Below are 57,671 nucleotides of genomic sequence, written 5' to 3'. Positions count from 1 at the left end.
CTGAGAAACTACCACTACTTGAACCACCTGAAAAACCAACAGACATTACACTAACTGCTGCTTCTTGATCTTTTGCCACTACATTACTCCAATCCAATGAACCGTCTGGCTTTAAACTAGTTACAATTATTTCATTTCTAATGAAGGTTATTGGCATAATTGCTAATGGTCCAATTCCTGATTTTTTCCCTACAATAACTAATTGATACTCAGACAACACAATTAATCCACCATCATTTTTTTCAATAATTGTATGAATATTATATAATGGCTTTACATCTTTACCCTTTTTAGCTCTTCTTTCTCCTAGTAATTTAACTTTTGTTGCATAATCAAACTCATTGAACTTAAGGTTTTCATTTACGTTTGTAGTCAAGTTAATAGTAGCATTATAAACTCCTTTTAATTCTTTATTTGCTTTTCCATTCTCTCTAACACTTGAATAAAAACCTACTAATTGTAAGGTTTTTTTATTCGTAGCCATCATTTTACAATTGATAATTTCTTTATCTTTAAAATTAATATCAATTACTTCTTTCTTATAAGCAGTGGCGTTTTTAAATGCAAAAACTTGAAATTTTTCAACTTTTTCTTTCTTTTTAGAATCTCTATAACTTTCATTAACTACTAAGAAAACGTCGTTAAAAACATTTACATCAAAATCTGACAAAATAAATTCATAGTCTTTTTTTGAATCATCGTAAGTAACTTTATCTATGTTTGAGAAAACAGCTTTTAAGTTGGAATCAAATAATTTAATTTCATATTTAAGTGCGTCTTCTTTATCAAAAATAGCAGTATGCATAATTAGAATACTGGTTTCATCTGGTGAAACTTTAAAATAGAAAGATCCTTTGTCTCTATTTTTTGCTACCTCAGATTCAAAAAGTGTAATCATGTTTTTTTTCAACTTTCCATCTTCACCTAGCTCTAAACCTACTAAAGTATATATCTTGTCTTTTTTGTGATAAACACTTCCAATAATATATGGTTTACCATTTAACAAAACTACTTCTTCAAATTCGATCTCTCTATCTTTTAACTCAGGTAAAACAATTAGCTTATTTGAAAGCATTTTCATTTCACCTGAACTAAAAGTTTTTATGTAATAATCATCCTTACCTTTTAAAGCTAAAGCATATACAATTCCGTTATTTTCACCAAAAAGCTTTACAATTTTAGCTTTATCATCTGGTAATTCAACACCATAAGTAATTTTGATATTTTCAATATCGTACTGTGCAAAAACATTTGTACTACAAACAATAAAGAGTACAAGAAAAAAATAGATTTTATTCATTTTTAATGATTTTTTTTGCAATAATAAGAAAAAAATATTAACAATTAATTATTTACAATCTTTTCTTGATGATTTATACTTTCTTGGTGAATAGCTTTGAACAAATGCATTACAAAATCATTACTTAATCCTTTTTCTTCTCCTTCTAAAATCATTTTTCCTAGAATTTCATTCCAACGTTTGTTTTGAAGAATTGCTACATTATTATCTTTTTTCAAGACACCAATTTTATCAGCCACTTTCATTCTGCTTCCTAAAACTTCTAGTATTTTAGCATCAAGTTCGTCAATTTGAGAACGTAAACCATTCATTTTACTCAAATATTCACTTCCATCAGCTGTTTCTTTTCTGACTTTTAAATCTTCGAAAATTTGCTTTAATGTTGTTGGCGTTACTTGTTGAGCTGCATCACTCCAAGCATTATCTGGATCAACGTGCGTTTCAATGATTAATCCGTCAAAATTCATATCTAAAGCTTGTTGCGAAACTTCTTGAATCATATCTCTTTTTCCTGTAATGTGCGAAGGATCACAAATTAAAGGTAAATCTGGAAAACGATTTTGCAAGTCAATTGGAATCTGCCATTCTGGAATATTTCTGTATTTCGTTTTTTCATACGTAGAAAAACCTCTGTGAATTACTCCCAATTTTTTGATGTTTGCTTTATATAATCGTTCTACACCACCAATCCACAAAGCTAAATCTGGATTAACTGGGTTCTTTACTAACACAATTTTATCTGTTCCTTCTAAAGCATCAGCAATTTCTTGAACTGCAAAAGGATTAACAGTTGTTCTTGCTCCAATCCATAAAACATCTATATCGTGTTCTAAAGCTAATTTTACGTGAGCTGCATTTGCTACTTCAGTTGCCATAAGCAATCCTGTTTCTGCTTTTGCTTTTTGCAGCCATTTTAACCCAATTGCTCCAACACCTTCAAATCCACCTGGACGTGTTCTTGGTTTCCATATTCCTGCTCTAAAAACACTTACATCAGAATCTTTTAATTCATGTGCAATTTTTAAAACTTGTTCTTCTGTTTCTGCACTACATGGACCAGCAATTACTAATGGATGATCTAATTTAAAATCATCTAACCATGTTCTCATTTCTTTTTTATTTTCCATTTTTAAGCTATTTTAATATTTCTTTAATTCTATTTGTATTTTGCATTTCGTTAAAAACCTCATCATATTTATCATTTTGAAGTAATTCTTTGAACTGCGTTAAATTTAAAATGTATTCGTCTAATGTTTCAATTATATTGTCTTTATTCTGTTTGAAAATTGGTGTCCACATGGCTGGAGAACTTTTGGCTAAACGAACAGTGCTTTCAAAACCACTTCCTGCCATGTCAAAAATATCTCTCTCGTTTTTTTCTTTTTCTATGACTGTTTTTCCTAACATAAACGAACTTATATGCGATAAATGCGAAACATAAGCAATGTGTTTATCATGTGATTTTGCATCCATATATCGAATCCTCATTCCTAATTTCTGAAACAAATCTAAAGCCAATTCTTGTTGTTTGTAAGCTGTTTTTTCTATTTCGCAAATGATATTAGTTTTTCCTAGAAACAACTCTTTTATTGCTGCTTTTGGTCCAGAAAATTCTGTTCCTGCAATTGGATGAGTTGCTAAAAAATTGCGCCTTCTTTGATGATTTACAACAACTTCACATATTGGAAACTTGGTTGAACCAACATCCAAAACCAACGTATTATCATTAATTTTATCTAAAATCTGAGGTAAAATTACTAAACCAACATCAACTGGCACTGAAACAATTACTAAATCTGCATTTTCTAAATCATCAAACGAGGCTTTCTCTTGAATTATATTTAATTCTATAGCTTCATCTAAATTGCTCTCATTTTTATCTATTCCGAAAAAAGTGGCTTCTTTAAAATGTGATTTTAAATCCAATGCTATTGAACCTCCTATTAAACCTGTTCCTATTATATATATATTCATAACATTTCAATTAAAATCTACTAATTGCTTCCTTTATTTTCTCTTCTGTAACACATAATGAAAAACGTATGTAACCATTTCCGTTGCTTCCAAAAATGGTTCCTGGTGTGATAAAAATGTGTTTATCTATTAATATTTTATCTATAAATTCTTCAGACGAATTAATATGACTTGGTAATTTTGCCCAAACGAATAATCCAACTGAATTTTTTGCAACTTCACATCCTAATTTTTCGGCTAATTCAATTACTAATTCTTTTCGCTTTTTGTATATTTTGTTTTGTGATTCAAACCATGATTTATCTAATTTTAAAGCTTCAATTGCTCCTTTTTGAATGCCGTAAAACATGCCGGAATCCATATTGCTTTTTACTTTTAGAATTGCATCAATAAATTTTGAATTTCCTAAAACCATTCCAACTCTCCATCCAGATAAATTATACGTTTTACTTAATGAATTTAATTCAATTGCTATGTCTTTTGCTCCTTCAACTTGTAAAATTGACATTGGATTTTCGTTCAACACAAAACTGTAAGGGTTATCATTTACAATTAGAATTTTATGCTTTTTTCCAAAGGCAATTAGTTTTTCAAATAATTCTAAAGAACCGTTAACTCCAGTTGGCATATGAGGATAACTCACCCACATAATCTTTACATTTGATAAATCTTGCTGTTCTAATTTATTGAAATCTGGTTGCCAATTCGTTTCATCAGTCAAATCATAATAAACAGGTTTTGCTTGAACTAATTCTGTCACAGCAGCATAAGTAGGATAACCTGGATTTGGAATTAAAACCTCATCACCTTCATTTAAAAAAGCCATAGAAATATGCATAATTCCTTCTTTCGAACCCATTAATGGTAGAATTTCTGAATTGAAATCTAGTTCAACATTATAGTGATTTTGATAAAAGTTTGCCATTTCTTTTCTCAATTCTGGTAATCCTTGATAACTTTGATATTCGTGTGCTTTTTCATCGTGCATAGCTTTTTGAATAGCTTCAATAACTAATGAAGATGGCAGTAAATCTGGACTTCCAATTCCCATATTGATAATTGGTTTTCCATCTGAAATAAGCTGACGAACTTCTTTTAATTTTTTGGAAAAATAGTATTCCTGAACTGAATTTAATCTTTTGGCAGTTGTTATCATAATTTTGCATTTTCGTATTCACCCAAAACTTTAAAATGTGTTGTCATTATTTCTAAAAGCTTTTTTCCTTTTTCATAATCTTTGTAATCATCAAATGTGATGTCAACAAAAAACGCATATTGAAAAGGAGTTTCTATTTTTGGTAAAGATTGAATCTTTGTTAAATTCAATTTACAATCACTCATTACATTTAAAACCGTTGCTAAACTTCCTCTTTTGTGTTCTAATTCAAATTTTAAAGATGCTTTGTTTATTCCAATTATATTTTTATCATGATTACTCCCAATAATTACAAAACGAGTTTGGTTGTCATTTATGGTTTGGATTTCAGCAGCTAAAATTTCTAAATCATATAATTCAGCAGCAGTTTTACTTGCAATTGCACCAATGTTTTTCAATTGATTATCGTGAATTCTTTTGGCTGTTTCAGCAGTATCTTTATCTTCAACTAATTTTATGTTTGGATGTTTTTTAAAAAATTCTTTACACTGTAAAATTGCCATTGGATGCGAATGTACTTCTGTAATATCATCCAAAAGTTGACCTTTAAGGCTCATAAAATTATGATGAACAGACAAATAATATTCACCTATAATCTTTAAATTATTATTATCAATTAATGCATAATTTGGAATTATTGAACCCGCTATTGAATTCTCTATTGCCATTACAGCATAATTTGAATTTTCATTTAATATACTTTCTACCAAACTATCAAAAGACATACATTCATCTACAGTGATTGCTGCATCAAAGTAGTTTAATGCTACTTGATGGTGGAATGAACCTTTTATGCCTTGAATTGCTATTGTATTTTTCATTAATATTCGTTTTATTCAAAAGATTCTGAAATAAATTCAGAATAAAAAAAAATCCCGATTTACATCGGGATTATATATTGTGAGTTTAATTTATTTTTAAAAAATTAGCATACCATATAACAATCCCTATCTGTTTTCCAGAAGAAATAAGAAAAATTGTTATAATAAAATGTATTGCTTGTCATTTATGTTTTTTATTCTGTTGGCTAAAGTAGAAAATAATTTCTATATAAAAACTTAATTTAATGAAAAAATCTACTTAAACGTTTTCGTATACTATTAAAAACTTAGTTTCTAATAAATTTAAAACTACTATTACTTCCTTCTACTGAATTTAATTTCACAAAATAAACTCCATTTTGGATAGTATTTAAATCTAATTCAATATTATTCCCTATAGTCTTAAAAGTTGAAATAACTTTACCTTCTATTGAATATAATTCTACTTGATTGATGTTAATTTCCTGAATAGAATTTATACTTAATGTTTTTGTTTCAGTATTATAAAAATGATTGATACTATTTTCATTCACTGAAACATTGGAAGTACTTAAAAAATCTGTAGATTTTACAATTGAACCTTGTGAACCACATAATAGCGCTTCTCCATTTGCAAAAACAGCAATACCATATAAAGTAGAAGAAGAAGTACTAGACGTATTTACTGGAGTAAAGCTTCCACCATCGTTAGAAGAATAATAAATGTTTTGGTCCGTTCCACCAGCATAAATTTTACTTCCTCTATAAATTAAACTATATAGATTTTCATATCCGGTTGAAAGAATTTGTGTCCAAGTTGTTCCTCCATTCGTAGTCATTAAAACTTCACCATCTTCACCACTCACTAGACCATTATTAGCATCTTTAAAGTTAATGCCAAAATAATAATAGGTATTAATCCCTGTTTTAATAGTTGTCCAAGTATTTCCTGCATCTGTAGATTTACTGATTTTTTGATCTCCACCAGTTGAGTACATAACATTTGCTGTAGCGTAAGTAACTGCTTGAGTTTGTAAATTAGTAGTACTCGTAATTGGTGTCCAAGTATCTCCAGAATCTGTAGTTCTATAAGCAATAACTTGGCTTGAATTTGTTACGGCAATTAAGAATCCATTATTGGCATCATAAAACTCTAAACAAGAATAATAATAAATATCTGTTTGCACAGTTATATTAGTCCAAGTAGTTCCTCCATCAGTGGTTTTTAGAAAAGTATTACCCTGACCAACGGCAAAACCTCTTGTGTCAGAAACAAATTTTATTTTTTTAAATCCTAGTGTTGTGGTTCCAGTTCCTGGATAAATAGTTTGCCATGTTTCTCCTGCATCTGTACTTTTAATAATTACGCCCGCGTTTCCCGTTGTGTATTGTGAACCCGCAGCATAAGCAATTAAATTTTGAGCTGGAGGAATTGTTACATCATATAAAATATAACTTGTTCCAGAAGGTTTTGGTGCAAAAGTTTGAGAAAAAAGCGACATTGAAGTCAAAAATAATGTAAAAACAAATGCAATAATAGTGTAGTTTTTTGTTTTCATAAGTTTGAATTTAGTTATAAAAATAATTTAGTTAATGTTTTGTTTTTAAGTAGTTTAAATAATTAATTTATCAATTGATTATAAAATTACTGTTTTTTTTAATCTTATTATTACATTTGCTATAAATATCACAATATGTCTATAGAAGTTAAAAATATAACTAAAAATTATGGTGCTCAAAAAGCATTAGACAATGTTTCGTTTTCTGTTAAAAATGGAGAAATCGTTGGTTTTTTAGGTCCAAATGGTGCTGGAAAATCGACGTTAATGAAAATTTTGACCACTTATATTTCTTCTGATGAAGGAAGTGCTTCTGTAAATGGAAATGATGTTGTGATTTCTCAAAAAGCGGTTCAAAAATCTGTTGGTTATTTGCCAGAACACAATCCTTTATATTTAGATTTATATGTTCGTGAATATTTGACTTTTAATGCTGATGTTTATAAAGTAGATAAATCTAGAATTGAAGAAGTAATTCAATTGACTGGTTTGACTCCTGAAGCGAATAAGAAAATCGGACAATTATCTAAAGGTTATAGACAACGTGTTGGTCTAGCAACGGCTTTATTACATAATCCTGATGTTTTAATTTTAGATGAACCTACAACTGGTTTAGATCCAAATCAATTGGTGGAAATTCGTGAATTGATTAAAAACATTGGAAAAGATAAAACGGTTTTTCTTTCTACACACATTATGCAAGAAGTTGAAGCGATTTGTGATAGAGTAATTATCATCAATAATGGAAAAATTGTTACCGATAAAAAACTAAATACTTTAGTAAAAGAACAACAAGAACAAACTATTGAAGTGGAATTTGACAAAGTAGTTGATGAAACTATTTTAAATACAATTCCGAATATAAAAACTACTAAAAACTCACACGATTTTATTTGGGAACTGACTTTCGAAACCGAAAGTGACATGAGACCAATCGTTTTTGATTTCGCTCACGATAATGGGTTGAAGATTTTACAATTGAATTTGAAGAACAAGAATTTAGAACAAATTTTTAGAGAACAGACGAAGAAATAGTGTTCAGAAATTTGTTTGTGGAAGTTTCAGATTGTTTCAGTTGTTTCAGTTGTTTCAGTTGTTTCAGTTGTTTCAGTTGTTTCAGTTGTTTCAGTTAAACAATTCAACAGTTAAACTAATTAAAGATTAATTGTCCTTGATAAAAAACTTGTACTTCAACAATTGGTGGATTATTTTTTAAAATTACATTTCCTGTGCTGTAAATTGTTCCTGATATTTTTTGTTGCGGATTTACTATGATATCATTGGAACTTCTTTGGAAAACATAAACTTCTTGAGCGATTAGATTCGTTCCATCAAAACGTTCATCACCATTGTAAAAAGCTACTGACAAATAGTTTGTGCTTCCAGAAATATTGTAAAAACTTGCTCTGTTATCTTCAATTATCAAACTATTGCAATTCACTTCTAAATGAAATTCTCCTGAAGCTGTGTCTTCAAACAAACCTGATTGCAAATGAAAATTATTAAAATTCAACACATTTTCTGAATACACATTATATTGAGAAGACGAATAAATTGTATCTAAATCATCGATTGAAATATAAATTTTTATGGGTTCATAACTTTGAAAAGTTTTTGTGGCAGATTTTGCATCAATGAAAAGTTGGTTGTCAATTACTGAAAAAGTGACTTTATCAATGATATTTTCTCCAGCAGTGATTTCAACTTTTGTTGTTATTTCATCTGTTATATGCAATTCAATTCCTTCTGAAATATTGATTTTATCAAAAAAACCAACCAAAATTTCTTTAGAAACTATTTCACCCGAAGATTCTAGTAACTGATTTTCATCACAACTAAATAAAAAGAAAAGACTAAATAAAACGATTACTTTCTTCATAACTTCACTCCAATTCCAAATTCTAAAGCTTCTGCTTTTGCTGCATGTGTTTTTAAAGAAACACTACTAAAAAATGTTTTGCTCCACTGATATTTCGCGCCTAATCGTTGATACATTGGTCCAAGAAAATCAAAAGGTTCATAAACATAATATCCAACTTGTGCTTCCAATGACATTTTATTAATGGCTAATTCATACCCTGCAAAAAGTCCGACACGTTTGAAGTCTGTTTCTGCATCAACATGTTCATTTGGATAAGCTACAGATTTATATTTAATGTATTCTTTTAAATAATACATAGCAAAAACATCAACTCCTAACTGCATTTTACTCTTTTTACTGAATTGTTTATCAGCGTAGAAACTTAATTCATAAAATGGTTTTTGACCACTTCCAATGATATCACTTTCGTTAATTCCTGTTCGAAATACAATGTTATATTTTAAAGGATAAGTTGTTTTTAAAGTGTCTTTTGAAAATTTATATTCTGTTGTTTCATCTTCAAAAACGTAATTTAAACCAATTTGAAACGATAAAGTATTTGTACTTGTATTTGGTGATTTTATATTTGCATTAGAATGATGAAAAAAGGACAAACCAGTTTGAAAACCTAAATTACCAATGATTTTTTCTTTTCTGTAATTCAATAAAAAATAAGTTGTAGGCATCAGTTTTGTACTGTAAGCCAAATTTCTAAAGTTTTCATTTTTATCATAAGGATTTGTGTTGTAAGCAATTCCTTGACCAATTCGAAAAACTAAATTTCGATTTAAAAAGTAAAAATTATAATGACCATAAACTCCATACAAATCTCCTAAAATATCATTTTTATTGGCTTGATGATGCAATGAAAATCCGTAATCAGGAAAATTGAAATTGGATTGCCATTCTTGTTCTCCAAACGTTTTTTTATTGAAACTCAACAAAACTCCTTCAGGATGATTAACAATCAAGTGTTTTATGGTTTGATTATGAGGCAATATTTTTCCGTACAAATAATCAGCATCAACAGAAAACTGTGCATTTGCCGTTGAAAAAATGAATAAAAAAAATAAAATTTGCTTCATATTGATGGCAAATATAAATGAAAGTTTATCAAAAAACTTCTTTAGCAATAGCTTTTATATTTTCTGCCTTTCCCATAGAATAATAATGCAAACACGGAATTCCGGCTGCGACTAATTCTTTACTTTGTTGCAAACACCATTCGATTCCGATTTGTTTTACAGCTTCGTTGTCTTTTGCTTTTACAATTGACATAATTAAATCGTCTGGTAAATCAACTTTAAATCTATGTGGAATTAAATTTAATTGTTTCTTAGTTGCAATGGGTTTCAATCCTGGAATAATTGGAACTGTAATTCCAGACTTTCTGCATTTTTCTACAAACTCAAAGAATTTTTTATTGTCAAAAAACATTTGAGTTACAATATAATCGGCTCCATTTTTGATTTTTTGCTTTAAGAAATGAATATCACTATCCATGCTTGGAGCTTCCATGTGTTTTTCTGGATAACCTGCAATTCCTATACAAAAGTTAGTACAACAAGAATTTTGCAAATCTTCATCTAAATAAATCCCTTTATTTAAATTCGAAATTTGTTTTACTAAATCTGAAGCATATTCATTTCCTTCTTTTTCAGGTTTGAAATAGGTTTCATTTTTTAAAGCATCACCTCGAAGTGCTACAACATTATCAATTCCCAAAAAATCTAAATCGATTAAAAGGTTTTCTGTATCTTCTTGCGTAAATCCACCACACAAAACATGTGGAATTGCATCTACATCGTATTTATTCTGAATTCCAGCACAAATCCCTACAGTTCCAGGTCGTTTTTTTACAATTTTCTTTTGCAATAAACCACTTGGCAATTCCTTGAACTCGTATTCTTCACGATGATACGTTACATCGATAAAAGGTGGTTTGAATTCCATTAAAGGATCAATACTATCAAAAATAGATTGGATATTTTGTCCTTTTAATGGTGGCAATATCTCGAAGGAGAACAATGGTTTTCCGTTGGCTTTTTCTATATGTTGCGTTACTTTCATTGTTTTTGTTGTATGTTATAGGTTGTAAGTTATAGGTTCAAAACATAGAACTTACAACTTATAACTTATTTTAATCTGCTATATTTGGTGCTAGCCATTTTGTGGCAACTTCTGTTGAAATTCCTCTTCGTTTGGCATAATCGATTACTTGATCTTCTTTTATTTTTCCTAGTCCGAAATATTTACTTTGTGGATTTGCAAAATAATATCCAGAAACCGATGAAGCTGGCCACATTGCCATACTTTCCGTTAAGGTTACTCCGATTTCTTCGGCTACATTTAATATTTTCCAAATCGTTGGCTTTTCTAAATGATCTGGACAAGCCGGATAACCTGGTGCTGGACGAATTCCTTTGTATTCTTCTTTGATTAATTCTAAATTATTCAAATTTTCATCGGAAGCATAACCCCAAATTTCTTTTCGAACTTTTAGATGCAAATATTCGGCAAAAGCTTCGGCTAATCTATCGGCTAATGCTTTAACCATGATGGAATTGTAATCGTCTAAATCTTTTTCGTATTCTTTGGCTTTTTCTTCAACTCCAAACCCAGTTGTGACACAAAAACATCCTATATAGTCTTGAATTCCTGAATCTTTTGGTGCTATAAAATCCGCTAAAGCAATGTTTGGTGCTCCTTCTGTTTTTTGAGATTGTTGGCGAAGCGTTAAAAAGGTTGTTAATTGTAGGTTGTTAGTTGTTAGTTGTATGTCGTCGTCGTTTATTTGATTTGCTGGAAAAATTCCAAGAATTCCTTTGGCAGTGAACCATTTTTCTGTAACGATTTTATCTAACATAAACAAAGCATCATTGTATAAATTGGTTGCATCTGTTCCGACAACCTCATCTACTAATATTTTTGGAAACTTTCCGAATAATTGCCATGATTGAAAAAAAGGTGTCCAATCGATAAACGGAATTAATTCTGAAAGCTCAACATCAATAGTTTTTACTCCAATAAAATTGGGTTTAATTGGTTGATAATTTCTCCAATCTACTTGAAATTTATTTTTTCGTGCTTGTTCAATTGTTAGATAATTTTTATCACGACTTCTATTTAAATATCCTTCACGAAGATTGTCATATTCTTCACGAATAGCTTTTACGTAATTTTCTTTAGTTTCCTTTTGCAATAAGTTACTAGCAACTGTTACAGCACGAGAAGCATCATTAACATGAATTACTGTTTCTTTATATTGAGGTGCAATTTTCACAGCTGTGTGAGCACGAGAAGTAGTTGCACCACCAATCATAATTGGAATTTTGATGTTTAATTTATCCATTTCTTTGGCTATATAAACCATTTCGTCTAACGAAGGAGTAATCAAACCACTTAAACCAATAATATCTACATTATGTTCAACAGCAGCTTGAATTATTTTTTCAGGTGGAACCATAACTCCTAAATCAATGATTTCGAAATTATTACACCCTAAAACTACAGCAACAATATTTTTTCCAATATCGTGAACATCTCCTTTTACAGTTGCCATTAACACTTTTCCAGCACTTGATGATTTTCCTGTTTTTTCAGCTTCTATATAAGGTAAAAGATAAGCAACTGCTTTTTTCATAACACGAGCAGACTTTACTACTTGAGGCAAAAACATTTTTCCGCTTCCGAATAAATCACCAACCACATTCATTCCTGCCATTAGATTCACTTCTATGACTTCAATTGCTTTTGCTGAGTTTATACGTGCCTCTTCTGTATCAATTTCAATGAATTCATCAATTCCTTTTACTAACGAATGAGTTAATCTTTCTTGAATGGTACCACTTCTCCATTCTGCAATAGCTTTTTCATTTACTTTATAATCTCCTTTGTAACTCTCGGCTAAAGCCAAGAGCAATTCAGTGGCATCTTCTTTTCTATTTAATAATACATCTTCTACATGTTCTAAAAGAATAGGATCAATTTCATCATAAATCTCTAACATTTCTGGATTTACGATTCCCATTGTCATACCGTTTTGAATTGCATGATATAAAAAGGCTGAATGCATGGCTTCTCTTACTTTATCATTTCCTCTGAAAGAGAATGAAACATTACTTACACCTCCAGAAACATTAGTATAAGGAAGATTTTCACGAATCCATTTTGTGGCTCTGAAAAAATCTAAGGCATTTAATTTATGTTCGTCCATTCCAGTTGCCACTGGAAAAATATTTGGATCAAAAATGATATCTTGAGCTGGAAAACCAACTTTATCTACTAAAATATCATAACTTCTTTTACAAATCTCGATTCTTCGTTCGTAATTATCTGCTTGACCATTTTCGTCAAAAGCCATTACGATTACAGCAGCACCATATTTTTTTATCAATTTCGCATGATGCATAAAAACTTCTTCTCCTTCTTTTAAAGAAATTGAATTCACCACACTTTTCCCTTGAACTACTTTTAATCCAGCTTCGATGATTTCCCATTTTGAGCTATCAATCATTATTGGAACACGAGCAATATCTGGTTCAGCTGCAATAAGATTTAGGAATTTTGTCATCGCATAAACTCCGTCTAACATTCCTTCATCCATATTTACATCGATGATTTGCGCTCCACCTTCTACTTGCATTCTTGCAACATCTAGTGCTTCATCATACTTTTCTTCTTTTATTAATCGAAGAAACTTACGTGAACCTGTTACATTTGTTCGCTCTCCAATATTAACAAAATTTGTTTCTGGAGTAACTATTAAAGGCTCTAATCCTGATAATTGTAAATATTTATTAGTTGTATAACTCATCGTTTATTCGCTTATAATGCTTATTGACTTCTTTGTAAAACAGTTTAAAATCTGTTCTTAAATTTTGCCATTTATTTTGTGATCCTTTTTTGGTATTCAATTTTTTATTTTTCATTGTAATCAGACTTCTACAGTTCTTCCTCTTGGTTTAAATTCATGTGCAACTTCGGCAATTCTTTTGATGTGTTCTGGAGTAGTACCACAACAACCACCAATAATATTTACTAAATTATCTTGTAAATATTCCCGAATTAAAGCCTGCATTTCCTCTGGAGTTTGATCATATTGTCCGAAAGCATTCGGCAAACCAGCATTTGGATGAGCTGAAATATTTAATTGTGTATTATGAGCTAAACGTTTTAAATATGGTTTTAATTGGTCAGCACCTAAAGCGCAATTAAATCCGATACTTAATAATGGAATGTGTGAAATTGAAATCAAGAAAGCTTCGACCGTTTGACCTGATAATGTTCTTCCAGAAGCATCAGTAATTGTTCCTGAAACCATAACTGAAATATCGATATTTCTTTCTTCTTTGACTTCCTCTATAGCAAAAAGAGCTGCTTTTGCATTTAATGTATCGAAAATTGTTTCTACTAATAAAACATCGCAACCACCATCAATTAGAGCTTCTACTTGTTGTTTGTAAGCGATTCTTAAATCATCAAAAGTTACTGCTCTAAAACCTGGATCGTTTACATCTGGTGACATTGATGCCGTTCTGTTTGTTGGTCCAATTGAACCTGCTACGAATCTTGGTCTATCTGTGAATTCATCTGCAACTTCTCTTGCAATTTTAGCTGATTCATAGTTTAATTCATAAACTATGTCTTCTAAATGATAGTCAGCCATTCCGATAGTAGTTCCAGAGAACGTATTGGTTTCAACAATATCAGCACCAGCTTGAAAATACAAACGGTGGACTTGCTTTACAGCTTCGGGTTGTGTTATGGAAAGTAAATCGTTATTTCCTTTTAAAGGATGAGGGAAATCTTTGAAACGTGTACCACGAAAATCTTCTTCTGAAAAATTATTGCGTTGTAACATTGTTCCCATTGCTCCATCTAGGACCAGGATTCTTTCTTTTATTGCTTCTTGAATTTTTGACATATCGTATTACTTATAAATTGTCATCAAGAAACTGGAAAGAATTTCGTTGAGTTATCTGCTTTTTACTATCTGATTTAACAGATGCTGAAATAAATTCAGCATAAAAATAGAATGTAGCACCTTTCTCATTAAAGAAATAAGAGGTTGCCAAGCTTTCATTGAGTCTAATCTCTCCAGCTTTCGTGATAACAATCATTATGTTTATGAACAGGGCAAAGTTATGAATAAATACTTATAACGGAAATATTTTCTGATAAAATTATAAATTTATATTTTAAACAAACTATTAATCTATTAAATTCAATACTTATAGATTTATTTTCTCAAAAACACTTAATAAAGCAAAACAAAAAAGGCCAGAACGAATTCTGACCTTTTTTTAAATTTAATTATTTTTTTTAGTTCTTAACAAATTTAGATGTTGCTACACCTTCATCCGTTTTAACGTTTAACATATAAACACCAGAAGTTAAATCTGAAACATTAATTTCCATTTCAGAATTTAATGAGTTAGTTATAGTTTTAACCGTTCTACCATTAATATCTACCATAGTAATTTCATTTATAGCTAAACCATTTTTAACAGATAAGTTTAAAACATTGTTTGCTGGATTAGGATAAATAGAAAAGTTGTTTGCAAAGAATGATTGAGTGCTTGCTACTGGTCTATCTACAGAGAAAGAATCTAATCCAATGATATTAGAATTACTCCCATCTGGCCCACCATCAATTACAAAATACCTGAATCCAATTTTAGAAGCAACAATTCCTGTCAATCCAGTTATAGTATAAGTATATTGTGTCCAAGTTAATGGATAACCAGTTGTAGTTAAATTAGGATTAATAGTAAGTGCAACAGTTGTAAAAGCTCCTACACCAGTAGCTCCAGAAGGATTACCTCCAACAGTAGCATCTGTAGTATTTAGCCTTACTTCTAATCTATCTGGAAATGGAGAAGATGTTCCTCCCGTTCTAGAATAGAAAGTCACAACATCACCATTTTGAAGATTTAAAACTGGAGTAATTAACCAATTACTAATAGTTCCGGCTCCAGTTGTACTATTAAAATTACATAAAGCGAAAGAGGTTGCACCACCTGCCTGACCACCTGTAGCAAATGCAGTACCACCTCCTTGAGCCCATGTTGAAGCTCCAAGCGGTGAACTTTGATTAGTTGCAAGCCAACCTGCGGTTGCTAAATTTGCATAAGTATCAAACCCCTCTGTAATTAAATTTTGCGCATTTGAGAAAGCAGAAACCAACAAAGCACATAAAAGTAAAGTTTTTTTCATAATTATTTGGTTTAAATTGATTAATAACACCATAAAAATAATAAATTTTTAAACACAAAATGCATTTTAAACCTTTTTTAACAATTAAATTGCGCTGGTATTCAAAACATTTATATCTTTGCACGACAAAACGAAAGAGGAAAAATTTGACTGATTGCAACCTCGTTAAAAAAATGCTAAAGCAGAAACTCTCCTTTAGTATTTCCTACGAATATATCTTTCTTACTTTTCCATATTAAAAATAAAATTTAATAATATGGCATATTTATTTACGTCTGAATCAGTTAGTGAAGGGCATCCAGACAAAGTAGCAGATCAAATTAGTGATGCATTAATTGATAATTTCTTAGCCTTTGATCCGGAATCAAAAGTAGCTTGTGAAACTTTAGTAACAACTGGTCAAGTAATTTTGGCTGGTGAAGTAAAATCGAACACATATCTTGATGTTCAACAAATTGCAAGAGAAGTTATCCGAAAAATTGGATATACAAAAAGTGAATACATGTTTGAAGCTGACTCTTGTGGTGTACTATCAGCAATTCACGAACAATCTTCTGATATTAATCAAGGAGTTGATAGAGCTAACAAAGAAGAACAAGGTGCAGGTGACCAAGGAATGATGTTTGGTTACGCAACTAATGAAACGGAGAACTACATGCCTTTAGCATTAGATTTATCTCACGCTTTATTAATTGAGTTAGCTAATTTAAGAAGAGAAAATTCTGAGATTACTTATTTACGTCCAGACGCTAAATCTCAAGTTACTTTAGAATATTCTGACGATAACAAACCTGTTAGAATTGAAGCTATCGTTATCTCTACGCAACATGATGACTTTGTTAAACCAAAATCAAACTCAAGAGCAGATAAAGATGCTGCAAATGATGAAATGTTGATTAAAATTAAAAGTGATTTAGTTTCAATTTTGATTCCTAGAATTAAAGTGAAATATCCTCAATACGCTCATTTATTTAATGACAATATTACGTATCACATTAATCCAACTGGTGTTTTTGTAATTGGTGGACCTCATGGTGACACTGGTTTAACAGGAAGAAAAATTATCGTTGATACTTATGGTGGAAAAGGAGCTCACGGTGGTGGTGCTTTTTCTGGGAAAGACCCAAGTAAAGTGGACCGTTCTGCTGCTTATGCTACAAGACATATTGCTAAAAATTTAGTTGCTGCTGGACTTTGTGATGAAGTTTTAGTACAAGTTTCTTATGCTATTGGTGTTGCAAAACCTACTTCTATAAATGTTGTGACTTATGGAACTTCTAAAGTTGGAATGACTGACGGAGAAATCAGTAAAAAAGTTGAAGCTATTTTTGATATGCGTCCTTATTTTATTGAACAACGTTTAAAATTAAGAAATCCAATATACAGTGAAACGGCTGCTTATGGTCATATGGGAAGAAAACCAGAAATGGTTACTAAAACTTTTCAATTACCAAATGGAGAACCAAAAACGGTTACTGTTGAATTATTTACTTGGGAAAAATTAGATTATGTTGAACAAGTGAAAACTGCATTTGGATTGTAAGAAAGATACAAGACCGCTTCGCTGAAAGATCCAAGATAATAGACTTATAGATTTCATAAAAAAGCCTGATTCTAAATAGAATCAGGCTTTTTTATGAATTAAATATTAATTTTTATAAATTATATTTCAAACTTAAAATAACATATCTTGGTTGAACAGTATAACTAGAAAACGTACTAATTCCAGCAATTTGGCTAAAACTATTACTATTTAAAGCTTTTGTTTCAAGTAAGTTCGTTCCCGATAACTTATATTCCCATTTACTATTTTTCTTTTGATATACTAAACTTGCACTTAAGAAATCATATTCTGTATCAATTGACTTGTCAACGTTTCTTCTGTGATAAAAACTATAATCCGACACAAAAGAAAATGCATCTAAGAAAAAGTATTCTAATCCAATTGTTGGCGTGTCTGTGTAAAATGTATCGGTAAAGTTGTCATTAACTGTGTATGAATATCCAACAGATAAATTAGGTAGCGTTTTATAGTTAGTAGACAGCTTAACATTATAACTTTGAGTGAATGATTCTGTTGCTTGAATTTCATCTGGACTTGATGGAAAAACACGAATGTTATTAAATTTAGCCCAATTCATACTCAAACCAGCAGAAGCCTTGTAGTATTTAGCAAAAGAACGTCCGTAGTTAAATGCACCTGCAATAGTTTCATCTGCGAAATTAGAATCAATATTTACAGAAGAAGAAACCTGATTAGCACTCGTTAACAAGGCTCTATTTTTAATAGCATCCACTTGCTTTGTGTACGTTAAAAATCCGAAAATATTTTCAAAATTAAACATATTGTACTTAAAGTAACGTAAACTATGTGATTGAGAAAGTGAGTTTTCTAAACTTCTATTTCCACTGAACAAACTATTATAATTGGAAAAAACAAATCCTTCAGCCAACCTAGTTATATCTGTAAAGTTATTTTGTAAGGAAAAGTTATAGGTTAAAGTTTCTGATTTTTTTATTTGATACAAAGCATAAACATCGGGCAAAAATCTTGTGAAACTCATACTGTTTGAAGAACCTAATTGATTGTCTTTAGTAGAATAATTATGCACACTGAATCCAGGAGTTACTGTGAATTTTCCTTTTATAAACTTATAATGTAAGCCTAAAAATGCATCATTAAAAGCATAATCAACGTTGTTAGAATTCACACTATCTGTTAAATTATTTGTTGTTCCATTATCTAAAATTTGAAAAATACTCGAATCAAAATTTTGATATGAATACGTATTTCCTAGCGTCACATTAATATTACTTTTCGGAGTCAACATATAATAATAATCAAATTTAGTATCAACTTTATTGGTTTTAATAAAACGGTTTTGGTTGATGTCATTTCTAGCTTGAGATTCATCATACCCAGCAAACATAAAAGGTTGCGTTTCTAGATTAGCTCTATAAAAAGGATCTTCTTCTTGATATAAATGTTGTAATTCAAAGGCAAAAACATTTTTAGTATCTAAAGTATAATAATAATTAAAATTTTGATTTACAGATACCGGATTTTGTTTTTTATCTGAATTAATATCCGATAAGACAGAAGAAAAAAGTGTCTGGTCTTCTGTTTGATCAGAAAACTTAACTAGAGCGTCATAATCGATATGCAGTTTATCTGAAGGCACATAACTACTACTTAATTTCAATAAGGTTTGTGTACTTAATTGGTTAGAAATATCTTCTCTTGACTCATCTGGTAAAGGATCTGGTCTTTCTATAATAGTACTTGTTTTTGTTTGCGTTTTATTTCCTAAAACAATTGCAAAACCACTAAAAGTCAAAGCTTTTGAAGGATTGTAACTAAAATTAGCTGCTCCAAATTTTGTATCAATATTTGCAGCTTGATTGTTATTTAAATTTCCAATTCCCAAATCATTTGAAGAAATATTAAAATTTGAACCACCTTTTCGCATCATACTCTTAAATCCACCCGTAAACTTGAAATAATCTCTTGTTGTTAAAGGCAGTTCCCCAATATTATTGAAATTACTAATTACATTCACACTAAATTTCGGATTGTAATAAAACAACTTAGGATTTATTAAATATCTATCTTCTGTATCCCATGCTCCTGCTCCAGCTGTTACATCACCAAACCAAAAATTCTTTTTACCTTCTTTTAGTTTAATGTTAATAGCAACACTTTCTTCGTTATTTTCTAATCCTTTTAGATTAGTAACTTCGTTGTAATTTCTTAAAACTTGTATTTTATCTAAAGCATTTGCAGGAATATTTTTAGTAGCAATTTTTGTATCACCATCAAAAAAATCTTTTCCTTCAACCATTACTTTTTGAACGGATTTCCCTTCAACAGTAATATTTCCGTCTGCATCAACTTCTACTCCTGGTAATTTTTTTAATACATCTTCAAGCTTACGTTCAGTACCATTCGTAAAGGAATCTGAATTATAAATAATAGTATCTCCAGAAATCGAAACTGGCATTACATAGACTAATTCTACTTCTTTTAATTGATTTCCTTCTTTTAAAACCACATTGTAATTCATGGCTTTATCTAAGGTAGTTACTTGTTTTTCTTGTGAATTATAACCGATATAACTTATCTTTAAAGTGTAAGGTGTATTTGCTGTAAGATTTAGCTGGTATTTACCGGCATCGTTAGTTATAGCATAAGCATCCATGGCCTTGGTATTATTGTTAATAGCCATAACGTTGGCCATTTCCAATGCAACTCCTGTTGTATCTTTAACCGTACCTTCAAATCGAATGTTTTGAGAAATGGCACTCATTGAAAGCGCCATTGTCAAAATGAAAAGTAATTTTTTCATCAAGTTTATTTTAGTTTGTTTTGTTTTGTTTGTTTGATTAATTCATTTTTATTTCAATAGCACCATTTTCATTCATCATACTATTCATTTTATCTTCTTGAATTTTATTAAATTCTTTTTGAGTTACTTTTTTACCGTTTTTTGGAGCTTTTATTTCTATTTTCTCTTTAGGATTTATTACAATTTTAGAACATAAAAGTGTTGTATTTCCGTCGTGTAATTCTAAAATTAACCCTGGTAAACCCCAAAATTCTCTCGGCCCATTTGATACTGGAATTTCCATTGTGTACCAAGCTTCGATTATTTCGTCTTTTGGTTCACTAATAGTCATAAAACTGGTTTTATTCCCTTCTTGCTTTTTCTTAAATTCTTCGTATTCCTTAATATCTTCTTCTGTAACTGGAATTATAATTTGAGCTTTATTGCAAGTATAATTTCCGATTTTCTTTTGTTCATCTGTAATTTTCCAATCAAATTTCTCTAATGAATCTGTTATTAAAAATTCTTTTCCAAAAATATCATTGTTGTTAATAAATTGTTTGTTTTTAAAATTTTTATAATATTTTGAATTATTTCCTCCAGAAAAACCCATTGAAATTCTATTACCTGAAGGATTTGGTGCATCTAATTTTTCTTCTTCAGCATAAACAGATTCAGAATTTGTAAAGGTTAGAATATATTTTTTTTCAAATGCTTTTTTCATTTTCTCCATCATTTTTTCTTTTATGTCTGGAGTAATTCCTTCACCACTAATATTAAAATCTTTCATTTGGGTTTGTGAAGAATAATAAGCAATTCCTTGAAAATTCTGTGACAAAGCATTAGTGATAATAAAAGAAAAAAGTACAATTAATAAGTTTTTCATTTGATAGATTTATTTATTTTATTTGTTAAAATCCTCTTCCTCTTCCACCACCTTGTCCACGGTACATTTCTCGCATTTCTTCCATTTTTTTGGTAACGGTTTCGTCATATTCTTTTTGCGTGACAACTTTACCAGTTTTTGGAGCTTTTATATCTGCTTTTTCTTTAACGTTTAAAGCAATTTTTGAACATAATAAAATTGTTGTTCCGTCATTAACTTCTAAAATTAATCCTGGCAAACCCCAATATTTGTCTGGCCCTTGGTTAATAGGAATTTCAGGTGCGTACCACGCTGTTATAGTTTTCTCTTTAATTTGCTCAATGTCTTCCATAAAGTTAGTTTTCTTGTTGGCATCAGTTGAATCCTTAGCTTTAGCCGATTTATCTTTCTCTTCTTTAGCTTTATCCTTATCATCTCCACGTGTTCTGAAATTTCTAAAATCAGTTGGATCAGTTGCTACAACAGCTATTGCTTTATAGCAAGTATATTCTCCAATTTTCTTGGTTTCAGCAGTCATTTGCCATTTGTACGAAGGCAAACTGTCTTTGATTAGAAATTCTTTTCCAAAAAATTCTTTGTCAACTGAGTACATTTTTTCTTTAACATTTTTGTACTGAGTTCCACCTCCACCCATCATGGAAGACATCATTCTACCACCTCCACCATTTTGTCCTGGTGCATCTAATTTTTCTTCTTCTTTATAGATTGAAGCCGATTTGTCAAAGTTTAAAACAAATGTTTTTTCGAACATTTTTTTCATTCGCTCTTCAATGTTTGCTTTCATGTCTGGAGTAATTTCTCTGTTACCTCCAAAATTTTTCATCATTTCTGCTGTACTTGTTTTTGACTCATAAACAGCCAAACCTTGAAATTCTTGCGCTTGCATAAAAGTTGTTACTAGAAACAACGCAGCTAAAATTGTATTTTTCATTTTTATTTAGTTTTCTATTAATTAGACTTATAAAAGGAAATATTCTTGTGCTAAATTTATTTTTTAAATAATTTCCTATAGTTTAGACTTCTAAATCCGAATTTTGTTACACCTAGAAATCAAAATGTTGTGATAAATAGTTACCTTTAGACTTTCAATTTTTGAAAAGGTTTAATTGAGTTATAAATAAATGAAAAAATATATTCTTTTTTTTGGTTTAATTCTGTCAACTTTTTCTTGGTCACAGGAGAGAATTTCTACTAAAAGTTTTGATTCATTAGCAATTAAAGCAGATAATTTCATTGGAAAAGATAATTTAAAAAATGATTATTTTTCTTTTAAAAACGTTATCAAAAAAAGAAATAGTAGTCAAGAATACGAATATCAAAACTTGTCTTTAGGAAAAATAAAAGGCATTTGCATTACCAATCCTTTACAAATTGTCGTTTTTTATGAAGATTTTAATTCGTTAGTTTTATTAGACAATCAATTAAATGAAGTCCAACAAATCAATGCAAATAGGATTGAAACCCCTATGAAAATTGAAGCCTTTGGATTAGCTAGTCAAAATCAGGTTTGGCTATACGATGGTTTTTTACAAAAAATTAGTTTATACAATTTTAAAACCAATACAATTAAAATAATTTCAACACCAATTACTGAAAAAATTAAAGATTATCATAGTGATTATAATTATTTTTATTGGATAGATGAATCCAATACATTTTATAGTATTTCTATTTTTGGTAAGATAAAAAATTTAGGAACAATTCCAGATTACGATACAATTCAAGTTATAGATGAAACCAACTATATTATCAAAAAAAATAATGAATTACTTTACTTCAATAGTAACAAGCCTTTAGGACAAAAAATTGATTTAAATAAAAAAAGCTTCACCAATTTTTTCTATACCAACGGAATTTTATCTATTTTTACAAACAATCAAATTATTAATTATAAAATAGATTTACCATAATGCATGTAGCTATAGCAGGAAATATTGGAGCAGGTAAAACAACTTTAACCAAGTTATTAGCCAAGCAATTTAAGTGGGAACCTCATTATGAAGATGTTGTTGACAATCCGTATTTAGATGATTTTTATCACCAAATGGAACGTTGGAGCTTTAATTTGCAGATATACTTCTTAAATAGTCGTTTTCGTCAAGTATTACAAATTCGCGAAAGCGGAAAAAAAATCATTCAAGATAGAACCATTTATGAAGATGCACATATTTTTGCACCCAATCTTCATGCAATGGGATTAATGACAAATAGAGATTTCAACAATTACAGTTCATTATTTGATTTAATGGAAGGTTTAGTTGGACCACCTGATTTATTAATTTATTTGAGAAGCTCTATTCCTAATTTAGTGAACCAAATTCACAAAAGAGGAAGAGAATATGAAAACACAATTTCAATTGATTATTTAAGTCGATTGAATGAACGTTACGAAGCTTGGATTCATAAATACGATAAAGGAAAATTATTAATTATTGACGTTGACAACATGGATTATGTAAACAATCCAGAAGATTTAGGGGAAATCGTCAACAGAATTAATGCAGAAATAAACGGATTATTTTAGTCCAAACGAAACCTCTTAATTGAGGTTTTTTTATAGTATAAATTTAAAACACAAATATGCCATTAGTAACACCACTTTCACCAGATCACGATAAAGAAACGCAAGAATTAGCTGCTTTTTTTAATGAGACTTTAGGGTTTTGTCCAAATTCGGTTTTAACAATGCAACACAGACCTGCAATTTCAAAGGCTTTTATTAATTTGAATAAAGCTGTGATGGAAAATCAAGGTCGCGTGACATCAGCTTTAAAACGTATGATTGGTTGGGTTACAAGTAATGCTGCTGGTTGTAGATATTGTCAAGCACATACTATTAGAGCTGCTGAACGTTATGGAGCTAATCAAGAGCAATTAGATAACATTTGGGAATATAAAACACATTCTGCTTTTTCTGATGCTGAACGTGCTGCTTTGAACTTTGCTTTAGCTTCATCACTTATTCCTAATGCTGTTGATGAAACTATAAAAACGGATTTATACGAACATTGGAACGAAGGAGAAATCGTTGAAATGCTCGGTGTTATTTCGCTGTTTGGTTATTTAAATAGATGGAATGACTCTATGGGAACAACTATTGAAGATGGTGCTGTTGAAAGTGCCGAACAATATCTTGGAAAAACAGGTTGGAAAAAAGGGAAGCATGTTTAGAAATTAGATTTTCGAACATTGGATCTTCAGCATAAAAAAATGCCTTTCAATTTCTTGAAAGGCATTTTTATTTTATTGAAGAACCATTTATTTTATGGCTCTTATTTCTTTATCAACTTCTTCTTCGTTTCCTTCAAAGCTAAATTCTTCTACAGTTTCATTTCCGTCTACTATCGAAATCACTTTTACATTTGCTTGAACGTTTTCATCATTAATCTTAGTTTTTTCAACGATTACTCTTTTAGAAACTTCTTGATTCATATCTTGATTCATGAATTTACAAGTTTTACTTGTACATCCTTTCTCCATACATTCTTCTTTTGACATAGATGAACATTCACCCATATCAGCACAACAAGACATTGCAGCTTTATTTGTTACAGCATGCGCCTCACCTCCTAAAATTGGAGCAATTACTAAACCAATTAAACATGTTAATTTAATTAAGATGTTCATTGATGGTCCAGAAGTATCTTTAAACGGATCTCCAACAGTATCTCCAGTCACAGCAGCTTTGTGAGCGTCTGAACCTTTAAATGTCATTTCACCGTTAATTTCTACACCAGCTTCAAAAGATTTTTTTGCATTATCCCAAGCTCCACCTGCATTATTTTGAAACACAGCCCAAAGAACACCAGAAACGGTTACTCCAGCCATATAACCACCTAACATTTCAGCTACTAATTGATTGTTCTCTGGATAAATTAAAACTCCTATTAATACAATTGCAATTGGAAAACCTATCGTTAAAATTCCTGGCAACATCATTTCGCGTAAAGCTGCTTTTGTAGAAATTTCAACACATTTTCCGTATTCTGGTTTTCCAGTTCCTTCCATAATTCCTGGAATTTCTTTGAACTGACGACGAACTTCATACACCATGTCCATAGCTGCTTTTCCAACTGAATTCATTGCTAATGCAGAGAATACTACAGGAATCATTCCACCAACAAACAACATAGCTAATACTGGAGCCTTGAAGATATTAATTCCGTCAATTCCTGTAAAAGTTACATATGCTGCAAATAAAGCTAAAGATGTTAATGCCGCAGAAGCGATTGCGAAACCTTTTCCTGTTGCTGCAGTTGTGTTTCCTACTGAATCTAAAATATCTGTTCTTGTTCTTACTTCTTTAGGTAATTCACTCATTTCAGCGATTCCACCAGCATTATCTGCTATTGGTCCAAAAGCATCGATTGCTAATTGCATTGCTGTAGTTGCCATCATTGCTGATGCTGCTAAAGCAACACCATAAAATCCTGCTAAAGCATATGTAGACCAAATGGCAGCTGCAAATAACAAAACTGTTGGGAAAGTAGAAATCATTCCTGTTGCTAAACCTGCAATTACGTTTGTTCCTGCACCCGTTGAAGATTTTTGCACAATTGCCATAACTGGTTTTGTACCTAAACCTGTGTAATATTCTGTTACTGATGAAATAGCTCCACCAACAAATAAACCAATTAATGAAGCATAGAAAACTCTCATTGAAGAAATTTCTTTTAATCCTTCCCCGAAGAAGTTCATATCCATAGTTTCTGGTAACATATATTTTACCAAAATAAAACATGAAATAGCTGTTAAAGCAATAGAAACCCAGTTTCCAATATTTAAAGCTTTTTGAACTTGAGGTTCTTTTGCATCATCACTATTAATTTTTACTAATAAAGTTCCAATAATAGAGAATAAAATTCCAAAACCTGCAATTGCCATTGGCAATAAGATTGGACCAATTCCACCGAAAACATCATCGATGCTTCCACCCATATCTTTAATTACGTAGTTTCCTAAAACCATTGCTGCTAAAACTGTTGCTACATAAGAACCAAATAAATCGGCACCCATTCCGGCAACGTCTCCAACATTATCTCCAACATTATCTGCAATTGTAGCAGGATTTCTTGGATCATCTTCTGGAATACCAGCTTCAACTTTACCTACTAAATCAGCTCCTACATCGGCAGCTTTTGTGTAAATTCCTCCACCAACACGTGCAAACAATGCGATTGATTCTGCTCCAAGAGAAAAACCAGCTAATGTTTCTAAAACGATAGTCATTTGTTCTGTTGATGTCCAAACTCCACCCATAAAATAGTGAAAGAAGAATATAAAGAATGCTGTTAAACCAAGAACTGCTAAACCAGCAACTCCTAGTCCCATAACTGTTCCACCACCAAAAGAAACTTTTAATGCTTGTGGTAAACTTGTACGAGCAGCTTGTGTTGTACGAACGTTTGTTTTTGTAGCAATTTTCATTCCCATATTTCCAGCATAAGCGGAAAATATAGCTCCAAAAATAAATGCTATAATAATAAGGTAACTTGTTGTTGGTACAAAAAATGCAACAACAGCTAACACTATACTTGCTCCAATAACGAAGAAAGTTAATAATCTATATTCCGCTTTTAAGAAAGCTAAAGCACCTTCATAAATATAATCTGAAATCTCTTTCATTTTACCATCTCCGGCATCTTGTTTTAAAACCCAAGCTCTTTTATACATCATAAAAAGCAACCCAATTATAGCCATAATTATTGGCACATAAATCATTATTGAATCCATAAAATTTTAGTTAATTTTTTAAACATTATTATTTTCAAAGTCAAACAAAAATAAACAAAAAAGGCAATATTACTACTAATATTGCCTTTTTTCTAAAATTATGTTAAAATCTAACCTATGCTAAATAATCCTTCTGGTTTATTTTCGATGGCATCAAATCTTTCTTTGCATTTTATGTAAATTTCTTTTGCCTCGGTAACATCTCCCCAACCTTCAACATCTACTTGTTTGTTTTCCAAATCTTTATAAACCTGAAAGAAATGTTCGATTTCTTTAATTAAATGTGGATTTACATCACTTAAATCATTTAATTGATTCCAAATTGGATCAGAAACAGGAACACAGATTACTTTTTCGTCTGGTCCTTTTTCATCTGCCATGTGGAAAACTCCAATTGGCTTAACTTCCATTACACATCCTGGAAAAGTTGGTTCAGTTACTAAAACTAAAACATCTAATGGATCGCCATCTAATGCTAAAGTTTCTGGAATAAAACCATAATCTGCTGGATACATCATTGATGAGAATAACATTCTATCAAAGCGCATTCTTTTTAAATCAAAATCGTATTCGTATTTATTTCTACTTCCTCTAGGGATTTCTATCAACACATCAAATGTAGTAACTTTATCTACTGTCATTCCTTTTTATTTTTTTGGACTGCAAAAATACAAATTCTAACATTTTTAAAAGAAAAAAATGCTTTTATTTTTCTCTAAATTGTAAAATAAATATACATTATCAGGTTTGCTAGTAAATTAAAGGTTCTCTATTTCTTTTCTTTAGGTAATAATGCCAAAAAAAATAGGTTGCTAAAGAGCGATTTGGTTTCCAATTTTCTGATAAAGTTATCATTTCTTCTTTTGTGGTTATAGGAAATAATTCTTTTAAGGTGTTTTGAAGTGCAATATCTCCAATTGGGAAAACATCTTCTTTTTGAAGACAAAACATTATATAGACTTCTGCTGTCCAATTGCCAATTCCTTTAATTGCTATAAGTTCAGCTTTTATTTGTTCTTCTGTTTTTTGTGAAAGTGTTTCTAAATCTAATTCTTTATTTATAATTGCTTTTGAAAGTTCTTTTAAATAAACTGTTTTTTGTTTGGAAACAGAGTTGTTTCTTAAATCTTCATCGGAAGTTTTTATGATGTTTTGAGGAGTTACTTTTCCTAAAAAGGATTCCATTTTTAAATAACAAGCTTTGGCTGAAGCTAATGAAACTTGTTGTTCAATAATTAATTTGCAAAGCGATTCAAAACCCTCTGGACGCGTTGAAATTGTTGGTTCTCCATATAAATCAACTATTTGTTGAAATACTTTGTCTTTCTTTAGTAAATATGGAATTGATTTTTTCAACTTTTACGAGGTTTGTGTTAGCGGTTGGAACGGCATCCTTTTTTGTTCTTACTTATACAAACTCAGTATGACATGAACAAAAAAGATATAGTGGAAGACGCGACCTGAAAGGGAACACCCAAATTAAAAATAGAAACCGAATGACCCTTTTACTGTAAATTTATTTGCATCTGGAATATCGAAATAATTTCCTCTCCAAGCGAAATCTAAACGAAATACTTTAAAAATGTTTCCAATTCCTGCATGATATTCCCAATACACTTTGTCTGGTGTTTGATACACTAAGCCAGATGCGTTTATTTGTCGATTTTCGTCTGAAACGGTTCCGTAAACGGTTTTTATTCCGACAATTTCTCTCCAATTTAATTTTTGTAAAAATGGAATTCTAGAAAACAATCTTCCGTTAAAGTGGTGCTCAAAATGTAATGAAGCATATTCATCGGCTACAAAGTCATAGTAATTCAATAAATTATAAGTATTGTCGATTACAAAATAAGATTGATTTCCTGGCACAACTCCCAATAAACCTAAAGGAACTTGACCGAAAGTTTTTCCAACTTCTAAAGTTGTGAATAATCTACCAAAACCTCCTACTAAAACTGGTTGTCTATAATAAAACTGTACTTTTTGATAGTCAAAATCACTATTTATTACCCCTTTAAAACCTTGGCTGTAACTTAAAAATAATCGTGCATAATTATCATCGACATCTTGACGTTCAACACCGTAGCCAATAGTTCTTCTTTTTGGAGTATATTCTCCAACTAAATTGATTTCGGATTGTTTTAAAGTTCCTTTTGTTGTTGTAAAAGTATTGTCTGTAAAATAATCTAAACTAAAATCGTTAGAAGCAGATTCAAGCGTTCTGTATGAAAAATTGGTTTGTAAAACTAGATTTTTAACTGGTTCAATTGCAACTCCTACATTTGTTAAATTAACATTTGTTAGTTTATTATTTGTTCCGCTTGAGAAGAATGATGATGATGCAAAACTTCGTCCTAAAACGTCGTTTGAAGTGGTTAAACTCACTCCTATTTGCTCTACATCTCTTCTATTTCCTCCAGAAAGGATTAATCGATTTTTTTTATTAACTAACCATTTACCTGAAACTCCATATTTGAATTTATCATCTTTAAATCCGTATGCTGTGTAAGCTTGAATTCTCCATGGATCGTTTGTTCCAAAATAAGTTCTTCCTCCAAAGCGCAAACGTTGTCCTTCTACATCATTATATCCAAATGTAGAAAATATTGGTCCTATATCTATATTTCCAACTTGTATATAACCACTACCTAAAATGGTGACTAAATCATAAACTCTCCTAAATTTAGGAACCGTCATTAAAGTATCTAGTAAGTTATATATTCCGGATTCATTATCGTTTAATTCTTCAAATCGGTTTTCTGCCCAAAATTCATCGGTTTGATTAAATGCTTTTTTATCATAATAATTCACTTCTTCTTTATAAAAAGCAGTTTCTTTTGGAATATTAAATTGATGATTTTTAAACAAAGTTGTTCGTTTACCATAAACCCCTTTCGATTCTTCTTTCTTAGAAAAACTAAAGTCTGACATCATATGATCTCTTTTCAATAAGAAAACTGAATCGTTTAAAACGTCAAATTCTTGTTCGATGTAAATTTCTTTTACCCAGTTAATGTTGGCGCTTTTGTTAGCTTCTAGGTTTATTTTTTTGATAGCCCAAGTTGTATCGTTTACCCAAAAATCTCCTTTAAAAGTTAATTCACCCTTTCTTCTTGGGTAATATACAATATTGTAACACCATTTATTATCTATAAAAGTACTATCACTTAATACATAATTATATACATTAATTCCGGTTCTTGAAAGTGGGCTAACAAAATCTTTGTCGAAGAATTTTAGATAGTTATTATAAATATCATAATCTGCATACAAATCTTTTATAAATGCGTTTACACCATTACTGCTTCCTAATCCTGAATTTTTATTTGCTTTTAAAACCTCTTTCTTTTTATTATTAACATTATCTCCATAGACTTCACTTAGTTCTTCGTTAATGAAAATAGGCAAAAATGCTTTTCCTGTAATTCTAGAAGTATCCATTTGTTCAAACACAAACTCTAGGCCTTTAAAGACTTTATTAGCCATAAAAGTACTGTCAATAGAATTCATGTCAAACTCTACTTTTTCATATTTATCATATTGGTATTGATCAAACATTTGAAGTCCGTTTTTTCTTCTACGTTCCCAAATTTTCCTCAAGATATCTATGGCTGGATTATTTTTCTTTGAGGTTTTTCCTGAATATACTACTACATCTCTTAAGGTTACACCTTCTTTTAAAACTGCTCTAATATTACTTGTTAGTCCTGGTTTTAATGGAACCTCGACTGACTCATATCCAATAAAAGAAATAATTAGAGTTGAATAATTTTCTTTAGATTCAAAATAAAAATTACCATTTTCATCCGTAATAACTCCTTCTTTAGAGTTTTTAAAAATTACGTTGGCAAAAGCCACTGGTTCATTAAATTCATCAACTACCTTACCTCCAACTTTCGTTTGAGCTACTGATATTGAAGCTATAAAGAGTAAAAAATATAGAAATCTAAATTTCATTTGGGGTATATTTTAAATAAAAAACTTCACCAGTTAAACCTGATGAAGTTTCAAATATATAAAGATTATTTTTATTTATATGTAACTTTCTTTACAGCTTTAATTACATCTTCAGAATTTGGCAACCATTCTTTCAATAAAGTTGGAGAATATGGCGCTGGAGTATCTGCAGTTGTGATTCTTTGAATTGGAGCATCTAAAAAGTCAAAAGCTCTTTCTTGAACCATATATGTAATTTCTGAAGCAACACTTGCAAAAGGCCAAGCTTCTTCTAAAACTACTAATCTATTTGTTTTTTTAACTGAATTTATAATAGTGTCATAATCCATTGGACGAACCGTTCTTAAGTCGATAATTTCACAAGAAATACCTTCTTTAGCTAATTCATCTGCTGCAGTAAAAGCTTCTTTTATGATTTTTCCGAAAGAAACGATTGTTACATCAGTCCCTTCTCTTTTGATATCAGCCACTCCTAAAGGAATTGTATAATCACCTTCTGGCACTTCACCTTTATCTCCATACATTTGTTCAGATTCCATGAAAATAACTGGATCATTATCACGAATTGCGGCTTTTAATAAACCTTTTGCATCATAAACATTTGAAGGAACTACGACTTTTAAACCAGGTGTATTTGCAAACCAGTTTTCAAAAGCTTGAGAGTGAGTCGCTCCTAATTGACCAGCAGAAGCAGTTGGCCCTCTAAATACCATTGGCATTGGAAACTGTCCAGCTGACATTTGACGCATTTTTGCTGCGTTATTAATAATTTGATCAATACCAACTAATGAGAAGTTAAACGTCATATATTCAACAATTGGACGACAACCGTTCATAGCGGAACCAACAGCTATACCAGCAAAACCAAGTTCAGCAATTGGCGTATCAATAACACGTTTTGGTCCAAATTCATCTAGCATTCCTTTAGAAGCCTTATAAGCTCCATTATATTCAGCTACTTCTTCACCCATTAAGTAAACAGATTCGTCTCTACGCATTTCTTCGCTCATTGCTTCGCAAATAGCTTCTCTGAATTGTATTGTTCTCATATATTAAATTCTTAAAATCATATTGAAAGGCAAAAATAGTAAAAAAATATTCCATAATTATAATTCAAATTCAAATAAAAAGATGTTTTACCAACTATAACCTTTTCGTAAATTAAAATTCTAATAAAATTTATTTTGTATTTTGTTGAAAATTAAAAAACAGATTTATACTTTTTATCAGTAATTGTAATAACTCTGATGCAATCATCAGCATCTTTACTAATTTTTACGTCTTTAATTTTTACATTATTCTTCTTGACGGCATAATAAAAATCTTTTACTGAAGAAGTTTCGGCGTCTTTATAAACTACTACAGGCAAATTATAAACACAGAAGTATTTTAAAAAATTGTCATATGTTATTTTGTCCTCACGAACTAATTTTAATATTTCAATTAATCTATCGCTATCCGTATCTTTTATTTCTGGACCTCTAACTACTTTTTTTATGGGCTCTTTTTCTGGCTCTTCAGTTGGAGCGTCTTGTATGTTCTGAAAAGGATTCCAAGGAACATCACTTTTATATTTTTCTCTTTTTTCTTTTTCTACTTTTTTAGGAATAACAAAAATCTCTTTTATGGTTACGTGTTTGTAGTCGCCATTTACAACTAAAGAAACCGTTTTTTTTCCTGGAATTCCATAAGTATAAGAAGCATTCTTATCAAAAGAATCAATTTTATTACTTTCTCCAAAACGCCATTCCCAAGATTTTGCTCCTTCTGTATTGTCTTTAAATTCCAACTTTTCGCCTTCTAATATGTGTGAGGGCAAATTAAATTTTGGCATTAGTCTTTTATTGACACTATAAGTTCGTGGAAGAATTTTTACAAGCTTTTCTATCTTGCACTTATTATTTACAATTAGCTTAACTATATATTCTCCTTCGTTTTCAAAAGAATGAGCTACTTTAGATCTAAATGAAATTTGCGTACTATCGCCAAAATACCATCGCCAAGAATTAGAGTTTTTAGAATTGTCTGAAAAAATTATTAAATCACCTACAACAAAAGAGTCTGCTTCAATATTAAAATCATTTAGCACACATTCCTCATCATTGGTGTATTTAAATAAAATAGCAACAATAGAAAGCATTAAAATTGATGCAAATAGAAGTAAAACTTTTAAATCAAAATATTTTTTAAGCTGTTCTAAAATAAACATTTAGGGATATTTTATTAAATGGATAAGTTTGTAAGGTAACTTTTTTCAAAAATATGAATTTTCTTTTAAAAACATAACGATTTTAATTAAAACTATTTTTAATTAACATTACAATCTACTTAAAAAAAACAAGTTAAAAAGCACAAAAACACCTTGCAATTTTATAGCTAAACCCTTGCAATTTTAAATAAAAATTCTTACTATTGTATTTGATTTAATGAATACTTTTTTATGCTTAAAACAAAAAACATATTCCTATTATTCTTTAGTCTTTTATTATTAAGCTGTGGTTCACAAAAGAAATCATCTTTTTTTAATGAAGACACGGTCTACCAAGAACCAGCTGGCAACGTGTCTGATTATGTTATTTACGAACCGCTACCTGAAGAAGATAAAGTTTACTTTGCTAATAAAATTGGTGTTGAAAAAGAAGAAATTCTGGACGGAAAATTATATAAATTTCTAAAAGAATGGGAAGGAACCAATTATGTTTATGGAGGAGAAACTAAATCTGGTATTGATTGCTCAGCACTTATGCAACGTTTGTTTAACAAAGTATATAACTACAACCTACCCAGAACAGCTGCCGAAATGGGTTTTGATAAAAATATAGAACAATTTAAATCAAGAAAACATTTAAGAGAAGGAGATTTGGTTTTTTTTAGAATAACCGATGAAAAAATAATATCGCATGTAGGAATATATTTAAAGAACAATAAATTTTTTAATGCAAATTTGTCTGGAGGAGCATCCATATCAGACTTAAACAGTCCTTATTGGAGAAAGTTTTATGTAGTTTCGGGTCGCTTAAAAAAACCCTAAATAATTATGTCAGAAGAAAAAAAAATCATAAAAAATCAAAGGCATTTAACTTCATTTGATTTAAAAACCGAACTTATTCTTGAGGCATTGTTTGAAAACAACATAATTGACGATTTTAATGTTGTGATTAAACCAAATGGATTGTTTTATAGAAAATTCAGTAAAGACAGAATGAATATTTCTTTAGACTCTAACAATTCTGATGTTTTAAACATTGATATTAGTAGAGATGGCTTTTATGATGTTTTACCTGAAAGCTTCTCACACAATTTTAGACAATCAGGCTCTACTACGAATCCGGTTGAAGAATTTAAAATCCGAAAAAAAGAAGAAAAAGAAGCTAGGCATTTTTTTAATCCTATAGAAAATGAGCTTTTTAGATTTAGACATGCAATTGAAAAAAATGAATCTGATTTTTTTTTAAATCTAAGAGCAAATGGTCTTGTAGACATTATTAAATCTATTTTAGTTTTTGAAAAAAACATTCCAGACACTTTAGTTGTTAAGATGTTTTATGCCTTACTTCAGCAGAAGGAAAATGCCAATCAAAACATTGAAGAAATTATTTTAATTTTAGAAGAAATTATTGAAGAAAAAGTTACTTTTACTTCAAACAATATTAAACTAGAAAACGTAAGTGATGTTAATGAAGTTGAAGAAGATTTTATAATGGGTATTAATACTACATTAGAAAGTAACCAAGAAATTTACCTAAAAAAATATAACTTTATTATTGGACCCTTAAAAAATTCTAACAACTTGAGTAATTACTTTGAAAATCAAACTATGCATTCTTTTTTAAATAGTTTTTTTAATTTATTTTTACCCTTTCATGTACAGTATACTTTTGAGGTTCTTTTAAAGAAAAAGGACCAGAAATTTTCAATGGATGATCAAAAATTTAAAGCTAGATTAGGCATATCAACAATATTATAAATGAAAAAATATTTAAATCAAATAAATGGAGGAGAACAACTATTATATCTATTGCTAATATTAGCATTTGGATATGTATTGTTTATGCTTATTGGCTCTAAAGTACCCAAACTGAGACAAGAAAAAAAGAAATTTTTCTTATACATACTAATTCAGGTAGTCGTTTATATCATATTTTCACTAATTCTATATAATTTAAAAGGCACTTCTTTAAATCAACGTTTTATATCCTTACAAGTATATATGACTGTTGCAGGAATTGCACATTTAAAAGTGTTTTATGATGTTTTTAAAAAGTTTGAAGCTAAAAAGTTTTGGCAAGAAGTTGTTATTACAATTTGCACCCTGTTTTTTATTGCAGGATTCTTAATAGTAATTACTAAATACTTTGATGAAGGTCAATATTTCATATACTTACTAAGCACTTTATTATTCTTTATATTACCCTTACTATGTTATCAGTTATTTGAATATTCAATTTCAATTCCTGTAAAACTCCACAAACGATGGTTTTACCCTATGAATGATAGATATCCAAGTCCAAAAATATCTGAAATGAGAAATATAATTATCCTTAATTTAGTTTTTCAGAAAAAAGCAGATGACAAACAAATCATCAACTTTAAGGTTAAAGCTCCAAGAGCAATTGATTATGGACGCTTGTTCTATTATTTCATAAACGATTATAATGTAAAAAATCCAAATAGTCAAATACATTTCTTAGATGAGAAAAATCAACCCTTTGGATGGTACTTTTACACAAAACCAAAATGGTTTAGTTCAGCAGAATACATTGATCCTGACTTGGCTATTGACACTAACAACATTAAAGATGGCACAACTATAATTTGCCAACGTATATAACATTAATTATGGCAGAAAATATAAAACATTTTCCAGTAAACTGGATCGATGGAATGAAAATCAATAAAAATCACTTTATTGAATTTCAAGACAATATGGAAGACTTAATTAGAGATGCTCGTAATCTTGAAGTTAACGAACTGCATTATGGCTTATTATCTACTCCTTTAAGTAGACCATTTCAGTATGCTATCTCAATTGATACTCATAATGAATTAAGCATTGATATAAAAATGCTTAAAGCTGTCACACCAGCTGGAGGACGCATAGAAATAACTGACTATACTGGAGAATTTTCTGAAAAAATTGAATTAAAAAGTTTAGACAAAAAAGAAAACAATTATTACTTAATGCTTAATGTTGATCCTTTTTCCAGAGTTCCATCTGGCGAACAAAACATGGAAGAAGTTCCACCTCGTTTTCCTCATGCATTATCAAAATATACTATTTCAAGTGTTATTGAAGGCGAAGTAAATCAAAATAATATTGGGCCATTACAGTTTCCAATTGCAAAATTTAAAACTTCTGCAAATAACTTTGAGATTTTGACGACTTATATACCACCTTGTTTAACGCTAAACAGTCATCCAAGTTTAATTGGTCTATATGAAAGCTATGATTTGTTTTTCAAACAATTGGAATTTTATGCTATTCAAATCAATCGCAAGATAAAATTCAGAAATAATTCTGAAGATGAAAATTTGATTTCAAATATGGTTTTTGAAGTATGTGATAAAGCACTTCGCAATATTGAATTACAGATTACAAAGAACAAATGGGTTAATTATAATTTAAAACCAATTGACTTGTTAGAAAGTGTAATCACCTTAAGTAGAGCTATAAAAAATAGTTTTGATTATTTTTCAGGTGATGGAAAAGAAATGCTTTTTAATTATTTTTCTGAATGGACAGAAATTAGTAGTGGTGAATATGAAAAACTTTTTACAGACACAATTAACGTAAAGTATAAGGCTTATGACATTGAACCAATTGTTGTCCAAATCCAAGATTTTATGACAAAAGTTGATCAGTTATTCTCAATTTTGAACCAATTAGATTACATTGGTAAAAAACGTGATGCTGGAATTTTCGTAAATGAAAACGTCTTAAAAAACGAACGTAAAACAAGTGGTCTATTCGGTTCTAACAATAACGACAATGATAGTCCAGAATCATCACCAACTTTTTTAGCTGACTAATAAACAATATATTATGGATATCCTAAATAAAAAAGAGCGTTTTAATGCTTTTATGCTTTTTCTACTGATGTTTCTTATAACAATGATAGTGCTTATAACAGCTATTTTCTTTAATTACAAATTACCTATTAAGGAAAATGAAGTGTTAAAACATGAAAATGACAAAATGAACATGCAGTTTTCATTTAATAAAGAATTTTCAAACAAAATTGAAGAAATAAATAAATTAGTTGATTCTCTTGATGCTGCTCCTGATAGTTTTCAATATATTGAACAATCAATAAATTTTGAATTGGTTCAATTAAAAGAAATAATTCCGAACGATAGTATTGTTGATCCAAAATTATATCAAAATGTAATTTTGACTTACAAGACTTATGTCAACACTAAAAAGAAACTGCTACAAATCAATGATTCTAAAAAAGAAATTGATAAGATGGACAAAGAATTGAAAGAACTTGCTGATGAAAACAAAGATTTATCACGTCAATTGCAAATGTGTGAAATGGTTAGCCGTAACAGATAAACTCAATTAAATGTCAACAGAATCTACCACTCAAATTATACATATTGCCCAACAATATGCTAAAGACAATTTTAATGATAAGTATTATGCTGCTCATTTATTAAAAGCGCTTTTAAATCCGCAATTTGATTTTTTAAAAGAATTAGATTCAAAAGGTGTTGATGTTTTTTATTTAGACGAATGGGCTGATATTAGAATAAGTGAATACCCAAAAGTTTCAAAACCAAATGATACGCCAAATGCAGATTCTTCAGCAATAATTGTTTTAGAAGAAGCTGAACTAATTGAAAAAAAACTTGGAGAAAACAATGAATTTCCTGCAATTTTAGCAGCATTATTAACTGCTGGAGTTGGATTTTCACACGATCAATTAAAATCTTTGCCTTTAACTGGTGCCACAATACTAGATATTTATCAAACTGGAAACGGTATTGCTCAACCAGATTTGAATATTGCTTCTCCTTCTTCGGGTGGAAGTGCTTTGTCCAAGTATTGCATAGACAAACTTCAAAATACATCTACTAGTGAAACACATGTTATTATTGGTAGAGATGAAGAATTAAAAACGATTACAGAGATTTTAAACCGAAAATTAAAACCTCATGTAATTATTACAGGTGAACCTGGTGTTGGAAAATCGGCTTTAATAGATGGTTTTTGTAGAAAAATAGCAACTAAAACTATATTAGATGCTTTTGATAACGCGAGCGTTTACGAAATAAACATAGGTGCTCTATTTGCTGGTGCATCTTACAAAGGTGAAGTTGAAGATCGTTTGCAAAAAATATTCAACGACTTAAAAAAATACGAAAAGCCAATTCTTTTCATTGATGATATTCATGAATTATTTGACACTAATCAAGGTTCCGGAATTGCAAGTATTATAAAATCAGAACTTTCAAAAGGAGATATTACTTTTATTGGTGCAACAACTTCAGAAAAGTTTAGAAAAACATTAGCAAAAGATGATGCTTTGTCAAGAAGGTTTGAAACACTTGAAATAGCTGAACCAAATGAAGAATTAGCTTTTAGAATGATAACTAGCATTATTGAATCCTACCAAAATCATCATGATTTTACAATTGATGAAGATGGACAACGAGAAGCGATTCGATTATCAAAACGTTATTTAAAAGAAAAATCGTTACCCGATTCGGCTTTAGATTTGATTGATAGAACCATGTCATCTTTAAAAGTTGCTAAAGAAACTATAAAAAAAGAAATTCCAAATTTAAGAACACAATCAGAAGCTTTACATGCTATAGAAGTTCTCGAAGAAAAAGTTGAAAAAACAGAATGGTTATTTTCTGATATTTTACAAAAAACCGGAAAACTATTAAACGAAACGGAACAAACTACCTCAGAATTTAAAGCGAAACCTTCCTTTGATGATAAAGTTACTTACATACAATCACTTTTAGAAAATTTAGAAAAACTAGAAGAACAAGACAATGAAGTTTTAGCCTCACATTTATCGATAGTTGTTTCAGATATAACTGGAATTCCAGCTGGAAAAGTAAAGTCTGATGAAAGAGAAAAGTTATTAGACATTGAAAACACGCTTAAGAAAAGAGTTATTGGTCAAGATCATGCTGTTAAAGTTGTAGCTGATGCTATAATGGAATCAAGATCTGGATTAACAAAGCCAGGACAACCAATTGGGTCATTTTTCTTTTTAGGTCCAACAGGAACAGGAAAAACAGAATTAGCTAAATCCTTAGCTGATTTCTTATTTGGAGATGAAAGTGCAATTATTAGACTAGACATGTCCGAATTTAAAGAAGAACATTCAGCTGCTTTATTATATGGTGCTCCTCCAGGCTATGTTGGTTATGAAGAAGGTGGTTTATTGGTTAATAAAATTAGACAAAAACCTTATTCAATAGTTTTATTTGATGAAATTGAAAAAGCACATAAATCTGTTTTTGATGTATTTCTTCAGATATTAGATGAAGGAAAATTACATGATAGATTAGGAAAAGAAGGTGATTTCTCTAATTCTGTTGTTCTATTTACATCAAATATTGGATCTGATTATATAGTTAAATCTTTTGAGAAAGATGTTGTTCCAAAATCGAATGACTTAATTCAATTAATGACAGGACATTTTAGACCTGAATTCTTAGGACGTTTAACCGAAATTATTCCGTTTGCACCTATTAATGTAAAGAGCGTTTCTAGAATTTTTGACATTCATCTTAAGAAAGAATTGCTTCAATTATTAGAAAAACTTGAAATTACTTTAACCATTAGCGAAAAAGATAAAGAAAAAATATCTTTAATGGGTTTTAGTCCAGAATATGGAGCAAGACCAATTAAAGGAACGATTAGAAATAAACTAAAAAGACCATTGTCTAGGATGATTATTGCTAATGAAATAGTGAAAGGTGACACAGTAAACGTGACACTTGACAAAAACGACGAGTTAAAATTTACGATAACAAATGAACGAGCTATTTTATAAACTTCCTTTTGATTATACTAAATTAACAACCGGTGAAGACGCTACAAAAGTGACCATTGAAGAATCGTTAGCGCAATTTATTTCGGTAATTATTACCACCATTTTTGGTGAATACAAATACGATCCAGAATTTGGGACTGTTATTTGGGATACTGATTTTAACTTATTAGCTAACCCAAATCAGTTGAAAGATTTAATAAAAGAATCTGTTCATGAAAAGGTAAATCAATACGAAAAAAGATTAAAAGTAACAGAAGTAACCCTTGGAGTAAATGAAAATACTTTGAGTTACGAAACTAATATTAGAGTTAAAAAAAGATTAGATATTGTGGTTTATGGTATCATTAAAGAGACCAATCAGCCTTATTATTACAAGAGTTCTTATTTTTTAGCTCCATTTTCATTTAAATAAAATTTTGACTGAATGAATCAATTATCAAAAGATCAAATAAAAGACCGTTTACTGAAACGTGCCGCAAAACAATGGGGATACAATGACGTGGAGTTAGAAAACGTATTTGATCCAATTGTAAACTTACTTTTTGATGTTTGTGCTAAAGAATTAGAGAAGATTTCAAATGAAATATTTTCTAGTAGACGTAGAATGACTGAAAGATTAGTTGATATTTTAACGCCAACTTCTGCCACAAAAGCAACTCCAGCAAGAGGAATCTTAAGAGCTTATCCTGTTGAAAACGAAAGTGTTTTAAATGAACATCATCAGTTTTTTCTTCAGAAAAAAGAAATAAATCCTTATAATCCAATTGAAAATATTATTAAAAATTATCATTTTGGACCTACAATTCCGGTTAAATTAAATAGAAATAAATTGAATTATGTAGTGCTACCAAGTGGTGTTCAAAACATAGAAAAAAATCAATTTAGAGAATTTGTAAGCGAAAAAAATTTTACAAATAAAACTCCTCATGGAACAATTTGGTTAGGTTTAAAGCATGAAGGTGATGGTATAATGAGAGACTTAATGTTTTATTTTTATCTAAAAAACATTCACGAACGCAATAAGTTTTTTCATTTTTTACCTAGAGCAAAATGGTCTTTAAATAATATTCCTTTAACAATAAGTAAAGGGTATAACAATGATGATGAAACCAAAAAAGTTAAATATGATTTAAAGCAACACGATATTTATCATATTAAAAAAATTGAAGAACATACCAATGATTTTTATTTTAAAAATTTTATAACGATTAATGAAAGCATCACTATTGATGAATCTCATTATGAATTTCCATCAGAATTTGAAGAATTTATTCCTTCGAAAGAGTTGGAAAAAATGAAAGAAGATAAAAGTTTAATTTGGCTAAAAATTGAATTTCCCAACGTTATTGGACCTGATATTTTATCTGATATCTTTTGTTCCAACAATTGCTTTCCAGTTATTAATAAGAAGTTAAATGAGACTCAAGGTAATATTAAAGAACTATTAGATATTTACCCTTTAAAATTAAATGATGATTACTTTTTAGAACTTTTTTCTGTGATGAATGACAGAAATAAAAATTTTGATGTAATTACCAATAATGATGAACCTGAAGATGAAAACTATGCTTATCTGCGTTTTGGTGGTGTAGCTCGTTTTGACGAAAGAAATGCTGCCGAAGAAATCAACTATTTAATTGATTTAATTAGAGATGAAGCTGCTGCTTTTAGCCGTTTAGGTCATGATTTTACGGATAATAATCTTAAAGAAATTAATCAAATTATTGCTCGTTTTAAAACTAAAATGAATCAAACAGGCATGCAAAATTTGAATAATCCATATTTGGTTCTAAACACTAAAAAAACAAAAGAAAAAGGAACTTTGTTCATTAAATATTGGACTACAAATGGTAATGATGCTAATAAAATAAGCACATTTACAAAATTTAGTGTTTATAAAGGTTCTGATTTTGAAAAAGACAATATTATGTTACTTTCCTCTACGCAAGGAGGAAGAAATGAATTGACAAATTCAGAGAAAATATATGCTTATCGAGAAAATTTAATATCGAATCAACGAGTAGTAACGAGACAAGATATTATTATTTTATGTAAAAATCATTTTGGCGAAGCTGTTGAAGATATTGAAGTTGTCAATGGAATTCAAACTGGTTTAGACAGCACAATTGGATACACTCCTACTATAGATATTTTACTTACTCAAACGAACAAAGAATATTACACTGATGAAGAATGGCATTTTTTAAGTGAAGATTTAAAACTTATGATTGAAAAAAGAGCTTTAAACATTGTGCCTTTTAGGATTGTTTATCGATAAGTTTAATTTTTCAGTGTAATTGTAACTTCTTCTGTGTAGGAAATGATGTCTTTTATTAAAAACTGAAAATAAGCTGTTTTCTTCTTTACTTTTTTCTCTACAGTGTCAAAATGTGATTCAGTATGAAGTTTTACGCGTTGTTCGTCCCATCTAATATCAGCTTTGATTTTAGGTTTTAGCGTTTCTGTAATGTTAATGGATAATTTCTGAGTAGAATCAAAGGAAATAATTATTTCTTTCGCTTCTGGATTTAAAACAGCTGTTCTTCCAACGCAAGGTATTGAACCAATAGCACGAATATTCCAATTTAAAATTGTCCCTAAATCTGGAAGATTTACGTTATCGATTGGTGGATTGAAGAAAAAAATGTTCCAAGCAGGCTGTTTGAATTTATTTTTAGTAAAAAATTCCTCATCTTTTATAACTTCAAAATATTTTTCTTTTACGCTTCTAACTCTTTCAGAGTTCTTGTGTTTTAAAATTAGTGCTTCTGCTTTTAAATCCCATTCTGACAACCACTTTTCGTAATCGTGCAAACCTGCAAAATGACCTTTATAGTCAGTTTTAATTTTTATAGGAAAATTGAGGTTTTCAAACTCTTCTTGAATACTCAAAAACTCATTTTCCTGAATTGGAATGGTGTTTATTTTTTCTTTGTTTATAACATAAACACGTTCATCATCCGTTTTATTAAACAAGACAAAACTAATAATATATCTGGTTTTTTCTTTCTTTAGAAAACCATTTGTTTGAATATTTACTTCTTCAACTATTTCAAAAACCATAAATTACGTATAAGTTGTTATCAATGAAATTCTTAAAGCAATCTGCTATTCAAATATAATGAATTGAAAATTAATTATGTAAATTTTTTTGGGTTAATTTTTGGAGAAAAACTGTCAATATATAGTTGTCTTTAAAGTATTGAAAAAAGTTATGTTAATTTTGTTTTCATATATTATGTTGTAGTCAATTATTTTATATCTAAATTCTTAATTGTTTCAGTTAATGTTTTAGAATTATTTTTTAATTCTATTTGTTTAAGTTTAGATTGATATTTAACAAAATAGCTGTTTTGGTATTGGAATATTGTTCGTATGTACCAATTATTGAATCTTTGATTGTCTTTTATTTATATAGTTCTTCATCAATTGAAGGTCTTTCATTTATTATTTTATTAACTGAATAATAAATTTATTTGTTGTCTGTCACAACTGCTGTTTGTGTATCAGCAATTGGATAACACAATACATGTACCTAGGGTGGTATTAAAACATCTTCAGGAACAGCTTGAAAACTGTTGTGGGATTATCCTGATTCTTCACAAACATTAGTGATATCTAATTACTATATAAATCTCGTCTATTTAATTCTGTCATAAACTCTTTGAGGAATTTTTTTCACATCTTTATGTTGAGATTTCATTTGTGAAATGTATTTTTTGTATGCTATTTTTGCATTTAAAACTCCATCTTCATCTATTGTAGGTTTTAAAGATAGTTTAAAATCATCTCTACCTAAAACAGCTTCCCATACTCCTACTTTTAATTTTGTGCCTGCTTTTATTCCTGTAGTATTTGCATAAAACCAACTTACTTTATTATAATCTACAATAGCATTTTGTTTTAAAACGTTTTCTTCTCCTATGATAGCGTTTGTAATAGTTTACTTTGCTTGAATTATTCCATTTTTATCAATTTTGAAATATGCAGGTTCTTCATCTCCAATTGAGCCTATTTCTTTAAAACTATTTATTTTTTTATCATCTGAATTTATTACTAAATAATATTGAGAATCCCCTCTAGATATTGCAACTAACAATACTTTTTTATTTATATCGTTCTTCAAAAAATAACAACTATAATCTTCTCCTTCATAATCAATAGACTTTAAGTATTCTTTTAACACCAAAGATGCAGTGTAAACCGTATTAGGATTATCTGGCAGATTTTGTACAAAACTCTTTAAGTCGAAAGGAAGATTTAATAATTTATATGGATGGTTTTCTTCAACTAGTTTAATTTGTTGTGTTGAAGATTTAATTCCATTTTTAAACAATTTTGAACCAATCTCGATAAGATTTTCACGCACTGCATATTCATCACTATCAAGAATGTTGATTTTTTTTCCTATTTCATAAATCCCTGTCAATTCTTCATTTGAATTTGAATCGAACAAATAAGTCTCAAAATACTCATATTCAACTTTTTCGTCTATATATTGTGTCACTTTATATTTAATTTCTACTTTTCCACCCAATATATTTTTTTCCATTTCATTATATGTCATTGCACATCCAGAACCGCAGCTTAAAGTAAAAGATTCTTTTCCTATAGACTCATGATTTGTCTTTTGGATTGAATTAGAATCAAGTTGTACAGGATTTGATGCTTCGCTTACTGAATTCTCAAATTTTTTGCAAGAATGTAGAAAAGTAATTAGTACAAATAACGTTATGAATGCTTTTAACATGTTTTATTTATTTTTTAGAATTTATTAGAGCTTCTTTTATTTGTGTGGCTGTGACATGAGCCTTATTTAAACCATCTCCAGCATAATAAGATTCATCTCCTTCAGCAATTCTATTTTTACTTATCTTCTTACCTTTTTCAACACCAATACTTGCCCATTCTTGAGCAGATGAATACATAGCATCTTCGACAGTTCCATTACTTTCCAAATATTTAATAATTTTGGGTCTTTTTATCTTTATTAAATAATCATCAAATATTCTATCTTGTGTTTCTTCATTTAGGTTTAAGTTAATATCTAATCCTAATGCCTTGATTGCCCCTTCAAAGGTTTTTGGGATAAGTTGATATCTACCCACTGCAAATATATCCCTATCTTCTTGCATTTTAACAATATCCTTGATTTTAGTATTAGTTACATTGACATTTCTAACAATTTTCAAACCTCCTTTAGTTTTATTGCAAATATTGTAGTCATCTCTAGATTCAACTTTCGCAATTAAATTCCCAAAATCACTATGGGAATATTTAAATTTAAATTTTCCATCAGCTCTTATGCTACTATTTGGTTTAAATCCTCCACAACTACATAAATTATTAAGACCTAATTCAGTAGCGATTGTAACTAATCCCTTACCAATAATTTGACTTTGATCTTTGATAAAAAATTTGTCAAGTAAATAATCATCGAATTTAGTTACATCCATATGAATCCAACTGTAAGATTGATCTTTACCTGTTCCAATAGGCTCTAATCTGAATTTATTTGTTTTATTTGGCATTGACCAACCTTCTACCACAGCTAAATTCTTAGAATAAAAATTATCTCTAATTTTTTGCAATTTAGGAATGTTTGTTTGATTTTTACCAGTAATAACAATTCCATCTTTTGCAAAATTAATATCAACAGCTTTACCCATATGATTAGTAGATGTTCTAGGAATACTATTATTATGAGCCCAACATCTATATCCTGCTGATATTCTAACTATTTTATATACCTTTTGTTGAGACATATAAAATCTTAAGGCACTTGTGCCCCATAAAAGAGTTCTATGCATCCCAGGGTGTTCATTGGCTTTACCTTTACCATATCCAGAACATCTATCAGCAATTTTAACTTTTGAATCGGATGCGTGGCATAAACATTTGTAATCTAATATTTTTTCACTCCATTTATTACAAAATTCGTCTATAGATTTTAAAACATTTCCACAAATTTTACCTGTTTCAGTAACTTTCATATAATCTCGCTGAAACTGTTTAATCATTTTCTCAGTTCTATCGGTAAATTCGTCTGTTGGTACATTACCACCAAAACCAGCTAATCTTATATTTACCTCTCTAATCAATTCACCTTTATCTCCTTTTTTAATACAATATTTTTCTCCACAACTAGTTCCTTGTATTCCTTGCGTTCCCACAACAACAGCAGCCATATTTTCTACCATATAGACAGCAGCAGCGACAAAAACTAAGCTTGTTGCAGCTCCTTTAAAACCTGATTTTTTTGAGGATGGATCAGTTTTTGAAGCTACTCCGCCATCTGAATCAAATAAAACGGTATCGTTTTCATCTTTTACTTGTATGTAAACTCTACGTGGTTCTTTAATTTTTGGTATGTTTTTCCAGTCTATTTTTGCTTTTAAAACTCCATCTTCGTCTATTGTAGGTTTTAAAGATAGTTTAAAATCATCTCTACCTAAAACAGCTTCCCATACTCCTACTTTTAATTTTGTGCCTGCTTTTATTCCTGTAGTGTTTGCATAAAACCAACTTACTTTATCATAATCTACAATAGCATGTTGTTTTAAACCGTTTTCTTCTCCTATGATAGCGTTTGTAATAGTGATTCCATCTTTTACATTTAAATCTTTTGCTGGGTAATTTTTATCTGCATTTTTTAACGTTAAATGTGGAGCGGTAACTTTGAAAAATAATTTCCCCCATGTTCCTGTTTTTTCTTTTATTTCTTTATCTAACTTAAAAGAAACTAATTTTCCATCAAACTTTTTTATGTTTTTTTTATAGACCGGATCATTACCACTCATGTAATCATAATCAAATACTTCTATATTGATTTCTTCTCCTATAAGGTGTTTTTGTTCTATAAGAATATTAACCTTTTGATCCCAACTCGCATTTTCTATTTTAATTCCATTATTATCTGTAAAATGAGCATTTACTATTTCTGCTTCTACAATAGTAATGCTTTTAGTGACTCCTTTTTGATTGTTTATTTTACAAGTAACATTTTCTTTCCTTGCCGATCCTGGTGTAATATCTATAACAGGATAAGTATTTTTTGAGTTTTCAAGTGTTTTACCAAAAACATTCCAAACTACTTTTTCTCCTGCAATAGGTGGCATAAGAAATTTATCTACTTTAAGCTGAGTCGTTTTTCCTACTTTTGGTTGGCCAACAGAAACTATATTTGCTACATCGTTCTTTTTAACTTCAAAATGCCAATCATCTTCTTCATTTTTTGCATTTGCACCCGTTGCATTAGCCGTTTTAACATAAGCTTCTACTACATATTTACCTTCTTTTAAAAAGTGAACACCTGGAATTGTAATTGTACTTCCTTTGCCTACTAGTTGTCCGTTAAGGTTCCATTTTACAGCATTGGCTTCATCTGTACTAAGATTTCCAGTTTTAAATTGCGTGTTGGCAACCTTAAAGGTCATAGGTGTTTCGGGACGTACTACTTCTTCACCATGTGAAATCCCATCAACGTAAGCACTTTCTGTAGCTGCAGTAAAGGTTTGTGTTTCAATTTTACCTTCTGGATTTGTATAGGTAGCATTAATAGTATATTTTCCATCACTATTAGGTGGTGTAAATGAAAACGTATTTCCTGATTGTGTTCCTGATGTTATTACATTACCAGAGCCATCAGTAGCATAAATAGTTAAGTTTTGAATTTCTTCTGCATTTGGTTCTAATAAGAATTTTGCTTCAAATGTAGCTGGAAAACCTTTTCTTAGTTTATTTTCACTTTTACTATTTTTTCTTGTAAAACTGTCTCCTCCTTTTGGTTGTAAAGCAGTTCCATTAAGTTTGTTAACTATAACTTCTACATCTATAGAACAATCTGACCAGTTTTTATCTTTTTCACCAATTTTTGGTTGTCCATATCCTTCAACACGATAGGTTCCAAGTGTAGGAAATGTGTTTTTAAAAGTGGTTCCTATTTGTTCACTAGTAATTATTTTTTTTCCAACTTTGCTTCCATCTATTTGATAAATTACCCAAGAGGTAAGCCTAGTATTACCATTTTTAAGATTTGCGTTAAAAGTTGCTTCTTCGTTTACTCGAATGCTTATTTTTTTTACATCCGCTTTTGATGATTTAACTTCCTTAAAATCAGTTCTTCCTGTTATCGCTTTCAAATCAATATTTGAAACAATAGGGTATTGCGGTTTTAAAACGGGTAATGGAACTGCGGGATTAATTAAAGCTTGTTCTGCTTCATTAGTGTTTTCTACGTGTTCTTTGACAACGCTATCTTCTTGCCCGTGTTTTTTTATTGAAATTTTCCCTCCTATTGTGCATTGAAGTGTAGATAATTCTGTTAGAATTTTTTTACCATCAACAGTTTTTTTGTCATAAGCTTTTTCCCATTTTGGCATAAATGCTGGTGCACAAGGTAAATTACCGCTACTTGAAGGTTTAAGTGTACATTTTCCATAAGTTGACGTTGGAGGTTTCATTGTGGTATCTTCTTCCGTAGCTGCAAATTTTTTTTCGTCGGAATTAATTAGCAGCTTTGTGTTTTTTGTTACTACTATTTCTGCTTCTGTTGTTGGTACTTCTGCTTTATCACAAACACATGTTCCACCGTGAACAACAAAGTACTTGTCTTCGTGTTCGCTTTTTTCAGCTTCTTTTTGTTCTTTTTGTTCGGCTGCTTCTTGCTGTTTAGCCTCTACTTTAGCGTCTCTTTCTTCTTCAGTTAGTGTTGCCATAGCTTTTTGTTAATAGTTGTACTAAAGTAATGATTTTATTGTAATATTTTCTTTGTACTCAAAAAATTTACCGACTTTTATCTTACAATTATTATTCAGTTCTTTTATATTTAAATTAGTACTTTCATAAATAATATTTGTTGAGAAATCACTTTCAATTATTTCTTCATCTGTAGCAAGACTTGTTAGATTATTTTTAATGAAATAATTATTTAAAGAACTTATAAATTCTTTATCGTTTAATTGTTTAGAACTAAAACTTACGGCTTCGTTTTCATCCTCAATCTTCTTTAAGTTCCAAAGAGATTTTCCAGTAGCTGGAATTGTCCAGCTAAATTCTGAAACTACATTTTCTAAAAATCGATTTAAAGTTAAATTGAAAATTTTTAGAATATTTAGGGAATTAACGAATTGTTTCATTTCTAATTCAGTAGCTACTTTATCTAAAAATTCTTTTCTTATATAATTTAATCCTTCACCATTATATTTGTTTGTTAAGAATTCATCTGTTTTTTCTATTCTTTTTTTTATTTCCTTATAATTAGATAAATCTAAGGTATCATTAACTATCACAAACTGCATGGGAAATAAACATTCAAAATATGCATTAGAGATATTTGAAAACTTATTTACTATTTCTTTTTGATTTACTAAAAATTTCAATCTAGTTAGTTCAATATCATAATTTTCATTGCGTTTTCTCTTAAAAACAAGTTCATAAGTAGCTTTAGCGTTTGAATCAGCTTCTCCGATTTTTAATCCAATTTCGTTACTAACTTCAAAATAGTTTGAACTTAAAATGGTATTGTTATTTACTGGCATAAAATCATTCTGTTTTTTAATTTCGTCTTAAAACAATACTGTCATATTTCATTTTTATATCCACATTTGCTCCTCCATATTTACTTCTATATTGAATTATTGTATCCTTATAGTTTATCTTTGAAATTTTCAAATTATAAAATAAAGGTGGTGCTTCTCCACCAATCTGAATAAATTCTAAATATGTTTTTCTCTTAAATGTGAAGTATCCTTTTTCATCGCTTTTTTTACATTCATCGTTTAAACAAATGTCGACTTCTTTTAATGGTTCTTTATTTTCATCGAAAACAAAACCTTGCATATAAGGAGTTTTCAATCTACTTACACATGATGAAAACATTATTAGTACTACTAAATAAAATGTAAAGTTTTTCATTCTTTTAACTTCATAAAAATGGAATCGGAAACATATTTTTTCTGTAAATCTGACTGTTCTGTTACATTGAAATATTTGAAAAATTCTATTTCTACATCTTCGTACCCTTCTTTTTTAAAATAAAATTTTGTATTTGGGATAGGTGTAAAATTTCTAATATTTCCTTTCAAATAAATATATTTTTCTTTGAAATAAATTAAACCTTCAGCATTCGATTTTTCTGAATATAAGATTAAATTTTCACTAGTGCCTTTAGAATCATTAGTAAATAAAGCAACACTGCTTAACGGTTTTTTAGTGACACTATCAAATATAATAAACTCTATATTAGGGCTTAAAATTTGTTTATTTGAAGAACATGAAAATACAATTAAGCTAAATAAAATTATTATTAAATTTTTCATTTGTTAAAACTTATTTTTTAAGAAGCATTTCTATTTTATTTTTAACTTAGAACACCATATTAAACCTAATAAGTCATTCTCATGAGCAATATTTCTTTCATAAAAATGATTACTATCTCTATCAACAAAATAATCGTCTGAATAATACATCATTAAATCTATTTCTCCTGAAAAAGGTAATGTACTTTCTTTTTTAACCTCTTGCGTAATTAATGTTGAAGTGCTTTTATGCACATATGAATAATCCTTTTTTCCACCAAATACCTGTAAGATTTCATGTCCTATTTCATGAGCAGCTGTATGACTATAATTTTCATTATCTATTATGACTCCATCTTCTACAGTTATTGGCAATATCATTGCAGGATATTTTATTGAAACTTCTTGATAAATCCCGTATGTTTCACCTTCATTATAAAACAATTTTCTAGATAAAATCCAATTTCTAGATCTACCATATTTTTTAGCTGAAGCATAAATTTTTAAACTTGGCATTGAATTTTCTTCTGTATTTAATGGCTTAATAAATATCTCGTATTCATTGCCGTTAACATTTAATGAATTTCCAATTGTTCTTGTTTTATTTCTTCCCCAATATTTTTCAAGACCTAATAATGCCATTGAAATTAAATCTGATAAAGATTTTGTAACATCACTATCAACTTTACCATTTGACAAATTAACTCTTAAGATGACATCTATTCTTTTTGTATTATTATCAATCTTGATGTCTACCCATTTTACTTTATCATATTTTGATTTAAAAATATCTTTTGCTTCATTATCAGCTCCGGTTATTTCAACAGTTAATTCTTCTTCGGTAAAAAGCGTGCTATCATATATTTTTGAATCTGAGAATCCGTCCCATTCAACAGTAATTTTATCTCCTGATGTTAAAGAATTATCAATTTTTCTTGTAAATAATGTAGAGCCTTCGTGTTTAATAAAAAAAGTTAAATTTTCTGCAGTTCCTTTTTTACATTTAATCTCGAATTTAATTGTGCTATTTTCAATTTCTCCTTTAAAATTTGAAATACCTAAAGGTAAAAATGTATCCTTTAAAATTTTTACTTCAATTTCTGATTCTATTTGCGCAGGAGTATAAGTTTCAGGATTACCATAACTCACTCCTTTTTCAACTCCAGTTTCAGTAATTGTTGTTGCTGCACTATAAACAATACTTTCCTTGGTGTAGATATTATAATCACCACCTGTTGTTTCTATTAATTGACCTCCTACAATTCTAATTCTTGTCATTTTTAATGAGCTTTAGCCTTTTCACCACTATTATTCTGAATTTCTTTTTGAGAATGTTTGTTTATTGATCCATTACTTGAGGATTCATATCCTTTTTCACTGCTAACAATTCTTTCTTTTTCAGTGTGTGATTTAAAGTCACCTAATATTGTTTCAATCATTTCACCACCTACATTTAAAGCGTTATTACCACCAACACTTACATTGTTTGAATTTCCAACAAAAACATTTTGATTTGCTCCAACACCGATTGTTTTATTATTTCCAGCTGTAATATTAATGTCGTTACTTGCCGTAATATTTATGTCTGTAGCACTAATATTTAGAGTTTTTGGTGCGGTAATATTAATATTACTTCCAACGGTATCAAAATGTATTTCATTTCCACTTTTATCAGTAATAATTATACTTTCATCTTCAGTAAACTTAATTATGTGTCCACTTCGTGTTTGAATTATTTTTATATCATTTCCTGTAGTTGCATAACTAGAACTTTCGCTTCCGTTATACATGGTTCCTAAAACGAATGGTTTCTCTGCATTTCCAGCTTCAAAAGCAACTAATACTTCTTCTCCAATTTCTGGGATGAAATACATTCCTTTTCCTGAGCCTGCATGTGGATTGGTCATTCGAATCCATGGAGTGTTGTCTTCTTGCCAAGCAAATTTTACTTGTACTCTTCCTAGTCCTGCTGGATCGTTGTTGTCTGTCACAACTGCGGTTTGGGTATCAGCAATTGGGTGACTATGCACATTCCCGTAAGGTGGTGCTAAAACATCTTCTGGAACCGCTTGAAAACTGTTATGGTATGATCCTGATTCTTCACAAACGTGCGTGATGTCGGTTATGATGTAACTTCCGAAGTTTTGTTCTTGTAAGCCGTCAATTAGGTTTCCAGTTAATGAAAAGGCTGGTTCTTGAATTGAAATTACATCTCCAATTCTTAAACCTGTTTCGTCACTATCTCCTTTTGCTGTAACTAAGTCGGCTGCTCTTGATTGTAATTGTGTCGTGACTCTATCAACTAAATGGGTTCTTGCACTTCCTTCCTCAATTGGATGTGTATAGAGCATTGTCGAGTTATCTGGAAATAACTTTTTTGAACGTTCAAAAGCTACTTTAGCATAGCCTTCTGGTTGGTAATTTATTTCTGAGGTATTTGCTTTTTGGGTTTCTGCGCTGCTTGATTCATAGCCAATATATTCCAATCCAAGTGGTTTGGTTCGCATTTCAATATTAAAACTATGCAACGAACGGCCGTATTCTAAGGTAAAATTCTTTGAAGTCGGTTGTCCGAAAACTAATTCTTCTCCGTTGTAATAAAACCATTGGCCTTTCTTTTGGGCTAATCTAGCTACAAAGCTAAAATCGCTTTCTCTGTACTGAACGGTGTAAGGCATTGAACTGTCATTATTGACTTTAACGGTTGGTTGCAGTTCTTTTTGACCATAATTTGAGGTTATTTTCTTAACAACATCGGATAAAGATTGGTCTGTGTAAGAAACTGTTTTTGGAGTTCCTTCCATAACGATGGTTGGACTATATCCGTTTATGATGATTCCACCTGCTGCTCCTGATGTACGGATCATTTGGGCTTCTGTAATTATTCCGTTAAAAACAAATGGTGAAGTCGTCGAAAGACTCGTTGGAGTGATTTCGATTTTGATAGGCTCACCAATATAACTTTGGGCTTTATCGATGGCTTGACTCACAAATTCTTTTGGCAAAGGTTGAAGTACAGAAAAGGTGTGGTGTGTATGGACTTTTTGATGAATAACTAGCTTGGAAAATCGGGTAAGTATTTCACCTCCAATAGTAATGCTGATTTTTGTACTGATTGCCATAAGAAATATTTTTAGTAGTATTAACGAAAAATTAAACCTAATTATCTATGTAAATCTAATAAAAAAAATTAAAAAAATTATTCTTTGACTGTTATTAATCTGTCTGATGCTAAAAAATAGTTCGGTTGAATTTTCAATGCCCTATTATAATCTTCAATAGCTAATTCTTTTTTTCCTAATTTTAAATATAAATCTCCTCTATTAAAATAAATCATAGCACTTTTGGGTTCTGCATTTATTGCTTTTTCAAATTCAATTAATGATTCATTTTCAATATTTTGATTTGCTAAAACTATTGCTTTCATATAATAGGAAAAACTCCAATTTTCTTCTATTTTTATTAATTCTTCTACTAAAAATAATGCTTCATCATATTTTTCCATTTCGATAAGCAAACCTGATTTGCTTACATAAAACCATTTGTTTTGAGGTGACAATTTTATTGCTTCAGAGAATAAATTTAATGCGTTTTCATAGTCATCTATTCTAATACACATTTTAGCCTTGAAATCTTTAACATCTGCGTTATTTGGTAAAATACTATCCAATTTATTAGCTAAAAATAATGCTTCACTATAATTTTTCTGTCTAACTTGACTTGAGATTTGCGAATTTATATCTTTTGCAACTTGAGGAAAATTACTTATTCGCTCTTTTAAAGCATTGTTATTTGCAATTAATTCTTTTTTAAACACATCATCAAAATCATTAAAATCAGTAATTTGACTATAAATATTTAAACTTGAAAATATAAAAAAAATGAATATTACACCGCCTTTGAAATTTTTCATGAATTTGATTTTGATAATTATAATAAAAACGTAAATATTGAAAAGTTATTATTTTCAATAAAAACATCAAATAAACGGTATTAATTTAGCAATTCATAAAAAACATAAACCACTGAACTAGTGTTGTTTTTAATATCAGAAACAAAAATTGTGTCTTTTTTTATAAGTGCTTTTGAATATTCTAATTTTTTTCTATAGGAATTATAAGATTCCAAAAACAAAGTGTCGTTTGAAATTTTATATAAATTTTGATTTTCATTATCTTTTTTAGTATCAAAATCATTCAACATTTCTTGTTTTGAATAAAAACCACCTGACTGAAACCAAGTGCCTTTATCGGTAAAATTGTAGTAGTAAAATCTATTAAAATAAATCGTAGTATCTTCTTTCGGATTTAGTCCCTTTAAAGCTGGATGTCCTATTTCTCCAAAAATTTTATTATACGTTTTTAAGTCATACTTAAAAATTTCATTTGATTTACGATAGTAAATTCCATGAGTTTTAAGTTCTGAATCAACTGGTTTTATGAATTCTTTTTTATAAAATTTATATTTTTCTTTAGGTAAAGTATTGCTTGCATTATGAAAAATTTCACAACTGGCTAAAAAAAAAATAATATTACTATATATTTATTCATTTAAAAAGGACTATTTGGGGAAGCCGTGTATTGGAATTCCCAATAATTTGGAACTGTTGAAGGAATAACATGAAAATTTATCTTATTGTGTATGGCGTTTTGTGACCACATATGAGATGAGCCAAGCCCATTCAAACCAAAATTTCCTTGAGGAGTTTTTAACTTAAAAGAAGTTCTTCCTTGATTTAGAGAAAAATCATGCATTTGATTATTCCACTGAACACCGTTTCTATATTCATTTAAATAATCTTGAGTCAATTGTGAGGCAATATTAGGTTTATGGGTAAAATATCTATTATAAAAACTTCCTTCCTTCGGAGATGAAATATTCGTATCATAAACATCTAACAACATTTCTTCAGAATTTACTGATTTACCATCAATAATTTGTGTTGAACGTGGTTGAACATCTGTGTCGGCAGTAAAAACATCACTTGCAATAATAAATTGAAAATCACTATTTTTGGAACCAAAAGTGAAATTTCCTCCACCAGTAAACCAACGGTCATAACCATCACTAATTCCAATTTTCTTAAATCCATTAAAATCATTGTAAGTCTGAAAGCTAAAGTCAAAAGCTCTAACTTGTAAAAAACCAACTTGCTGATTTCTATTGTTATTGTTTACAATAAAATTAGTTCCTAAAGTTGCAGAATATTTAAAGTTATCTTCTAAACCTGTTCCACTATTTAAAGTCAGTGGATAAATATCCATAGCATTACCTCTACCACCACCTACAGTAAGTTTTGGAGTTAAAACAGCATCAATATTAAAATTTGAACTATTTGGTAAAGCACCCAGACCACCATTATAAAAATTTACTGCAAGATTTACTCCAGGTGTAACATAATTAAATCTTTGGCTAACACCAACACCTGCCGTTCCTGACATGTAAGGTTTTTTTGGTCCCCCAAAATGAATACTTAATCCAAGGAAAAAATTTGCTTCTAATTCGTCCATTGTATTTTAGAATTTCAACGGCCAGTTTCTTGTGAATTTTGAACCATTCATTATAACTTCTTTTGCAGAAACAATTATTTCAACACTCATTGAAGTATTACTTTGTGCTAAAAAAACCTCATCATAACCAATGCAGTAGCCTTCATTAAACTGAAGCTCTCTCATTTTAGAAATAGCATCTCTTCTATAAAAAGTAACTTTGCCATTCTTAGTTTGATTATTACTAATCATCCAATCAAAAAGCATTGTACTTTTGGTAGATTCCAAAACGAGTCTAAATCTACCACCGTTTGGGTCAGCAGAAGGTTTTCCACTTTTGTCGATTTCTTGACCAACAGAAAACTGGAATTCCAACACATTCATAACTTCCCCATCTATTTCAAGTTTTGCTAAAAAAGACATATCTACACAATTAAGATTATTAAAACAGAAATAATAATTAATGACAAAGAGTAATGTAACTCCTTGTCATTAATTTAATGCATTTGTAAAACTACACCCATTCGTTAATGTGCTCTCCACCGCCCATTGAAATTTCTTTCGCAGAGATAGTAAAAGTCTCAACTAAAGGATTTGTTCCTGTAGCATCAAACGTTTCTTTATACTTAATTAAATAACCTTCTTTAAAGTTAAGTTCTTTTAATTTAGCATCAGTATCACGTTTTACATACTGAATTGAACCGTCTTTTCTTTCGAAATTATTAGTCATCCATTCAAAAAAGAATGAATCACCAGTAGATTCTACAGTTAAATAGATTGTTCCTCCTCTTGTTACAGAAGATGGTCTTCCGCTAGCATCTACTTCTTGATGTAAATCATAAGAAGCACTTAAGATATTTAATTCTTTTCCGCCAACTTTTAATTTTGATTTAAATGACATAATTTTATTTTTAAAAGGTTAAAATTCAAACAGTAATGAGCTAATTTATAAAAAATTTATTTATTAAATGTAAAAAAAATATTATTATTTTTAAATTTATGATTCAGAATATTCTGTATCCCAATCGTTACCATCATCTCCTTTTTGTCCATCCATTTTAATTAAGAAGTTTTTTGCAGGAAAATAAGGCTTTAAACGTATGTCTAAGAATATTCTGTCTTTCTGATTCGGATCTTGTTCAAATCGTTTTATTTCAAAATCTTCGATTAATTTATCTGGTCCAGCTACATTATCCAAGAATTTTACAATTTGATTTAAAATTTCTTTTCTTGTTTTAGCATTAAAATTTTCAAAAGCTCTTCTGTTTAAGAAATCCATCAATACTTTTGTTACATAATCAAACACACGAACAACAGAATAAGTTTGTAAACCTAAATTATCACCATTAAACAATGTTTTTCCAGAGAAAGCCATTACTTTTCCATATTCATTTACCATAGGTATTAAACCTAGGTTTTCAAGGTTGGCAATTTCGCTTTTCTTTAAGTCAAATTTTACACCATCAACCTCATTAATTCCACCAAATTTTTTACCCGCAGTTACTTGCGACATTAAAGTATTATAAACTTTTCCTGCTAAAGCCATTGAAGGTGGAATGTATAAATTATCCTCTTCATCAATTTCATCATGTTTACCTCTTCCAACTAACCAGTTACAAGCCATCATCACATTAGAACGGTAAGTATCTCCTCCTGTTAAATTTGCAGATTCAAACATTTCCATAACATCATCTGGTTCATCTAAATGTTGAAAATCTGTAACCAACATCACTTTATTTTCATAAGCAATTTTAGCCCATTTTTCAATAACTTTATTTGACCCTAAATATCCTGGAATAACTAATAAAGAATAATTTTGTCTCAAATCTAATCTATCAAATCCTTGAACTAATTCTTCTTCAATATTATCAATAAATCTTGAATTATCTAAATCTTTTAACTGATCTAGTTCAGCATTCATTATTGATATGTTTTTAATTTTACTTTCTTCAGTATTCTTGTAAAAAAGCGAAATAGATCTGTAATTACCTTCTAACTCATGCGTTTCTTCAACGGCAATTTTTAAGTTTTTCTTAAGCGTTTTACTTGCTTCTTCAGATTTAACAGTAGATTCATTTACCAAATCCACTAAATT

At 29.8% G+C, this 57,671-nt stretch carries 49 protein-coding genes and 1 riboswitch (2 of these 50 running past the window's edge); of the genes, 14 read left to right on the top strand and 35 right to left on the bottom strand.

Annotated features, from left to right (window positions below; all coding sequences use genetic code 11):
• From AAC008_RS04500 to AAC008_RS04475, 6 genes are all read right to left on the bottom strand, one after another.
• A protein-coding gene (locus AAC008_RS04500) for a hypothetical protein (RefSeq protein WP_339887676.1) crosses the window boundary here: on the bottom strand, positions 1-1,300 show its 5' portion. It extends 353 nt beyond the left edge of the window; only the first 1,300 of its 1,653 coding nucleotides appear in the window; the start codon lies at positions 1,298-1,300; its stop codon lies off the left edge, out of view.
• A gap of 44 nt (positions 1,301-1,344) precedes the next feature.
• The gene (locus AAC008_RS04495) at positions 1,345-2,427 is read right to left on the bottom strand and encodes a bifunctional 3-deoxy-7-phosphoheptulonate synthase/chorismate mutase type II (RefSeq protein WP_339887674.1); all 1,083 of its coding nucleotides are present in this window, start codon (positions 2,425-2,427) and stop codon (positions 1,345-1,347) included.
• Positions 2,428-2,434: 7 nt separating this feature from the next.
• Entirely contained in the window at positions 2,435-3,274 is an 840-nt protein-coding gene (locus AAC008_RS04490) for a prephenate dehydrogenase (protein WP_339887673.1), read from the bottom strand.
• Positions 3,275-3,284: 10 nt separating this feature from the next.
• Positions 3,285-4,430, bottom strand: coding sequence for an aminotransferase class I/II-fold pyridoxal phosphate-dependent enzyme (locus tag AAC008_RS04485; protein ID WP_339887671.1), 1,146 nt, complete (start codon positions 4,428-4,430; stop codon positions 3,285-3,287).
• Positions 4,427-5,251: a prephenate dehydratase gene (locus AAC008_RS04480; protein ID WP_339887670.1), complete on the bottom strand. Its 825-nt coding sequence runs from the start codon at positions 5,249-5,251 to the stop codon at positions 4,427-4,429. Before AAC008_RS04480 ends, AAC008_RS04485 begins: the two co-directional genes overlap by 4 nt.
• Before the next feature lie 287 nt (positions 5,252-5,538).
• Complete coding sequence (locus AAC008_RS04475; protein WP_339887669.1) at positions 5,539-6,789, bottom strand: YCF48-related protein; 1,251 nt, start codon at positions 6,787-6,789, stop codon at positions 5,539-5,541.
• Positions 6,790-6,924: 135 nt separating this feature from the next.
• On the opposite strand from AAC008_RS04475, the gene gldA reads away from it, so the two are divergent.
• Positions 6,925-7,824, top strand: a complete 900-nt coding sequence (gene gldA / locus AAC008_RS04470; RefSeq protein ID WP_339887668.1) for a gliding motility-associated ABC transporter ATP-binding subunit GldA — start codon at positions 6,925-6,927, stop codon at positions 7,822-7,824.
• A gap of 115 nt (positions 7,825-7,939) precedes the next feature.
• On the opposite strand, the gene AAC008_RS04465 is transcribed toward gldA, so the two are convergent.
• The 6 genes from AAC008_RS04465 to AAC008_RS04440 all read right to left on the bottom strand — a co-directional run bounded on the left by AAC008_RS04465 (position 7,940) and on the right by AAC008_RS04440 (position 15,868).
• Positions 7,940-8,668 carry a head GIN domain-containing protein gene (locus tag AAC008_RS04465; RefSeq protein WP_339887667.1) on the bottom strand — a complete coding sequence of 243 codons (729 nt, stop codon included), beginning with the start codon at positions 8,666-8,668 and terminating at the stop codon, positions 7,940-7,942.
• Complete coding sequence (locus tag AAC008_RS04460; RefSeq protein WP_339887666.1) at positions 8,665-9,735, bottom strand: acyloxyacyl hydrolase; 1,071 nt, start codon at positions 9,733-9,735, stop codon at positions 8,665-8,667. The genes AAC008_RS04465 and AAC008_RS04460 overlap by 4 nt, the downstream gene beginning before the upstream one ends.
• 28 nt (positions 9,736-9,763) lie before the next feature.
• Positions 9,764-10,720: a methylenetetrahydrofolate reductase [NAD(P)H] gene (gene metF / locus AAC008_RS04455; protein ID WP_339887665.1), complete on the bottom strand. Its 957-nt coding sequence runs from the start codon at positions 10,718-10,720 to the stop codon at positions 9,764-9,766.
• Positions 10,721-10,790: 70 nt separating this feature from the next.
• A complete protein-coding gene (metH, locus tag AAC008_RS04450; protein WP_339887664.1) occupies positions 10,791-13,466 on the bottom strand; it encodes a methionine synthase in 2,676 nt (891 codons plus the stop codon).
• A gap of 120 nt (positions 13,467-13,586) precedes the next feature.
• The gene (locus tag AAC008_RS04445; protein WP_339887663.1) at positions 13,587-14,576 is read right to left on the bottom strand and encodes a homocysteine S-methyltransferase family protein; all 990 of its coding nucleotides are present in this window, start codon (positions 14,574-14,576) and stop codon (positions 13,587-13,589) included.
• Positions 14,577-14,638: 62 nt separating this feature from the next.
• Positions 14,639-14,768: riboswitch (SAM riboswitch) on the bottom strand.
• A 206-nt stretch (positions 14,769-14,974) separates the two neighbouring features.
• Positions 14,975-15,868 (bottom strand): choice-of-anchor J domain-containing protein, encoded by an 894-nt coding sequence (locus AAC008_RS04440; protein WP_339887662.1) that lies wholly within the window; start codon positions 15,866-15,868, stop codon positions 14,975-14,977.
• 256 nt (positions 15,869-16,124) lie between these two features.
• On the opposite strand from AAC008_RS04440, the gene metK reads away from it, so the two are divergent.
• Positions 16,125-17,411, top strand: coding sequence for a methionine adenosyltransferase (gene metK / locus AAC008_RS04435; RefSeq protein WP_339887661.1), 1,287 nt, complete (start codon positions 16,125-16,127; stop codon positions 17,409-17,411).
• 112 nt (positions 17,412-17,523) lie between these two features.
• On the opposite strand, the gene AAC008_RS04430 is transcribed toward metK, so the two are convergent.
• Genes AAC008_RS04430 through AAC008_RS04420 form a run of 3 tightly spaced genes read right to left on the bottom strand, consistent with a single transcriptional unit; the run spans position 17,524 to position 22,010 of the window.
• Positions 17,524-20,214 (bottom strand): TonB-dependent receptor, encoded by a 2,691-nt coding sequence (locus tag AAC008_RS04430; protein ID WP_339887660.1) that lies wholly within the window; start codon positions 20,212-20,214, stop codon positions 17,524-17,526.
• 37 nt (positions 20,215-20,251) lie between these two features.
• On the bottom strand, positions 20,252-21,079 hold the full coding sequence (locus AAC008_RS04425; protein ID WP_339887659.1) for a GLPGLI family protein: 828 nt from the start codon (positions 21,077-21,079) through the stop codon (positions 20,252-20,254).
• A 25-nt stretch (positions 21,080-21,104) separates the two neighbouring features.
• Positions 21,105-22,010 (bottom strand): GLPGLI family protein, encoded by a 906-nt coding sequence (locus AAC008_RS04420; protein ID WP_339887658.1) that lies wholly within the window; start codon positions 22,008-22,010, stop codon positions 21,105-21,107.
• A gap of 190 nt (positions 22,011-22,200) precedes the next feature.
• Between AAC008_RS04420 and AAC008_RS04415 the strand changes: the two genes are divergently transcribed.
• The 3 genes from AAC008_RS04415 to AAC008_RS04405 are packed head-to-tail and all read left to right on the top strand — an operon-like array spanning position 22,201 to position 24,250.
• Entirely contained in the window at positions 22,201-22,989 is a 789-nt protein-coding gene (locus tag AAC008_RS04415) for a hypothetical protein (protein ID WP_339887656.1), read from the top strand.
• Positions 22,989-23,603 (top strand): deoxynucleoside kinase, encoded by a 615-nt coding sequence (locus AAC008_RS04410; RefSeq protein WP_026717338.1) that lies wholly within the window; start codon positions 22,989-22,991, stop codon positions 23,601-23,603. The genes AAC008_RS04415 and AAC008_RS04410 overlap by 1 nt, the downstream gene beginning before the upstream one ends.
• A gap of 56 nt (positions 23,604-23,659) precedes the next feature.
• Positions 23,660-24,250: a carboxymuconolactone decarboxylase family protein gene (locus tag AAC008_RS04405; protein ID WP_339887655.1), complete on the top strand. Its 591-nt coding sequence runs from the start codon at positions 23,660-23,662 to the stop codon at positions 24,248-24,250.
• Positions 24,251-24,337: 87 nt separating this feature from the next.
• Here the strand turns inward: AAC008_RS04405 and AAC008_RS04400 are convergent, their stop codons facing one another.
• The 6 genes from AAC008_RS04400 to AAC008_RS04375 form a co-directional block, all read right to left on the bottom strand.
• Positions 24,338-26,812, bottom strand: coding sequence for a sodium-translocating pyrophosphatase (locus AAC008_RS04400; protein WP_339887654.1), 2,475 nt, complete (start codon positions 26,810-26,812; stop codon positions 24,338-24,340).
• A gap of 110 nt (positions 26,813-26,922) precedes the next feature.
• Positions 26,923-27,453, bottom strand: coding sequence for an inorganic diphosphatase (locus AAC008_RS04395; RefSeq protein WP_339887653.1), 531 nt, complete (start codon positions 27,451-27,453; stop codon positions 26,923-26,925).
• Between the two features lie 109 nt (positions 27,454-27,562).
• A complete protein-coding gene (locus tag AAC008_RS04390) occupies positions 27,563-28,168 on the bottom strand; it encodes a DNA-3-methyladenine glycosylase 2 family protein (protein WP_339887652.1) in 606 nt (201 codons plus the stop codon).
• Between the two features lie 123 nt (positions 28,169-28,291).
• Complete coding sequence (locus AAC008_RS04385) at positions 28,292-30,769, bottom strand: DUF5686 family protein (protein ID WP_339887651.1); 2,478 nt, start codon at positions 30,767-30,769, stop codon at positions 28,292-28,294.
• Positions 30,770-30,840: 71 nt separating this feature from the next.
• Entirely contained in the window at positions 30,841-31,818 is a 978-nt protein-coding gene (locus AAC008_RS04380) for a pyruvate dehydrogenase complex E1 component subunit beta (RefSeq protein ID WP_339887650.1), read from the bottom strand.
• A 152-nt stretch (positions 31,819-31,970) separates the two neighbouring features.
• Positions 31,971-32,978 carry a PKD domain-containing protein gene (locus AAC008_RS04375; protein WP_339887649.1) on the bottom strand — a complete coding sequence of 336 codons (1,008 nt, stop codon included), beginning with the start codon at positions 32,976-32,978 and terminating at the stop codon, positions 31,971-31,973.
• A 231-nt stretch (positions 32,979-33,209) separates the two neighbouring features.
• Here AAC008_RS04375 and AAC008_RS04370 point away from each other — a divergent pair, with 231 nt between their 5' ends.
• Genes AAC008_RS04370 through AAC008_RS04335 form a run of 8 tightly spaced genes read left to right on the top strand, consistent with a single transcriptional unit; the run spans position 33,210 to position 42,067 of the window.
• Positions 33,210-33,800, top strand: coding sequence for a C40 family peptidase (locus tag AAC008_RS04370; protein WP_339887648.1), 591 nt, complete (start codon positions 33,210-33,212; stop codon positions 33,798-33,800).
• Between the two features lie 6 nt (positions 33,801-33,806).
• Positions 33,807-34,736, top strand: a complete 930-nt coding sequence (locus AAC008_RS04365; RefSeq protein WP_339887647.1) for a hypothetical protein — start codon at positions 33,807-33,809, stop codon at positions 34,734-34,736.
• Complete coding sequence (locus AAC008_RS04360; RefSeq protein ID WP_339887646.1) at positions 34,737-35,600, top strand: TssN family type VI secretion system protein; 864 nt, start codon at positions 34,737-34,739, stop codon at positions 35,598-35,600. It begins immediately after the preceding gene.
• An 8-nt stretch (positions 35,601-35,608) separates the two neighbouring features.
• Entirely contained in the window at positions 35,609-36,799 is a 1,191-nt protein-coding gene (locus AAC008_RS04355) for a hypothetical protein (RefSeq protein ID WP_339887644.1), read from the top strand.
• A 13-nt stretch (positions 36,800-36,812) separates the two neighbouring features.
• Positions 36,813-37,325 carry a type VI secretion system TssO gene (gene tssO, locus AAC008_RS04350; RefSeq protein WP_339887643.1) on the top strand — a complete coding sequence of 171 codons (513 nt, stop codon included), beginning with the start codon at positions 36,813-36,815 and terminating at the stop codon, positions 37,323-37,325.
• Between the two features lie 10 nt (positions 37,326-37,335).
• On the top strand, positions 37,336-39,789 hold the full coding sequence (locus AAC008_RS04345) for an ATP-dependent Clp protease ATP-binding subunit (RefSeq protein WP_339887641.1): 2,454 nt from the start codon (positions 37,336-37,338) through the stop codon (positions 39,787-39,789).
• On the top strand, positions 39,770-40,201 hold the full coding sequence (locus AAC008_RS04340; RefSeq protein WP_339887640.1) for a GPW/gp25 family protein: 432 nt from the start codon (positions 39,770-39,772) through the stop codon (positions 40,199-40,201). The genes AAC008_RS04345 and AAC008_RS04340 overlap by 20 nt, the downstream gene beginning before the upstream one ends.
• A 12-nt stretch (positions 40,202-40,213) precedes the next feature.
• Entirely contained in the window at positions 40,214-42,067 is a 1,854-nt protein-coding gene (locus AAC008_RS04335) for a hypothetical protein (protein ID WP_339887639.1), read from the top strand.
• A 2-nt stretch (positions 42,068-42,069) separates the two neighbouring features.
• Here AAC008_RS04335 and AAC008_RS04330 read toward each other — a convergent pair whose 3' ends face one another.
• Positions 42,070-42,852: a hypothetical protein gene (locus AAC008_RS04330; RefSeq protein WP_339887638.1), complete on the bottom strand. Its 783-nt coding sequence runs from the start codon at positions 42,850-42,852 to the stop codon at positions 42,070-42,072.
• A gap of 647 nt (positions 42,853-43,499) precedes the next feature.
• Here AAC008_RS04330 and AAC008_RS04325 point away from each other — a divergent pair.
• Entirely contained in the window at positions 43,500-43,652 is a 153-nt protein-coding gene (locus tag AAC008_RS04325) for a hypothetical protein (RefSeq protein WP_339887636.1), read from the top strand.
• 80 nt (positions 43,653-43,732) lie between these two features.
• Here the strand turns inward: AAC008_RS04325 and AAC008_RS04320 are convergent, their stop codons facing one another.
• The 13 genes from AAC008_RS04320 to AAC008_RS04260 all read right to left on the bottom strand — a co-directional run.
• The gene (locus AAC008_RS04320; protein ID WP_339887635.1) at positions 43,733-44,539 is read right to left on the bottom strand and encodes a hypothetical protein; all 807 of its coding nucleotides are present in this window, start codon (positions 44,537-44,539) and stop codon (positions 43,733-43,735) included.
• Between the two features lie 7 nt (positions 44,540-44,546).
• Positions 44,547-48,506, bottom strand: coding sequence for a PAAR-like protein (locus AAC008_RS04315; RefSeq protein WP_339887634.1), 3,960 nt, complete (start codon positions 48,504-48,506; stop codon positions 44,547-44,549).
• A gap of 21 nt (positions 48,507-48,527) precedes the next feature.
• Complete coding sequence (locus AAC008_RS04310; protein WP_339887633.1) at positions 48,528-49,328, bottom strand: hypothetical protein; 801 nt, start codon at positions 49,326-49,328, stop codon at positions 48,528-48,530.
• 16 nt (positions 49,329-49,344) lie between these two features.
• Entirely contained in the window at positions 49,345-49,704 is a 360-nt protein-coding gene (locus AAC008_RS04305) for a hypothetical protein (protein ID WP_339887631.1), read from the bottom strand.
• Positions 49,701-50,108, bottom strand: coding sequence for a hypothetical protein (locus AAC008_RS04300; RefSeq protein WP_339887630.1), 408 nt, complete (start codon positions 50,106-50,108; stop codon positions 49,701-49,703). The genes AAC008_RS04305 and AAC008_RS04300 overlap by 4 nt, the downstream gene beginning before the upstream one ends.
• 30 nt (positions 50,109-50,138) lie before the next feature.
• Positions 50,139-51,365 (bottom strand): hypothetical protein, encoded by a 1,227-nt coding sequence (locus AAC008_RS04295; protein WP_339887629.1) that lies wholly within the window; start codon positions 51,363-51,365, stop codon positions 50,139-50,141.
• Positions 51,366-51,367: 2 nt separating this feature from the next.
• Entirely contained in the window at positions 51,368-53,209 is a 1,842-nt protein-coding gene (vgrG, locus tag AAC008_RS04290; RefSeq protein ID WP_339887628.1) for a type VI secretion system tip protein VgrG, read from the bottom strand.
• Between the two features lie 77 nt (positions 53,210-53,286).
• Positions 53,287-54,000, bottom strand: a complete 714-nt coding sequence (locus AAC008_RS04285) for a tetratricopeptide repeat protein (RefSeq protein ID WP_339887627.1) — start codon at positions 53,998-54,000, stop codon at positions 53,287-53,289.
• 80 nt (positions 54,001-54,080) lie between these two features.
• The gene (locus AAC008_RS04280) at positions 54,081-54,290 is read right to left on the bottom strand and encodes a hypothetical protein (protein WP_339887626.1); all 210 of its coding nucleotides are present in this window, start codon (positions 54,288-54,290) and stop codon (positions 54,081-54,083) included.
• Positions 54,291-54,637: 347 nt separating this feature from the next.
• Positions 54,638-55,597, bottom strand: a complete 960-nt coding sequence (locus AAC008_RS04275) for a hypothetical protein (protein ID WP_339887625.1) — start codon at positions 55,595-55,597, stop codon at positions 54,638-54,640.
• 6 nt (positions 55,598-55,603) lie between these two features.
• Positions 55,604-55,999: a type VI secretion system tube protein TssD gene (gene tssD / locus AAC008_RS04270; protein ID WP_339887624.1), complete on the bottom strand. Its 396-nt coding sequence runs from the start codon at positions 55,997-55,999 to the stop codon at positions 55,604-55,606.
• A 91-nt stretch (positions 56,000-56,090) separates the two neighbouring features.
• Positions 56,091-56,477, bottom strand: a complete 387-nt coding sequence (tssD, locus tag AAC008_RS04265; RefSeq protein ID WP_339887623.1) for a type VI secretion system tube protein TssD — start codon at positions 56,475-56,477, stop codon at positions 56,091-56,093.
• Between the two features lie 96 nt (positions 56,478-56,573).
• Positions 56,574-57,671 carry the 3' portion of a DUF5458 family protein gene (locus tag AAC008_RS04260; RefSeq protein WP_339887622.1) on the bottom strand. 267 nt of this gene lie beyond the right edge of the window, so only the last 1,098 of its 1,365 coding nucleotides appear in the window; its start codon lies beyond the right edge, outside the window; its stop codon occupies positions 56,574-56,576.

This window comes from uncultured Flavobacterium sp., assembly GCF_963975515.1.
Classification (GTDB): domain Bacteria; phylum Bacteroidota; class Bacteroidia; order Flavobacteriales; family Flavobacteriaceae; genus Flavobacterium.
This window is presented reverse-complemented; position numbering and strand designations above follow the sequence as displayed.

What these genes read in the sequence shown, in the direction of transcription:
- AAC008_RS04495 (WP_339887674.1), bottom strand. Translation starts at nt 2,427, where the DNA reads ATGGAAAATAAAAAAGAAATGAGAACATGGTTAGATGATTTTAAATTA.
- AAC008_RS04490 (WP_339887673.1), bottom strand. Translation starts at nt 3,274, where the DNA reads ATGAATATATATATAATAGGAACAGGTTTAATAGGAGGTTCAATAGCA.
- AAC008_RS04485 (WP_339887671.1), bottom strand. Translation starts at nt 4,430, where the DNA reads ATGATAACAACTGCCAAAAGATTAAATTCAGTTCAGGAATACTATTTT.
- AAC008_RS04480 (WP_339887670.1), bottom strand. Translation starts at nt 5,251, where the DNA reads ATGAAAAATACAATAGCAATTCAAGGCATAAAAGGTTCATTCCACCAT.
- AAC008_RS04475 (WP_339887669.1), bottom strand. Translation starts at nt 6,789, where the DNA reads ATGAAAACAAAAAACTACACTATTATTGCATTTGTTTTTACATTATTT.
- gldA (WP_339887668.1), top strand. Translation starts at nt 6,925, where the DNA reads ATGTCTATAGAAGTTAAAAATATAACTAAAAATTATGGTGCTCAAAAA.
- AAC008_RS04465 (WP_339887667.1), bottom strand. Translation starts at nt 8,668, where the DNA reads ATGAAGAAAGTAATCGTTTTATTTAGTCTTTTCTTTTTATTTAGTTGT.
- AAC008_RS04460 (WP_339887666.1), bottom strand. Translation starts at nt 9,735, where the DNA reads ATGAAGCAAATTTTATTTTTTTTATTCATTTTTTCAACGGCAAATGCA.
- metF (WP_339887665.1), bottom strand. Translation starts at nt 10,720, where the DNA reads ATGAAAGTAACGCAACATATAGAAAAAGCCAACGGAAAACCATTGTTC.
- metH (WP_339887664.1), bottom strand. Translation starts at nt 13,466, where the DNA reads ATGAGTTATACAACTAATAAATATTTACAATTATCAGGATTAGAGCCT.
- AAC008_RS04445 (WP_339887663.1), bottom strand. Translation starts at nt 14,576, where the DNA reads ATGTCAAAAATTCAAGAAGCAATAAAAGAAAGAATCCTGGTCCTAGAT.
- AAC008_RS04440 (WP_339887662.1), bottom strand. Translation starts at nt 15,868, where the DNA reads ATGAAAAAAACTTTACTTTTATGTGCTTTGTTGGTTTCTGCTTTCTCA.
- metK (WP_339887661.1), top strand. Translation starts at nt 16,125, where the DNA reads ATGGCATATTTATTTACGTCTGAATCAGTTAGTGAAGGGCATCCAGAC.
- AAC008_RS04430 (WP_339887660.1), bottom strand. Translation starts at nt 20,214, where the DNA reads ATGAAAAAATTACTTTTCATTTTGACAATGGCGCTTTCAATGAGTGCC.
- AAC008_RS04425 (WP_339887659.1), bottom strand. Translation starts at nt 21,079, where the DNA reads ATGAAAAACTTATTAATTGTACTTTTTTCTTTTATTATCACTAATGCT.
- AAC008_RS04420 (WP_339887658.1), bottom strand. Translation starts at nt 22,010, where the DNA reads ATGAAAAATACAATTTTAGCTGCGTTGTTTCTAGTAACAACTTTTATG.
- AAC008_RS04415 (WP_339887656.1), top strand. Translation starts at nt 22,201, where the DNA reads ATGAAAAAATATATTCTTTTTTTTGGTTTAATTCTGTCAACTTTTTCT.
- AAC008_RS04410 (WP_026717338.1), top strand. Translation starts at nt 22,989, where the DNA reads ATGCATGTAGCTATAGCAGGAAATATTGGAGCAGGTAAAACAACTTTA.
- AAC008_RS04405 (WP_339887655.1), top strand. Translation starts at nt 23,660, where the DNA reads ATGCCATTAGTAACACCACTTTCACCAGATCACGATAAAGAAACGCAA.
- AAC008_RS04400 (WP_339887654.1), bottom strand. Translation starts at nt 26,812, where the DNA reads ATGGATTCAATAATGATTTATGTGCCAATAATTATGGCTATAATTGGG.
- AAC008_RS04395 (WP_339887653.1), bottom strand. Translation starts at nt 27,453, where the DNA reads ATGACAGTAGATAAAGTTACTACATTTGATGTGTTGATAGAAATCCCT.
- AAC008_RS04385 (WP_339887651.1), bottom strand. Translation starts at nt 30,769, where the DNA reads ATGAAATTTAGATTTCTATATTTTTTACTCTTTATAGCTTCAATATCA.
- AAC008_RS04380 (WP_339887650.1), bottom strand. Translation starts at nt 31,818, where the DNA reads ATGAGAACAATACAATTCAGAGAAGCTATTTGCGAAGCAATGAGCGAA.
- AAC008_RS04375 (WP_339887649.1), bottom strand. Translation starts at nt 32,978, where the DNA reads ATGTTTATTTTAGAACAGCTTAAAAAATATTTTGATTTAAAAGTTTTA.
- AAC008_RS04370 (WP_339887648.1), top strand. Translation starts at nt 33,210, where the DNA reads ATGCTTAAAACAAAAAACATATTCCTATTATTCTTTAGTCTTTTATTA.
- AAC008_RS04365 (WP_339887647.1), top strand. Translation starts at nt 33,807, where the DNA reads ATGTCAGAAGAAAAAAAAATCATAAAAAATCAAAGGCATTTAACTTCA.
- AAC008_RS04360 (WP_339887646.1), top strand. Translation starts at nt 34,737, where the DNA reads ATGAAAAAATATTTAAATCAAATAAATGGAGGAGAACAACTATTATAT.
- AAC008_RS04355 (WP_339887644.1), top strand. Translation starts at nt 35,609, where the DNA reads ATGGCAGAAAATATAAAACATTTTCCAGTAAACTGGATCGATGGAATG.
- tssO (WP_339887643.1), top strand. Translation starts at nt 36,813, where the DNA reads ATGGATATCCTAAATAAAAAAGAGCGTTTTAATGCTTTTATGCTTTTT.
- AAC008_RS04345 (WP_339887641.1), top strand. Translation starts at nt 37,336, where the DNA reads ATGTCAACAGAATCTACCACTCAAATTATACATATTGCCCAACAATAT.
- AAC008_RS04340 (WP_339887640.1), top strand. Translation starts at nt 39,770, where the DNA reads ATGAACGAGCTATTTTATAAACTTCCTTTTGATTATACTAAATTAACA.
- AAC008_RS04335 (WP_339887639.1), top strand. Translation starts at nt 40,214, where the DNA reads ATGAATCAATTATCAAAAGATCAAATAAAAGACCGTTTACTGAAACGT.
- AAC008_RS04330 (WP_339887638.1), bottom strand. Translation starts at nt 42,852, where the DNA reads ATGGTTTTTGAAATAGTTGAAGAAGTAAATATTCAAACAAATGGTTTT.
- AAC008_RS04325 (WP_339887636.1), top strand. Translation starts at nt 43,500, where the DNA reads ATGTATTTTTTGTATGCTATTTTTGCATTTAAAACTCCATCTTCATCT.
- AAC008_RS04320 (WP_339887635.1), bottom strand. Translation starts at nt 44,539, where the DNA reads ATGTTAAAAGCATTCATAACGTTATTTGTACTAATTACTTTTCTACAT.
- AAC008_RS04315 (WP_339887634.1), bottom strand. Translation starts at nt 48,506, where the DNA reads ATGGCAACACTAACTGAAGAAGAAAGAGACGCTAAAGTAGAGGCTAAA.
- AAC008_RS04310 (WP_339887633.1), bottom strand. Translation starts at nt 49,328, where the DNA reads ATGCCAGTAAATAACAATACCATTTTAAGTTCAAACTATTTTGAAGTT.
- AAC008_RS04305 (WP_339887631.1), bottom strand. Translation starts at nt 49,704, where the DNA reads ATGAAAAACTTTACATTTTATTTAGTAGTACTAATAATGTTTTCATCA.
- AAC008_RS04300 (WP_339887630.1), bottom strand. Translation starts at nt 50,108, where the DNA reads ATGAAAAATTTAATAATAATTTTATTTAGCTTAATTGTATTTTCATGT.
- AAC008_RS04295 (WP_339887629.1), bottom strand. Translation starts at nt 51,365, where the DNA reads ATGACAAGAATTAGAATTGTAGGAGGTCAATTAATAGAAACAACAGGT.
- vgrG (WP_339887628.1), bottom strand. Translation starts at nt 53,209, where the DNA reads ATGGCAATCAGTACAAAAATCAGCATTACTATTGGAGGTGAAATACTT.
- AAC008_RS04285 (WP_339887627.1), bottom strand. Translation starts at nt 54,000, where the DNA reads ATGAAAAATTTCAAAGGCGGTGTAATATTCATTTTTTTTATATTTTCA.
- AAC008_RS04280 (WP_339887626.1), bottom strand. Translation starts at nt 54,290, where the DNA reads ATGTTGAATGATTTTGATACTAAAAAAGATAATGAAAATCAAAATTTA.
- AAC008_RS04275 (WP_339887625.1), bottom strand. Translation starts at nt 55,597, where the DNA reads ATGGACGAATTAGAAGCAAATTTTTTCCTTGGATTAAGTATTCATTTT.
- tssD (WP_339887624.1), bottom strand. Translation starts at nt 55,999, where the DNA reads ATGTCTTTTTTAGCAAAACTTGAAATAGATGGGGAAGTTATGAATGTG.
- tssD (WP_339887623.1), bottom strand. Translation starts at nt 56,477, where the DNA reads ATGTCATTTAAATCAAAATTAAAAGTTGGCGGAAAAGAATTAAATATC.